The following is a 57,671-nucleotide window of genomic DNA, read 5'->3' on the forward strand; positions in this document are numbered from 1 at the left end:
CCACTATTATTTCGCCTCGCCAGACGATTGGTCGCGCGACCGCTGAGCAGGTCATTGCTCGAATTGAAGGTCGGCACCTCCAAAATAACCAGACCGATGTCGGGTTTGAGATGTCGATTGGTGACAGCGCTTAAAACAATTGCCAATAGCACAAACACCCCGACGATAATCGCCAGAATGGCAAACCATTGCGCATTCTGGATAAGCCACGGTGCATCGTCGTGACCATTGAGAATGGCCGCCATTTATTTGTCACCCAGGGTGTCCTCAACCCCGCCAAACTCTGAACGAACGTAATTGGTGAGAGAGGCGATCTGGTTGTTATCCGCGCTGATGAGCGCATGGGTGCACCACTAGTCTATTTTTTGATGCTACTGGCGACCTTCGTGCTGGGTGTCATCAACTCGTTCGTCCATGCAAAAGACGTTTGGGCCAGCATGCCGACCGGGCTCATTCTATCCGTTATCACGGTCATTCTGGCCTGCGCTGCAACCTGGATTGGCCTCGCCAGCTGGCGCATTGGAGGTGCAAGATGAAACCCGTCAATATCCTGTCGATAGCCTTGGTTGCTACGCTCCTAAGCGCATGTGGCGAAAACAAAGTAGATGATACTGCACAGGTCGGACCGGATCCGACCCTGCCCGAAACTCACCGCGGCCTGATACCCACCTTGAAAATCGCCGAGCCGGCAAGCTGGGGTGATCGCCAACCCACAGTGCCGTCAAACTATAAAATCAGCGCCATTGCCACTGACCTGAAAATTCCGAGGCAGACGTTAGTCTTGCCCAATGGGGACATTCTGGTGGCAGAAGGTCGGGGCGGCAACGCGGCCAAGCTGCGCCCCAAGGACTTCATTGCGGGTTATTTCAAAGCTAAAGGCACTACTGCGGTCAAAGGCGGTAATCGGGTGACACTGCTGCGCGACAGTGATGACGATGGCACTTATGAGACACGTACTGTGTTCGCCGAGAATCTGAATGCGCCCTACGGGCTTGCGCTCATCAATGACCAACTGTACGTCGCCAACCAGGACGCAGTGGTGCAGTTCGATTATCAGCCCGGTCAGACCACCGCCAGTGGGCCAGCGCGTAAACTCACCGACCTGCCCCATACGGTCAATCACCACTGGACCAAGTCCATGACGGCAAGTCCTGACGGGCAGTTCCTATACGTTGGCATCGGTTCAAACAGTAACATTACGGAAAATGGTCTGGAGGTAGAGGCGGATCGCGCCAGAGTCTGGGAGATCGACGCCAAGAGTGGCGCTCACCGGCCTTATGCAACCGGTCTGCGCAATCCGACAGCGCTGGATATTCTGCCCGGTACTGACCAACTATGGGCAGTGGCCAATGAGCGCGACGAGCTGGGTCCACGATTGGTGCCGGATTACCTGACATCGGTCCAGGACGGTGAGTTCTACGGCTGGCCCTACAGCTACTGGGGACAGAATGTTGATCCTCGGGTGAAGCCGCAGCAACCTGACATGGTAGCCGCCGCGATTGCTCCGGATTATAGCCTGGGATCGCACAAAGCCCCTTTAGGCCTGGCATTCTCAACGGCGACCATGGGTGACAAGTTCAGCGAAGGTGCATTCATCGGAGAGCATGGCAGTTGGAACCGTTCTGACCCAGCGGGTTACAAGGTAGTCTTCGTTCCCTTTAGTAACGGCAAGCCAGCCGGAGACCCACTGGACTTCGTCACCGGCTTCCAGGGTGAGGATGGCAAGACCCGTGGCCGACCTGTGGGCGTGACGGTGGATCCCGAAGGGGCACTCATCGTCGCCGATGACCTTTCAAATACCATTTGGCGGGTCACCCCCACTCAATAAGCGGTATAACAAAAGCCTTCTTCGCGGGCGTAGCCCTAACCCGGAGCGGTTCAATGATTCCGGACACCATCCTGAGCTCCGGGGCACCGGGCTCAGGATGGGACTATCGGCCGCAGTTGGCTCCGTTTACTCAAGCATGCGCTCCAAAAACGTATAGGACTGCCCCCAAACCATGCCGCCGAGCAATTGCGAGCGGGCGGTTTTATGGTTGAGAATGCGACCGGCCGAAAACACTCCGAGCAGCTTCTGCAACCAGATTTCACAGATGTCGCAATCAACGTGAATCTCGGCAAATTCAAAGATCTCCCAGAAGGCGTAACTTGATCGAAAGTCAGGGGTGAGTTGGAGAGCCGGTCATCCTGGCGATTATGCTATGGTTGTTTTGGTCAATCGGCCGTCATCCGAGCTCCAAATTAGCGCATTGATTGAAACTTAAGAAGGCATCAACATGAGTTACGAATCAACGCCAGCAGATCGCTCACGTATAATCAATGCCCTTGCCGGCGGCTGGGTCGCGGACGCCGCGAGTCTTGGGTTGCACTGGCTGTACGATAGCCAACGCATCCAGGAGGTTGCCGGCGATTCACCGGAGTTTCTGACACCCCGGGCAGACTATTTCGAAGGCGGGTTCGGGTATTTTGCCCATAGCGGCAAACAATCCGGCGACGTCAGCCATTATGGCGCGGCCACAGGGGTGTTAACAGACAGCTTATTGGCCAGTGAAGGGGTGCTGGACATCCGGGATTATCAGCGGCGCTTTCGCTCTTTTTTTGGCCCCGGTGGTCACTGGCGAGGTTACATCGACAACCCGACCCGGCGCACTCTGGAAAACCTGAATTCAATAGAGCAAAACGCCATTGAGCAGGCAAGATCAACAACTACAGCCGACCTCACGGACACGCAGAAGCGCGTACTGGTGACGAAGGTTTTACCCTATACCCGGTATTTGAGCGGCAGCCAACTGGCTGACCCGGTACGCAAGGCCATTGACCTTACTTATCACGAACCGGAGATTCAGGAAGCCGGGGTTCATCTGGCTGAAACCATTGACCGCCACTTGCTGCCGGAAAGTGGCGCCGACGACACGCAACTGCCTGCAGTCTCCAAATTACCACCGCTGGTGGCCATCTATTGCGGTCAACCAAACCTAATGGAGGTAACAGAAGCCGCCGTGAGGGTGACCAATCACAACGACGAGGCAGTGGCCTGGGCTCGGTGTGCCGCACGGCTCCTCGATCATCTGTTCCGGGGCGAGTCGCTATCAACGGCTCTTGAAGCGGCTACCCCCGAAGCAACAAACACAAAAAATCTCGCCCATGCCCTTTCCTGTTCTGGTCTTGATGCCACGGGCGCTGGCGACATCTCTGGGCGCACGTGTTCCCTATCCGAAGCCATGCCGGTAATCTTTCACATTCTGAGCCACGCCCGCAGCTTTACCGAAGCCATTCGTGCCAATATTCACTGTGGCGGCGATTCTTGCGGACGGGCCTGGATTGTCGGGCCGGCGATGGCCGCCCTGCACGGCGTTGGCGGGGAGCGCGGCATTCCTCTGAGCTGGCTGGCCCGGGTATCCGATGCCCCGGCTATCCTTACGGATATTGAGACGTTGGTTAACCGAACATAACAATGCATCCGCACGCTGCGGTGAAATGACGTAAGGGTTGCTTATGATTTTCGGAATCGCCTGGTTCGTAATGATGTGGTTTGGCTTGGTGATGATCGCTCTGGTAGCTGCCGTGATGTTTGTGCGGCGCAAGAAACGCCATGGCGAGGATGAAAGCGCCACAATCGCCGATCAGCCACAGCAAGGGGCTCGCCAACAGGTGCTTGAAAAAATAAATGAAATTCATGTCGCAACGGAAGGGCTCCGTGGCCGGGCAAGAATAAAGGCTCTGCGGCACTGCATGGATAGCATGAGCGACGACCTGGAGCTCGTCTCGGAAATTCGCCCCCCTGCGATAGGCGCACCCAAGGGGGAGTGGGTGATTGCACCCGGATCAGACCCCAACCGCCGGATTCTCTACATTCACGGCGGTTCCTGGTTTGCCGGCAGCCCCAAAAGCCATCGAGCCATCACAGACCGCCTGTCGAGGTTGACCCACGCCTGCGTATTCGCAATTGATTACAGACTAATGCCGGAAAACCGCTATCTGGACGGTATTATCGACTGTCAGCAGGCTTACCACTGGATACTCGACAATGGCCCGGACGGACAAGCATCGGTTGAGTTTATGGTGATCGCCGGGGATTCCGCCGGCGGCAGTCATACCCTGGGGCTGATCGCCTGGATACGAGACCAGGGACTACAGCCACCGAATGCCGCAATCGCCCTGTCGCCCTCTACCGAGCTCATGTTGACGTCGCTGGGCAAGCGGCCAAACTTGAAAACCGATGCCATGCTGGGGCCAATGATTCAGAAGATGGCCCGGATACCCTTACCGTTGCTGTGGTGGGGGACGGTTTTGGGTTTTCGGGTCTTGCCGACCAGCCCGATTGCATCACCCTTGCGCGGAAATCTTCACAATCTCCCGCCTACGTTGATTCACGCCAGCGAATCGGAACTACTGCTGGAAAACGCTCAGCGGTATGTGGCAAAAGCGCAGGCGGCCGGCTCACCGGTGGAACTGAGAACCTGGCCAGATATGGTTCATGTCTGGCATCTGTTTACCCCACTTTTACCAGAGGCAGAAGAGGCGTTTGAACATATAGGAGAATTTCTGGCGCAGGTGGAGGCGCGTTCAACATGATAGGCTTGAACTGGCTGGCACCTTATGATTTTTCGCCAGCAACGATACTGGGCTACGTTCTCGTGCTGGGGTTCTATGGCTATGGGCTGCTGAAAATGCCGGAAGACAATCGGCCGGGCAGCGGACGGATACTGGTTTTCGTGGTGGGCGTGATGCTTTGCTACGGCGTTATGCAAACCCGATTTGATTACTACTCTCAATACATGTTCTTCATTCACCGTGGCCAGCACCTGATTCTTCACCACCTGGGGCCGCTCCTGATCGCACTCTCCAATCCTCTGCCGGTGATGCAGTTTCTCTACAGCCGGATCAAGCCCGGGATAAGGCGGGCACTGTCTCCCCTGGGCTGGATATACCGGTTCCTGCAACACCCTGCTGTTGCATCCTTCCTGTTCGTGGGGCTAATTTACTTCTGGCTGTGGCCGCCCATTCATTTTAATGCCATGCTCAGCCGTGACCTGTACTGGATCATGAACTGGAGCATGCTGCTGGATGGCCTGCTGTTCTGGTGGCTTATCCTGGATCCGCGTTCACCGGTATCCGGTAATGCCCTGGGATACGGCAAGCGAATCCTGCTGCTGGCCCTGGTGGCGGTTCCGCAGATAATTCTGGGCGCTACCATCGTTTTCTCCCAGGGCATGGTTTATGACGTTTACGAAGTGTGTGGCCGTGCTTGGCCAATGGCACCGGAGACGGACCAACTCTTGGGCGGGCTGATCACCTGGATCCCTCCGGCCATGATGAGCATTCTCGGCATTCTGATCATTCTTCGCCGCGCCATGCGGGAAGACGGTAAGGCATTCCCATATTCCGAAAAATTGAAGGCAACCCATTCATGAATAATCCGTTCCGTTCGCGCCTTTCAGGAAGGCTGTCGATCATTGTTGTGGCTATGACAACGGTCATTCTGGCTGGTTGTTTTGGCGACGCCAAGTCCTGGCGCAGCAAGGACATCACCGGCCTGATGCCGGAACTGGCCTTCGAACTGACGGATGCCTCCGGCGATACCGTGACGGCTGATAAAACGGACGGAGAGATCCGGATGTTGTTCTTCGGCTTCACCTCCTGCCCCGACGTCTGTCCCGCAACCCTCCGGAAGTTGTCTCGCGCTGTGAGCGGCATGCCTGATCAATGGCAGAATGACACCCGGATTATTTTCGTCAGCGTTGATCCTCAAAGGGACACACCGGAACGGATTAAAAGCTATGTGGATTTCTTCAGCGACAGAGCCATCGGCCTCACCGGTGAAGAAAAAGCACTGAGGGCGCTGAGTAAACGCTATCGCACCACCTTTGGCTACGACGATCCTGACGCGGAGGGCAATTACAACGTGTCGCACAGTGGCGCCGTCTATGTATTCGACCGAAAGGGAAACGCTCGCCTTCTGTTTCGACCTGACCTGACGATCGAAGACATCCGGACAGATCTGGTTGCGCTGGCTCAGGAAAGCGGAGTGTGACGTAGGGGTCCTGCAACCTATATCCAGTGCCGGCGCCTGAAGAACCAGAGCAGCCCCAGAACCGTTATGATCATGACGCCCCAGACCATCGGGTAACCGTAATACCAGCGCAGTTCCGGCATGGACCAGGGGCTGCCCGGGTGGTTAAAATTCATGCCGTAGACACCCACCACAAACGTCAACGGAATGAAGATGGTTGCGATAATCGTCAACACCCTCATCGTTTCATTGGTGCGCTGGCTGATGCTGGAGAGGTAGATATCCAGCATACTGGTGGTCATTTCGCGGAAGCTTTCCAATAATTCGATAATCTGGATGCTGTGGTCGTAACAGTCCCGGAAATACACCAGCGTGTCTGCCAGAATCAACTCGTCTTCGCCCCGCATCAACGTCGTGATCAGCTCTCGCTGCGGCCAGAGCACCCGGCGGAGGATCAGTAACTCCCGTTTCAGTTCATGCAACGACGACAGCGTTTTCTGATCCGGGCGCTCCAGCAACTCCTCTTCAAGCGTTTCAAGCTGGCCTCCGAATTGTTCCAATACCGGAAAACCGGCGTCGACAATGAAATCCATCAGGGCATAAAGCAGATAATCGATGCCTCGGTCGGCGAAGCGTCGGTTGCTGGACTGTCGCATGCGCTTGCGCACGGGCTCAAAAGGGTCTTCCGCCAGAGGGCAAAAACAGATCACATAGTCCTTTCCGACAAACAGGCTGACCTGGACCAACTCCAGATTCTGCCCATCGTAAACAGGCAGTGCAGCGATGATGAATATCTGGTTGTCGTAAAGCTCGATTTTGGGGCGCTGGCCGCTGTTTATGATGTCTTCCAGCGCCAGATCGTGAAGATCGAACAGCTCACCAAAATTTCGAAGCGTGTCCGGATCAATATGCCCGTTCACCTGAATCCAGGTTTTGGTCTCACGGGCAAGGAAGGGTTCGCAATCGCGCGCCGAATCGAGGCGGTGCTCCTCAACCGAGGACGCCGTGTAATCGATCAACTTTATAGAAACCGGCGTTACAGGCTTCTGAATAGCCACCAGAGTTCCGGGTGCCGTGCCTGGGCTGTGGTAATGTTTGTTGAAATAAGCCATAAATCGTTCTCATTGGCGACGCTAACGTCGGTGGACGCAGATTCGGCGGCGCTTTTGCCCAGCAATGAGCCCGGCAATCAGCCCAGCAATCGCTCTTTGGCTTCGTTAACACGGGCGGCCAGGTAGTTACTCCCGCCACGGTCCGGGTGTATTTTCTGCATCACCCGACGGTGGGCCTGGATAATCTCATCCCGGCTGGCGCCAGCCTCCAACCCCAGAACATCCAGGGCTTCGCTCTCGGTCAAAGCGCCGCCACCACCCGAATGTTCAGGTTCAGGGTCTTGTGCACTGCCATCGCCAGACGGGTCGTCGGTGCGCCAGGAATCGCCGAAACGGCGATCCAGATAGGTTTCCAGAAGCCGTGCGGAATCGTCATCGTGGGCCCGGCAATACTGCAATAGCTCGATGAATTCACCTTCTCCCAGATCGGCCAGTACTCGCCCGGCCATGGGGCCTTGCAACACCTCACCGCTCATGGTTTCGGAGTCGTGGTCGAGGGTCATGTCGAGGATATCGCTGGAAACATGAGATTGGTTACCCGGTTTCGCCTTCGCTGCACCGCTACCTGCGCCCAAGATGCGCCCTGACAGTATAGAGGGCAGCAGCCGGCGCAACAGTGGGAAAAGAAAAGCCAACAGGCCAAACACCAAGTACAGGCGCCCAGTCAAAGCCAGCAGGGCCAACATCAGAATACCAGCAGCTAACACCAGCTTGAGAATGGCCGCCTTGCGTTGGCTGGGCGGTTGGTTGCGTAGCCAGACCCACGCAAAAAACGCCATTACGATGATCAGAAGCGTTAGTGGCACTCGGATGCTCCGGGCCAAATGGCCCACCGGTTGATTGGAATAAGCGCTACCTGATCTGTTGAGTCAAACGCTTGACCTCCGGCGAGCTGCCACTGGAATAGTCTTGCAGTGCCTTGGCTCCTCCGGAAGCATAGACCGCAACGGCAGCCATAAGATCCTTCAACATTTGAGGGCTGTTACGATCAAAAGGTGCATAGGCGCCTCCAGACAGTTTGCTAACCTGCTGGAACACCGCACGGGCATGCGCATCGGCACCCTCTTGGAACATAAACACCGGGGTTCGCAGCATGCCCAGTTCCCCGGCAATGTGGCAAAGTTCGTCCACAGCTTCCTCACAACAATCGCCGATAAACACCACGGCCTTGACCGTCTTTGCCCGGGTTTCTTTCCTGGCGTGCGCCAACACGCGGCTAATCTGGGTGCGCCCGCCGAGGCAGGAAACTCCGTTCATCAGGTTAAGCAGCTGGCCGGTCTCACCGACAAACTCCGTGGCCTTGAATTCCCCAAAGCCGCGGTAGTAGCAAAGCTGAATCACCAGGCCGCCCAAATCCCTGGTCGCCAGAAAAAGCTCACTCTGCAGGTGGCAAGCCTGATCCCAGGTGGCACCCCGGCTGGCGGTAGCATCCAGAGCAAAAATCAGCCGGCCCGGCCCTCCACCCTGTTTAGGCATGTTGCGGACTTGATGGATAAACTGGTCAATCGACTGTTTATCGGATTTGTTACGGAGCTCTTTATCGGACATAGGCTTTTACCCGCCGCTTCACTCTGCCAATGTGGTACTTCAAGCTTAGGGTAAAGGCTACGCAATTCACAGGCCCGGCGGCGCGATACACCCGGACTTTGTGGGCATTACAGTTTTGCCAATGCCTCAGTGACTGGCGTACTGCCGGACACCACATAGAAAACACGATTGTCAGCCGTCGTCGTATCCAGCGCCGCCAGCAGAACGCGGGCAACATCCTGCCTTGGTATTTTACCTGTATGTTCGTGCCCCGTGCTGACGGCGACCTTGCCCGTACCCTCATCATTCGTGAGTTGCCCCGGGCGAACAATGGTGTAATTCAAACCGCTGCTTTTCAGATGCTCATCGGCGTTGTGCTTGGCTTGCAAGTAATGACGAAGTTTTTCTGGCCCGTTATCAGGCTCCTCGGCACCCACGCTGCTCACAATAATAAAACGCTCTATGCCCATGGCCTTCGCGCTGTCAATCAGCCGGATAGCACCGTCCTGATCCACCTGTGTCGTTTTATCCGGCCCGGTATCAGGGCCGGAGCCAGCGGCGAAGACAACAACATCGCAACCCTTCATCGCGTCACTGCAATCTTTTTCCAAGTCTCCCAAAACGACTTCATCGGCGCCCAACTTTTGCAATTCCGGCCCCTGCTCCGAGTGCCGGACCATGGCTCGTGTCTGGTGATCGCTGTCGGCCAATTCCCGCAAAAAGTGTTGGCCTATCTGTCCGTTAGCACCTGCAATGAAAACATTCATGGCGAATCTCCTGATTGGGCATTCCTGCTGGTTACGATATATAGATCAGTGCGCGGTATGCTCAATTCAACCCACGCACTCTTAATTTATACCAGCCCGTGCCAAAGCAGTTGCAGCGAGATCCTATTTTAACGACAAAAAAGCGCGGCACCGTCAATGATCCATACACGCCTGGTAATCTCATCTTGCGCGAGGCGCTGCTGAAGTCATGCCAGGAGGGCGAGGCCCGACATGGCCCGAGTTTTCGAGGCGCTAGCTCCAGCCACGCTCCTCCCCTCCCACTTATTGCTACTATCTGGTTTCTACCAGATAGGGCTCTATTGCCTTGTCGAGGTCCTGCGAAGGGGACTTAATTACCAGTCTATCTGAAACGATCTCGTGGACGACCATTAGCGATAACGCTTTGTGGCCAAGAACGTGCACCATTACACGGTTGCCTAGATTATCCCTCGTCGTAGTTGCCATTTGGTTGCTTCCACTCGGTGTGAGTTTCAGCCAGATAGCTCCATCAGAGAGGATGGCGGCCTCAATCGCGTCTCCAGTCAAGTCGATGGACGCGGCATTGCTCTCTTGAGCATGCACTTGTAGCGACTGAGTGCTACACGCCATTCCGATAATTGCAAGCGTAAAAACCAGCAGTCTTAATAGCATGGGTTCTGCGGCATCCCCTCAGTCCAGGTTGATTCAACATCGTATGAGACTACGAATGCATCGGAATTTGTCGACACCTCGAAATCCCATCCCATTGGCTCTTCCCCAAAGGCTACAAACGTGAAAGTAACACTCTGCTGAGGCAGAATGATTGACTCCCTCGTTTGTCCAAACGGCGATGCATCCTTGACAGAAATGATAGTGCCAAGGATATCTTGGTTGGTGAATGTCAGTTTGACCGCCTGGCCAAATGATCCACTGATTGTCGATGCTCCAGTCAACGCACCACCTTGTCCCCCGACGGGCACAAATTGGTCTGTACGGACAACTTGCACAGCGTCGACGGCCAGGGCAAAGTCTACTATTGTACCCCCAACATCTTGTACCTCGTATGCTAATTGAACCGTCTGACCCACGAGCCCAGAAAGGTCGGTGTTGTAACTGATCTCAGGCGTAGCTCCGTTGTATCCAACTAAACCTGATGACCAGGACGAGCTGTTGACGTTGCCGCTGGCTATAATTTCGACCTTACCTGGTGCAGTCAATCGGGCAAGATAGGTGTCGTTGTACTCTGTACCGAAGTATTGCGGCCATTCATTAGAAAGAAACCGAATACGGCCAGAAACTTGCTCATAAGCACGTGGGACAACAAATACATGGCTCAAGGTGCCCTTGGCTGATTGGGAGCCCGCATTGCTGACAACCACGGCTTGGTCACGACGGTAGTGCAACCATTTCCAATGTTCAAAAGGGTGTTAACGTTACACTGACATTCCCGGCATCGCGGCCAGATTGAAGGTTTCTTATATGAATAACGCCAGATCTTCATTTTTCTTTTTAAGCGGGCTCGTGGTTTTACCCTTCACAACACCTGCCCAAGGCCAATCGGTAGCTGACATTGTCGTCACCGCTCCGGTAATGGAACGCACTCTCTATGAAACACCGGCTGCCATGTCGGTGATCCGGCAAGAACCTGTTCGAGAAGGCCAACCCCGGCTAAAGCTGGATGAAACCTTAGGCCAGGTTCCCGGTATATTCCTGCAAAATTCCGAGAACTTTGCCCAGGGCGAGCGCATAGCCATTCGCGGATTTGGCGCGCGGGCGCCTTTCGGCGTTCGCGGTGTGACCGTTGTGGTAGACGGCATTCCTTACACCTTGCCCGATGGCCAGGCGCAATTGGATGCTATTGATCTGGACAGCGCAGAGCGCATCGAAGTCATCCGGGGGCCGGCTTCTGTTCTTTACGGTAACGCCGCAGGGGGCGTGATTAGCGTAACCACGGCGGATGGTCGCCGTGGCCCCGATCACACATCGGTTCGTGTTACCGGAGGCAGCAATAACCTCAGCAAAATCGCCGTAAGCAACAGCAGCAGCGATGGACCCTGGTCTCACAGCGTAAGTGCCTCGGCCCTCAACTACGAGGGGTATCGTGATCAGGCCCGCGTCGAAAAATACCTGTTTAATAGCAAGCTGCGCAGGGAGCTTTCGAATGATCGTTCAGTGACCGCCATTATTAATCTTTTGCAGAACCCTCGATCGGAAGATCCCGGAGCACTGACCGCAGAGCAAGTGGCCGCCGACAGGTCACAGGCGGGAAAATTTACGCAAGAATATGACACCGGGCAAACGGTGGATCAGCAGGTACTTGGCCTGCAATACCAGGATCTTTCCGCAGGGCCGGGCGAGTTCCGGGCAAAAACTTTCTACCTGCGCCGGAATTTTCAGCAGCAGCTCCCGTACCCCGGCGACAGTCGTATCGATTACAACCGCGACTATTTCGGAGCCAATGCCGATTATCGCCAGTCATTTGAGCTTGCAGGACTGCCATTTCGCTATGTTGCTGGTGTAGAAGCTCGTGAGCAGCGGGATGACCGCATCCGGCGGGAAGTGAGTTTCAACGGTAATTTGCAAGGACTAACGGCCGACGAGCTGCAAACTGCCACCGCTCTGGGTGTCTTCACGCAGGGCGATCTTCATTTGACGGATCAGGTGGTTCTGTCTCTTGGCGGTCGCTTCGACCGGGTTCGCTTGAAGGTGAACGATGATTTTGCGCAGGATGGAGACCAAAGTGGAAGCCGTGCTTTCCGGGAATGGAGCGGTTCCGCAGGCTTGAGTTATCACTATCGGCCATCCCATCAAGCCTTCGCCAACATCAGTACCGCCTTCGAAACGCCGACCTTTTCGGAATTTGCCAACCCGGTGGGGGTCGGTGGCTTCAACCCGGAGATCGAACCCCAGAAATCACTGAATCACGAACTCGGATTGCGCGGCGAATGGAACAACGGCATTGATTACGACGTCACGCTGTTCCTGGTGGATGTTCGCGATGAACTTGTTCCCTATGAGTTATCCGGCGCAAGCGGCAGAACGTTTTACAGGAACGCTGGCGATACAACACGCAAGGGCTTGGAGACCGCGATCGGCTGGCTGTTTGCGCCTAGCTGGCGCATCGACAGCGCACTGACGCTCGCCAGATACACCTTTGACAACTACCGGGCAGACGGCAACCGATACGATGGTAATCGATTGCCAGGCCTGCCAGAGCAGACCTGGAGCAATCGCCTGCAATGGCACGGCCTTGGCGGCACCTTCGCCGCCTTGGAAACCCGTTACGTGGGCGATATGGTTGCAGACGACGCCAACGACGTAAACGTAGACGACTACTGGTTAGTCAACCTGCGCGGTGGCAACACCTTGTACGCTGGTCGGAACCTTCTTCTGAAAGGCTTCGCGGGTGTTCGCAACCTTACCGACAAAAACCACTTCGCAAATGTGCGTATTAACGCCAGCAATGACCGTTACTTTGAGCCTGCAGCCGGCCGCACCTGGTACGCAGGGCTCGAATTCGTGTTTTGATGTCCATTTTGTCAGCATCGCACCGAGCCTCAATAGGAGGCTAATCTGTTAACATGGTTTAAATTCCTAACCAAGAGTTGAAACGTTATGGATGCAACCAAGTTTTACATTAATGGGAAATGGGTCACACCTGAGGGAAACCAGCGTCTGGAGGTGATTAACCCTTCTGACGAGAAAGGGTTCTCCACCATCACTCTGGGTTCACAGGCTGACACAGATAACGCTGTCAGCGCGGCAAAAAAGGCGTTCCCCGCCTGGTCGGCGTCTACCAAAGAGCAACGCACTGAATTGTTGGAGCGGTTGTTCGAAACCTACAAAGCGCGTGCCGAAGAAATGGCACAAACCATCAGCCAGGAAATGGGCGCGCCGATTGATCTTGCAAGAAGCGCACAGGTTGGCGCCGGTGCTGCACACCTGAAAACCACCCTTCGCGCCCTTAAATCGTTCAACTTTGAACACCCGCTGGGTGATCACGCACCTGACAACATCATCCTCCACGAGCCTGTCGGTGTTTGCGCACTGATAACGCCCTGGAACTGGCCAATGAACCAAGTGATGCTGAAGGTCGCTCCGGCGTTAGCGGCGGGCTGCACAGTGGTTCTCAAACCCTCGGAAATCTCGCCTTTGTCCGCCATGCTTTTGGCAGACATGATTGATAGCTCGGGTTTCCCTGCCGGGGTTTTCAACCTGATCAATGGCGATGGTGAAGGCGTTGGCTCGCAACTCTCGAAGCATCCAGACGTCGATCTGGTCAGCTTTACGGGCTCCACCCGTGCCGGTAAAGCCATCACAATCGCCGCGGCCGACACCATGAAGCGAGTCGGACTGGAATTGGGCGGCAAAGGCGCCAATATTATCTTTGCAGATGCCGATGAAAAAGCCGTCACCCGTGGCGTTCGACACTGCTTCGCCAACTCAGGCCAGTCCTGTAACGCACCCACGCGGATGCTGGTGGAAAAGTCTGTTTACAAGCAGGCCGTTGAGACCGCAGCGTTGATTGCCAGCAAGACCGATGTGGGCCAAGCCGGCAACGAAGGCCGGCATATCGGGCCGGTGGTCTCCGAGCAACAGTTCCAGAAAGTTCAGGCGCTGATCAAAAAAGGTATAGCCGAAGGTGCCACGCTGGTCGCTGGCGGTGAAGGACGACCAGAAGGTTTTGACACGGGATATTTTGTGAAACCAACCGTTTTCGCGGATGTTACGCCTGACATGACCATCTGGAGCGAAGAAATCTTCGGGCCGGTTCTTGCCATCACGCCGTTTGAAACCGAAGAAGAGGCGGTTGCGCTGGCGAACGATACCCTTTACGGGCTTACCAACTACATTCAGACCAGCGACAAGGAAAGAGCCCGCAGGCTCGCCAAACAGGTTCGGTCAGGCATGGTAGAAACCAATGGACAGTCCGGATCGGCGGGTTTCCCGTTCGGTGGTATGAAGCAATCGGGTAATGGCAGCCGTGAAGGCGGTGTATGGGGGCTGGAGGAATTTCTGGAAGTTAAATCCGTCACCGATTGGTAACGCGGATTCCGGTAAATTTCTGTCAGTGACGGCAAAGCCGAAGCGAGATCTGATCGCTTCGGCTTTGCTACTTAAAGCGCCTATTATTTTACCGGCGCGTTAAGTACGGTCAGCACCTCTTCCAGTTCCGATATCATCTGGCGGATCAGTTGCTTGTACTGCGTGGTGTCATCTTTCACTTCGTGGCTGCTGAGCTTCTGCTTGGCGCCACCAATCGTGTAACCCTGCTCGTACAGTAAACTTCGAATCTGGCGGATGGTAATAACATCAGCGCGCTGGTAATACCGGCGATTACCCCGGCGTTTAACAGGCGATAGTTGCGGGAATTCCTGCTCCCAATAGCGCAGAACGTGAGCTTTGACAGCACACAGATCTGCCACTTCACCTATCGTAAAGTAGCGCTTTCCCGGAATGGCAGGAAGTTCGTTGTTATGACTCGGTTCCAACATACGTTTCTACTTTCTGTTTCAGTTTCTGTCCCGGACGGAACGTAACAACACGCCGTGCGCTTATCGGAATTTCTTCACCGGTTTTCGGGTTTCGCCCAGGGCGCTGCTTTTTATCGCGCAGGTCAAAATTACCGAAACCCGACAGTTTTACCTGTTCGTTGTGGCTAAGTGCGGCTCTGATCTCATCAAAGAAAGCTTCCACCATTTCCTTGGCTTCGCGTTTGTTCAGGCCCAATTCCTCATACAAGCGCTCTGCCATTTCCGCTTTCGTCAAAGCCGCCATCTTTCAACTCCTCAGTATTGCGCCCAACTCTTCTTTCAATGCGTCGATGACACCGTTGAAGAGCGAATGCACCTCATCTTCATTCAGCGTACGCTCAGGATGCTGCCAAAACAGGCTCAACGCCAGGCTACGGTTACCCTCACCCAGGCTCTCTCCCTCGTAAACATCAAACGCACGCAACGCCGTAAGGCGCTCGCCAGCGTGTTTTCGAGTTACACGCTCAACATCGGCAAACGCCACTTCACCACTGATAATAATAGCCAAATCCCGGCGAACTTCGGGGAATTTCGAAATATCTTTGAAATTAGGCACATATCCCGTAATGATCGAATTCAAGGATAGCTCAAACATCAGAATCGTGCCATTAAGTTCAAGATTTTTCTGTACTTGTGGGTGCAACGTGCCCAGCCAACCGACATGTTCTCCGCCCCGCAGGAGTTCAGCGGTCTGGCCCGGGTGCAAAGCCGGGTGTTTGTTGCCTAAAAACCCGATTTCAATGCCCAGCAAACCAAACAATCCTTCCAACTCCCCTTTTACATCAAAGAAGTCAGCCATTCTGCGACCGTTTACCCAGTTTTCAGGATACTGTGACCCTACAACCACCCCCGCCAGCATGGGTTGCTGATCAATACGTTCGTCATTTTGCAAAAACCGCAATCCCGTCTCGAACAAGCGGATTCGCGACTGCTGCCGATTCTGGTTGTAAGACACGGTTTTTAGCAATCCGCTCCAAAGGCTTGTTCTCATTACAGACAGGTCTGATGAAATTGGATTGGCCAAGGCAATGCCCTCACGCTCGGGGTCTATCTGGGCCTGCACTTTGGGATCCACAAAGCTGTAAGTGATCGCCTCCTGGTAACCGTGGGAAACAAAATAATCGCGTATCGCTGATATGGGACGAATGGCTTCTTCGTTAACCGTCAGGCCCAGTGAGCCAGTCGGTTCGGTCACCGGGAGATTGTTGTAGCCATAAATCCGGCCCACCTCTTCAATCAAATCTTCTTCAATTGAAATATCAGGACGAAAGCTGGGCACCTTAATGCGCCAACCGTTCTTCAGTAACTTGGCGATGCCGAGGCCGAGACGTATCAGAATTTCTTCAACCGTGGCGCGGTCGATTTCAAGGCCCAAAACGTCTGCCAATCGCTGCGAACGCAGGTCGATCGTGCGCTCTTTTGGCAAATGTTCGGCACTGGTCACCTCAACAATTTCGCCCGGCTCGCCGCCTACAATATCCATCATCAAGCGGGTTGCCCGCTCCATGGCTGCGCGGGTGAGCTCATAATCCACGCCCCGTTCGAAGCGGTGTGAGGCATCTGTATGCAAACCATAGTGGCGCGCCTTGCCCGCAAGGGTGATTGGGTCAAAATAAGCGGCCTCAAGCACAAGATCACGGGTTTTAGGGCTGACACCGGAATGTTCACCGCCCATGATGCCAGCGATGGCAATGGGTTTTTCGCGATCCGCGATCACTAGCGTTTTGTCGGTCAGCTCAACTTCCTGGCCGTCCAACAGCACCAGTTTTTCGGCCGGCAGCGCCATACGAACCACGATGCCCTCGCCGATCTCGTCCCGATCAAAGGCATGCATGGGCTGGCCCTGCTCCAACATCACGTAGTTGGTCACATCCACCGCCGCATCAATCGATCGAATCCCCGATCGGCGCAGTTTTTCCTGCATCCACAAGGGTGTCTTCGCTTGCAGATCTACGTTGCGAAGAATACGCCCCAGGTATCTTGGACAGCCCTCAGGCGCGTCAACGCGGATATCCGGAACCTCAGAGTGTAAGGCTTCAACGGGATTGATCTGCGGCGACTGGAGCGCCAGGCTGTTCAGCACACCCACTTCACGGGCAAGGCCTTTGATGGAGAGACAATCGCTGCGATTCGGAGTCAAATCCACATCAATAGCGACATCGTTGAGCTTGAGATAATCACGCACGTCGGCTCCTACCGGCGCATCGGCGGGCAGCTCCATGATGCCGTCGTGGTCACCAGAAAAGCCCAGCTCCGATTCAGAGCACAACATCCCTTCGGAAGGCTCACCGCGAAGCTTGGCTTTACGAATTTTGAAATTACCCGGCAATAAAGCACCCACCACGGCAAAGGGCACCTTCATGCCCTTGCGAACATTGGGCGCGCCGCATACAACCTGAACCGACTGAACGCCATCGCTTACCTGACATACACGGAGCTTGTCGGCGTTTGGGTGGGGCTCAACAGACTGGAGCTCTCCAACCACAACCCCCTGAAACTCTCCGGCCACGGGCTCGAAGCCATCGACTTCCAGCCCCGCCATCGTAATCTGATCCATCAACGCCTGAGAACTGATGTCGGGGTTAACCCACTCGCGCAGCCACTGCTCACTGAATTTCATGATTATTGCCTTGTTCTGATGCGGTTTCGACTGTTGGTTTGGAGGCCGTGAAACGTTGTATTAACGGAACTGACGCAGAAAACGAAGATCGTTGTCAAAAAACATGCGCAGGTCATTTACGCCGTAACGGAGCATGGCCAAGCGTTCAACGCCCATACCGAATGCAAAACCGCGATACTCTTCTGCGTCAATACCGCAGTACCCGAACACCTTTGGGTGCACCATGCCGCATCCCATGATTTCGAGCCATTTGATGCTGCCGTCTGCTTCTCTGCCCCATTCGATATCAACCTCGGCAGAGGGTTCGGTAAAGGGAAAATAGGATGGCCGAAACCTTACCTGAAGATCACGCTCGAAAAATACCCGCAAGAACTCTTCAACCGTGCTCTTCAGATCGGCAAAACTGACGTTTTTCTCAACCAGTAGCCCTTCAACCTGGTGGAACATAGGGGTATGAGTCATATCCGAATCACAGCGATAAACTCGCCCGGGACAGATCATGCGAAACGGGGGCTTCCCCGCTTCCATGGTGCGAATCTGCACCGGAGAGGTGTGGGTGCGTAGCAGAGTACCGGGATTAAAATAGAAGGTGTCGTGCATCGCCCGGGCAGGATGGTGACCCGGAATGTTGAGCGCCTCAAAATTATGGTAATCGTCTTCAATTTCCGGCCCTTGTTCCACGGTATAGCCAGCGCGGGAAAAGAAGTCTTCTATGCGTTGAAGGGTTCGGGTAACCGGATGCAACCCGCCAAGGTCCTGGCCGCGACCAGGCAAGCTGACGTCTATGGATTCACCGGCGAGCTTCTGCTCGATGGCAATTCGCTCAAGATGACTTCGCCTGGCGTTAATCGCTTGTTCAACCTGCCCTTTGGCCTCATTGATCTTCTGACCGGCGGCAGGACGCTCTTCTGCAGAGAGCTTGCCCAGCGTTTTGGCCTGCTGGGTGATGGCACCTTTCTTACCGAGGTATTCCACACGAATTTGATCAAGCGCCTGCAAGCTGTCGGCGTTCTCTACTGCCGTCAAACCGCCGTGAACCAGTTGCTCCAGGTTTTCCATTGACCCTGCTCCAAACCAGAAGTGAGGATTTCAAAAATTGAAATCTTGAAACAAAAATAGGGGAAGAGCGCGCCCTTCCCCTATTAAACGGTGTCTTTTTGGCCTTTATGAATAAACGCCTGACACCGGTTCGATTCGTAATCGATGAGAGAGCTAAGCGATCACAAAGACGCTTTGGCTGTCTCAACAACAGCGGCAAATGCCTGCTGTTCGTTCATGGCCAGATCTGCCAGAACCTTACGATCGATCTCAACGTTTGCCTTTTTCAGGCCAGCGATCAAACGGCTGTAAGACAGGCCGTTGATACGGGCGCCAGCGTTGATACGGGCAATCCACAGAGCGCGGAATGAACGTTTGCGGTTACGACGGTCGCGATACGCATATTGACCGGCTTTGATAACCGCTTGCTTGGCAACCCGGAACACACGGCTACGAGCACCGTAATAACCTTTGGCCTGCTTTAAAATCTTCTTGTGACGACGACGTGCAACCACGCCACGCTTAACACGAGCCATACTATAATCCTTCTACCTTAAAACCGTTGAGTGTGCAGTGCGTGCTGATTAAGCGAGCATGCGCTTTACGGATGCCACATCAGACTTGGCAACCAATGAAGTACCACGCAGCTGACGCTTACGCTTAGGGCTCTTCTTGGTCAGGATGTGACTGGTGAAGGCTGACTTGTGCTTGAAGCCGGTAGCCGTTTTCTTAAACCGCTTGGCCGCTCCACTTTTCGTTTTCATCTTAGGCATTTTAAAACTCCGCATTCGTTTTTAATGACATCAATGTGAACCTGAACGACAAAACCCCCGCTTGTGGCAGGGGATTCATCACTGAATCAAATTCACTTCTTTTTGCGGGGGGCCACGATCATGGTCATTTGACGGCCTTCCATTTTCGGCCGCATTTCAACCTGAGCCAGCAATTCAATATCCGTTTCGATGCGTTCCATGAGCTTCATACCAATTTCCTGGTGTGCCATCTCACGGCCACGGAAGCGGATAGTAATTTTGCCGCGGTCCCCGCTTTCAAGGAAACGTACCAGGTTGCGTAGTTTTACCTGATAATCCCCTTCTTCAGTTCCTGGACGGAACTTAAGCTCTTTGACTTGCGTCTGTCTCTGTTTTTTCTTGGCTACAGCCTTCGCTTTTTTCTCATCGAAGACTTTTTTGCCATAATCCATTATTTTACAGACGATCGGATCGGAATCAGTCACCTGCACCAGATCCAGAGTCGCCTCTTCTGCCATCCTGAGCGCTTCTGTGATTGAAACCACACCCACTTGCTCGCCTTCGGCGTCAATCAGACGGACTTCAGTTGCGTCAATGTTATCGTTGATTGGCGCTTTTGGTGTACGTCCACCCCGATTCGTTCGCTGTTTAATAATTAATTCTCCAACTTGGTTCTGCCCTTACGCTCAACATCTTCCTGCAGAAGTTGCTCGAACGCTTCAAGCGATAGAGTTCCCAAATCTTCACCTTTGCGGGTTCTCACCGCAACGGTGTTGTTCTCGACTTCTTTATCGCCGACAACGACAAGAAAGGGAACTTTGTTAATAGTGTGCTCGCGGATTTTAAAGCCGATCTTCTCGTTTCTCAAGTCAGCATTAACCCTAAAGCCCAAAGAATCGAACTTTTTCGCCAAATCTCGACAATAATCACGCTGATTATCGGTAATATTGAGAATCGCGACCTGAGTTGGCGCTAGCCAAGTCGGGAACGCTCCCTCGTACTCCTCAATCAAAATACCAATAAACCTTTCAAACGAGCCGAGTACGGCACGGTGCAGCATTACTGGAGTTTTACGTTCGGAGTTGTCCGCCACGTATTGCGCGCCGAGGCGTCCAGGCATAGAGAAATCTACCTGAATAGTGCCACATTGCCACACCCGACCGATACAGTCCTTGAGAGAAAACTCGATTTTCGGGCCATAAAAAGCACCTTCACCCGGTAATAGCTCCCATTTTACCCCTTCGCGGTTCAGCGCATCTTCCAGAGCAGCCTCGGATTTATCCCACACTTCATCAGAACCCACGCGTTTTTCAGGGCGAGTAGAGAGCTTGTACAGAATTTCGGTGAAGCCAAAGTCTTTGTACACTTCGTGCAGCAGGTCAATAAACTTGGACACTTCCTGCTGAATGGCGTGCTCTTCACAAAAAATGTGAGCGTCGTCCTGGGTAAACCCACGCACTCGCATAAGCCCGTGAAGCGCACCGGACGCTTCGTTACGGTGGCAGGAACCGAATTCCGCCAAACGCAGGGGCAAATCCTTGTAGCTTTTTAGGCCCTGATTGAACACCTGAATGTGGCACGGGCAGTTCATGGGCTTGATGGCGAAGTCGTGCTTTTCCGACTCGGTGGTAAACATCCCTTCTTTGAACTTGTCCCAATGGCCCGACTTTTCCCACAGCGCCCGGGACACAATTTGCGGTGTTTTAATTTCCTGGTAGCCGTGACGACGGAGAATATCGCGCATGTATTGCTCGATTTCCTGATAAACAGCCCAACCCGCCGGATGCCAGAACACCATGCCCGGCGCTTCTTCTTGCATGTGAAACAGCCCCAGCTTTTTGCCCACTTTGCGGTGGTCACGCTTTTCGGCTTCTTCAATGCGGTGCAAGTAGGCTTTCAGATCTTTCTTGTTGGCCCAGGCGGTGCCGTAAACGCGCTGTAACTGTTCGTTGCTGGTGTCGCCACGCCAATAGGCGCCGGCTACTTTAACGAGCTTGAAGGCTTTCATCTTGCCGGTACTGGGCACGTGTGGGCCGCGGCAAAGGTCAATAAAATCACCCTGGCGATAGAACGACAAATCTTCTTCGCCGGGTATGTCTTCAATAATCCGGACTTTATACTCTTCGCCCATATCCGAGAACAGTTGCACCGCTTCGCTGCGGGACATCACAGAGCGAGAAACGGGCAGATCCTGCTTGGCGAGTTCGGCCATACGCTTTTCAATACGCGCCAGATCTTCATTGGTGAAGGGGCGATCGTATTTGAAATCGTAGTAAAAGCCGTCGTCTACGACCGGCCCGATCGTCACCTGCGCTTCCGGAAACAGTTCTTTGACCGCCATGGCGAGCAGGTGCGCGGTGGAGTGACGGATAACCTCAAGGCCATCGTCGTCGCGCTCTGTGATGATGGCCAACTCAGCGTCGTTTTCTATCAGGTGGCTGGTATCAACCAGGCTGCCATCAATTTTACCCGCCAGTGCGGCCTTGGCCAGGCCGGCGCCAATGTCGGCGGCCACATCGTGTACGGTGACGGGTTGTGCAAAACTGCGATGGCTGCCATCAGGCAGGGTAACTACGGGCATGGTGCGCTCCTGGCGTATGTCTAGAGAGTGCTCTAGAGAAGACTCAGCGGTGATCTATACCAAAGACCACTTGGGTGAATGGCCGCCACGATACAAACCGCGGTGCCAAGAATGGCGCGAAGTTTAACAGAAAAAAACCCGGCAGGTTAATGCCAGGTTTTCTCAACCGCGTTCGTGGTGCCCTTGCCACGCTAGGGCAAGGGTACAAAGGCCGGTCGCTCCCCCTCTCCCGCTCTTCGCCGCAACTGTGCGAAGGCCAGCAACCCCAACAGTAGCAGTGCGGGAATGAACAATAACTCTTTGGGTGGCCTTGGATTCTTCACCTGCACTTTGTCGATGGTCCAGCCGAACCCGAGCCCGGCCTTTTCCGCATCGCTGCCAAAGTTGACGAACTCGACGTTCATCACTTTGCCCGCCTGCGACACTTCCAGACCGGCGACTGCCAGCCGTTGCTCTGGCGTGTCAGCCGCCGGCAACGGTAACCGCAGGTACTTGGACACGTCGTCACCCAACAGCGACAGGCCAGACGCCTCAAGAACAATGGGCTGGCCTGGCGCTACTTCGTTCACGTGTTGCAACAGTTCCACGCCGGGACGATCGTTGGTGGGGGGGTAGATTTCATCCCACCAGAAGCCGGGGCGGAACAGGGTAAACGTAATCAGAAGCAGGCCAATGGTTTCCCACCAGCGAGTTTTGGTGAGCCAGAATCCCTGGGTGGCCGCGGAGAACACCAGCATGGCGGTTACCGCGCTGAATACCGTCACCAACAAGTCGAACCAACCGGTCAACCCGATCAGCAACAACTGAGTGTTGAAAATAAACATGAACGGCAAAATGGCGGTTCGAATATCGTAGGCAAAGCCCTGAATGCCCGTTCGTATCGGATCGGCCCCCGAAATCGCCGCCGCTGCATAGGCCGCCAGCCCCACCGGTGGTGTGTCGTCCGCCAGAATGCCAAAGTAGAACACAAACAGATGCACCGCGATTAATGGCACCAACAAGCCGTTTTCCGCGCCCAGGGTAACGATTACCGGTGCCATCAGGGTAGACACCACAATGTAATTGGCGGTGGTGGGCAGCCCCATACCCAGAATCAGACTGATAACGGCCGTAAAGCTCAACATCAGCAGCAGGTTGCCACCGGAGACAAACTCTACGAACTGCGTCATCACCAGGCCAATGCCGGTAAGGGTAACCGTACCCACTACGATGCCTGCGGTGGCGGTGGCCACACCAATACCCACCATGTTGCGGGCGCCGGTGACCAGCGAGTGAACGAGATCTGCACCGCCCTGCTTCAAGCCGACCAGGTAATCACCACGGTTCTGGAAAAAGACTTTCAGCGGGCGCTGGGTCAGAATGATAAACACCATGAACACCGTGGCCCAGAATGCCGACAACTGAGGCGAAAACCGCTCCACCGTCAGGCACCAAACCAGAACCACGACCGGCAACAAAAAATAAAGACCGGTTTTTACAGTGTCTCCCACCGGTGGCAACTCATCCATGATGGTGTCCGGACCGTCTTCTTCCAGGTCCGGAAATCGCGACGCATAGCCTACAAGCGCCACGTAAATGACAATCAAAAGCGGCGTAAGTACCCACATAGCCGCACTGCCGAACACGTCCTTCATCCAGCCCACGCCGTAATAAACGGCCAGAGTAAGCACGCTCAGCCCCAACAGCAAAACAACCCAGGTGAGCATGCGCTGGGCCAGGGTTGGCTTGTTCCGTCGCTCAACGCCCTTCATATTCATCTTGCACGCTTCCAGGTGCACGATGTAGATGAGCGCCACGTAGGAAATCAGCGCCGGCAGAATGGCGTGCTTGATCACTTCCAGGTACGAAATACCCACGTATTCGACCATAAGAAACGCCGCAGCGCCCATGATGGGCGGCGTTAGCTGGCCGTTGGTCGAGGCCGCCACCTCTACTGCACCGGCTTTGACGGCCGGAAAACCTATGCGTTTCATCAGGGGGATGGTGAAAGTGCCCGTGGTGACAACGTTGGCGATGGAAGAGCCGGAAATAATGCCACTCAACCCGCTCGCTACCACCGCCGCTTTGGCCGGACCGCCTCGCATGTGGCCGAGCATGGCGTACGCCACCTTGATAAAGTAATTACCGGCGCCGGCGCGCTCAAGCAGCGCGCCGAACAACACAAACAGAAATACAAAACTGGTTGAAACACCCAGCGCAACGCCGAAAACGCCCTCGGTGCCCAGCCACTGGTGCGATGCCAATTTGTGAAAACTGGCGCCTTTGTGCGCGATGACATCTGGCATGTAGGGCCCAGCCAGAGAGTAAACAATGAATACGCCCGCAACAATCGTGAGCGGCAGGCCCAGAGCGCGTCGGGTTGCCTCAAGCAACAGCGCCAGCCCAGCCATCGCAACAATAAGATCCTGCAGGTTAGGAGCGCCTGGGCGAGTGGCTAATTGATCGTAAAAAAAGTAGAGATACGACGCGGTAAACGCCGCTGCAAGCGCCAGAATCCAATCATAAACCGGCACGTTATTCGTGTGCCTGCCACGAATTACGGGAAACGCTGCGAACGCCAGAAACGAGGCGAATGCGAGATGGATTGAGCGCGACTCCGTCGAGTTAAGCACACCAAATTCAAAAATATACGGAAGGGGCGAGGCGATCCAAATCTGGAAAAGTGACCAGAGCAGAGGAACAACAAAAAGTATGATCGCAGTAGACCCGGTTGCAGCTCTTCCACCGGATTCGGTTTGAAGGAACTCCGCAACTTTCTGTTTATTGACACCCTCTTTTTTGTCAAGCCCCCCTTTTTTATCAATACATTCCCCAGCTCTCGGGTCGCTATTGGTCATAGCAGAGTCCTGTCAAAAAAACGGTGGGATAAATGAAAGCTGCGGGCAAGAGCTTGCCCGCAGCTTTTTTTCAACGCGAGGAACCGAATTAATTGATCAGGCCAACTTCCTTATAGTACTTGGCTGCGCCAGGGTGCAGTGGCGCACTCAGAGCATCAGATACCATCTCGTCCTTCTTTAGGTTAGCGAATGCAGGGTGCAGACGCTTGAAGCTGTCAAAGTTCTCAAACACGGCCTTGACCACTTCGTAAACGACCTCGTTGGGCACATCGGTAGACGATACAAACGTCGCTGCCACACCGAACGTGGTTACGTCGTCATCCGAACCACGGTACATACCACCGGGGATAATCGCTTTGCGGTAGTATGGGTTGTCATTAATCAGCTTTTTAGCCGCTTTGTTGTCTACGTTAACCAGAACGCTGTCACACGAGGTGGTTGCTTCTTTGATAGCACCGGACGGGTGGCCCACTGTGTAGAAGAAGGCATCAATGTTGCCATCACACAACGCTTGCGATTGCTCAGCGGCCTTTAGCTCGGCCGCCAGAGAGAACTTGTCCATGGTCCAGCCCATTTCATCCATGAGCACTTCGGCTGTGGCGCGCTGGCCAGAACCCGGGTTACCGACAGAAACCCGCTTGCCGGCAAGATCTTCAAAGTTCTTGATACCTGAGCCTTTGCTGGCTACAACAGTAAACGGCTCGGGGTGCAGGGAGAATACAGACCGCAGCTTTTCGTTGGGGCCGTCGTCTTTGAACTGACTGGTGCCGTTGTAGGCGTGATATTGCCAGTCAGATTGGGCGACCGCGAGATCAAGCTCACCCTGACGGATTGCGTTCAGGTTATATACAGAGCCGCCGGTGCTCTCTACCGAGCAACGGATACCATGTTCTTTACGGTCCATGTTGACCAAGCGGCAAATGGCACCGCCAGCCGGATAATAAACACCTGTAACACCACCGGTTCCAATCGTTACAAAGCGTTGTTCCTGTGCGGAAACGGCAGTGGACGCAGCTCCCAAACTGACAACCGCCGCCATGGCGAATGCGGAAGCTTTAAGTTTCAGTGTCATGTGAATTATTCCTTATCGTCATCGTTATCATCAACTGCCCGCCTGAGCCTGGGTGGCAAACATCGCACTCACGTTAGAACATAGACTATATGTCAAGAGAAATAAAGCACGAATTAGATAGCTAACCGATTGAATATGCAACAAAAAACCCGCTATGCGGGCTTTTTGCAACTGACTGAAACTCCTATTTTACAGCGCGCGCTTTGGCAATCATCTGATCCGGTCGCAACAGGAACCGTGCCAGTGCCGGCAAGAGCCAGATTGCGCCAATCATATTCCAGAGGAACATGAAGAACAGCAGAAAGCCCATGTCCGCCTGGAACTTGATTGGCGAGAATATCCAGGTCACCACACCGAGCCCAAGCGTTACTCCGGTAAACATAACAGCCTTACCGGTTGAGCGCAGAGTCTCGAAATAGGCTTCCTGCAGCGGCTTGCCTTCCAGCAGGTATTTTTCAAGCTTGCTGTAAATATAGATGCCGTAATCCACACCAATACCCACACCAAGCGCAATGACCGGAAGAGTTGCTACTTTGATACCAATGTCCGATACCGCCATGATCGCTTCGCCGAGAACCGAGGTCAGGCCCAGCGGAATCACGATACACAGCACAGCTCTTATGGACCGGAAGGTAGCAAAGCACAGCAAACTTACCACACTGTATACCAGGATAAGCATCATATCCTTGGCATTCGCGATGACCTCATTGGTAGCCGCTTCAACACCCGCATTACCCGCCCCCAGTAAGAAGGTGTGATTTTCATCGCTGTTGGCCTTGGCAAACACTTCAACTGCGCTCACCACCGTTTTCAGCGTTTCTGCTTTGTGGTCTTCCAGGAACACCAGAACAGGCGTCAGACTGCAGTTGGTGTTTATCAACCCGGATGGCGCCTCACGGATAGATGCGTTGATGATGGTCTGGTTGCGGGAAATCTCATACCACTTCCAGTTCCCCTCGTTCAGAGCCTTGGTGACAATTTTGGAAACGTCGGCAAGCGAAGCCGACGACTGAACGCCCGGCGTGTTCTGTAGCTCCCACTGCAGGGAATCCATTGCCCGCAAAACACTGTACTGGGTACATTGCTCTATCGGAGTTTTCACCATGACAACCAACACATCCGCACTGGTGGAATAGTTGTTGATGATGTAAGCGTTATCGACGTTATACCGGGAGTCGGCACGCAGTTCTGGCGCACCTTGATCAAGATCTCCTACCTCCAGGCCCTGCTTGTAGTAAACACCAAGCCCCAGACCAATCGCGGCAATGAGCAACGAAATCGGTGCAACCCCGGGATGGGCGAAGTACGACATCAAGCGCCATTTGCGATCTTCTTTCTCGCCATGATTCTGTACGTGACGAATACCACCTTTGGAAATACCAAGGTAGGACATGATCAGTACGTGCAGCACCAGATTGGTGAGGATAACGAACGCCACGCCCAGACCAGCCGCTACGGCCAGATCACGAATAACATCGATCTCGATGAAGAACAGCGTGAGAAAACCAAAAGCGTCGGAAACCAGCGCCAACATGCCCGGAATATAGAGCGCGCGAAACGCAAGCCGAGCCGCGGTCTCGGCGTCAAAGCCTTTGCCCGCTTCAACCGCCATGGCGTTTACGATCTGAACGCCGTGGCTGATACCAATAGCGAACACCAGGAACGGCACCAATACCGAGTATGGGTCCAGGCCATAGCCCAACAGTCTCAATGCGCCCAACTGCAGGAAGACCGCAACAATAGAGGTAAACACAGGCACCAGCGTGCCGGTAATGCATCGGGAGTACCAAAACAGCAACAGGGTTGTCAGCAGAATCGTGATACCCGCAAACCAGGCAATCGAGCCAATGCCCTCGATCAGGTCACCGACTTTCTTGGCAAAGCCGACAATGTGAATGTCGATATTCGGGTTTTGCGCTTTGTACTTGTCCCGGATTTTTTCCTCAAGTTGCCGCGAAAACGTTGCGTAGTCCAACGGCTTGCCGGTTTCCGGATTCTTTTCATACAGAGGGGCATACACAATCGTGGACTTGAAGTTGTCAGAAACCAGCCGACCCACTTCGTTGGAGCGCAAAATGTTCTGGCGCAGCTTCTCCAGACTGGCGGGCGAGCCATCATAATTATCCGGAATGACGGTGCCACCCTGAAAGCCCTGTTCGGTCACTTCCACCCAACGAACGTTTGACGTCCAAAGGGTTTTCAGGCCAGAACGATCAACACCATCAAGATAAAAAACCTCATCGGTGATCTGCTTCAGAGTCTCCATGTACTCTGGCGAGAAAATATCGCCGTCTTTAACCTCTACCGCAATGCGAACAAAGTTTCCAAGATTTTCCAGATCGCTCCGATGCTCAAGCATATTGATAACATAAGGATGCTCAAGCGGAATCATGCGTTCAAAACTGGCATCCGGCTGGATTTTTATAGCGTTGTAACCCAGAAAGGCAGTCAAAAGGAGGAATCCGATCAGGATAACGGCCCGATTGTTGAAAATCAGGCGCTCCAGAAATGGCTCTGCCTTGGGCGTTGTCAAGTAGTGCTCACCCTTGTCATGGTTCGGGTTGGACATTCAAAAGCCCCTCTATTATTTTTCAGTTGTTGCCACATCAGGGCGTTATTGAAGGTTCTTTCCGCGAGCGTCGGTCATCTTTACGCCCGCTTCACCTACGATCAGAAGATTGGCTCCCGAAACCGGAACCACGCTCATCACGCCGGCCCGGTCATCACGGAAATACTCCTTGAATGACTCTGCGCCATTGTCGCTCATGAGCACCGTTCCGCCATTGCCCACAAGGGTTATACGGCCGTCGTCGGTAACAGCGCCATTGTTAAGCGTCGCGCCCGCATTGTTTGGAACCATGCGCCAGCTTTCACCAAGGTCGGCGGAAAACAACATATTTCCGCGCAGGCCGAACGCCAGAATCTCGTTGGCTTTGCCCGTTCCGGTCACCCCGAAAAGAGAGCCAGGATAAGGGCTTTCGCGCCGCTCCCAAGTGTCCCCGTCATCTGTTGAGACGTGGACTTGCCCGGCCTCGCCAACAATTACAAGCGCTCCGCCGGCCATGGGAGCAATATTATTAAGATGGAAGTTCCGGTCATTATCGATCTTCGGCGCCCAGTCGCTCCAGGTATCACCACCGTCTTCGGTGCGCAGGATCATCCCGTAGGCGCCCACCACAAATCCGCGCTGATCATTCTCAAACCAAACACCCAAAAGCGGATTGACCGGGCCGATATCAAGGTCTGACTGCATGTTTTCCATGGTAAAAACCACATCGTCCAACGCCCACTCCAGATCGCCTTTTTCCGATTCCGGCGCCACTTCGATCTGTGCTTCCATCGCGGCAATCTGTTCTTCCTTGCTCGCGATAGCCAACTTGGCCGCATCAACACCGGTTAGCTGCAGGCGCCAGGTTTCTCCGGCGTCTTCGGTGTGAAGCACCACGCCACTGTGCCCAACGGCCCAACCGTGCGTCTCGGAGCCGAAATCGACGGCCGTTAGCGTCACGGAAACCGGAACACTGCCCTGCACCCAGGTTTGCCCCTCATCGTCGGAGTAAATAATGTGCCCTCGTTCTCCGACAGCAACTATACGGTCACCTGCCCGCACTGCGTCATTCAGCAGCTTAACGGGAGCCAGGTCCGTTTGCCGGGCCGGCGTATCGATGATATCCGCAAGCGCAAACGCCGCCGGGGTGGACCAGATCATGGAAAGCCCGAGGCACGCTGCCCCCAGAGTTTTGCACATCAACCTTTTAGCCATTCAGATTGCCTATTGTGTTGTTTGAACTGTCTATCTTTTGTCGCTGCAAAAGCTGACCGGTTTAGCGGACGCTTCTTCGGCGCAACGAAGCCGGAGAAAAATAGCGCTTGTTTGGAATATCTTCGGTGAAGATCCGGGTGTTCGGCTCTTCCGTGTCCAATCCAAGTACGTGATAACGGCGGGCCTGAAGATCATGATAAACGTCCAGCACGTTCCACACACCCGGAAGTTCGTAATAATTCTTGGCTATGCCCATGGTAACTCGCCACAACTCACCGCGGCCGTCGTACTGATCAACCAGAACGGTGTTCCAGCTGTCTTCGTCCACGTAAAAACGGCGTTTATGGTAGATATGCCGCGCGCCCTCTTTCAGCGTAGCTTCAACCACGTGTACCCGATGGAGTTCCCAACGGGTAAGCTCCGGGTTCAGGTGAGAAACACCCAGAATTTCGGAATACGGCGTGCCTTTTTCGCCGATGCGGTAATTGTTATAAGGAATGTAGATTTCTTTCAGGCCTTCATAAGACCAGTTATAACGGTCCAGGGCACCGTTGAAGATGTCGGTGTCGTCTGCCGTCCGGAGATTCTCTGCGGCCGCAATCGGTGAATCGTAACCCAGGTTTGGCGCCCTGCGCACGCGGCGCTGCCCGGCGTTATAGCCCCAGCCATTTCTCGGATTGATGATCTGATTCAGGGTTTCATGAATAAGTATGGCACCGCCCGCAAGGCGCGGCGGGGACTGGGTAAACGAGAGGTAGTAGAAAATGATGTTATCCAGTTCGTCTTCACTACCCTCAGGGTTGTAAAAATTAAAAAACACCTCTTGCTGGGAGGTAACCAGCGAATAATCACCATCGGTCTGCACCGCCACTTCACTTGATCGGCGGGTAACCGACACACCACGCCAGCGCACCAGATGGTTCCAGATCACCTGCCATGCTTTGTGTTCATTGTCCCCGTGAAGAATCGGGAAAGGGTAGCCGCCGAAGGCACCTTTCAAACCTTCACCTTCGCCTACCAATTCGGCGTTTATCGCATTCTCACGAATGTTTTTGGCTACCCAGTCAGGCACTGCGTGCGTGCGGCGGGATTTGTAAACCGGTACACGAAAGGTTGTGGGGTAGGTGTTAAACATCGCGAGAACACCATTGGAGAGGTGTTCAGCATACTGATCTTTATTCGAGGCATTGATGGTGAACAGCACTTTGTCCGTCGGAAACGGGTCAATGTGATGTTGTCCCGACCCCTCATAACCCTCGGGAGGCTCTGTAAGGCCTCCGGTCCAGGCAGGAATGGTACCTGCGGCGTTTCCAGCCTTAATCGAACCGAACGGCGTGAGATCCTGACCGAGACGTGAAGCTTCGCTGGCAGAAACCGCTGCCAATGAGGAAGCGGATGCCATCGAGAGAGCGAGCAAGCCCCCGAGTATCGCACTCTGTTTATAATTCATTATAAAACCCTGGATTCGACTGGAAGCCTTTTATAAGGCTTTTATTTGTACCTGATGGAACGTCACGCGTTCCGACAGGTTAGTCGATTCGTCAAGGTTGTCTATCAACCGAAAGTGCGATTTTGTATCCGGCCGTTACCAAGGATTTACGACGATGGCCGGATACGCTACCCGCTATCAGCCTTCGAGGCTCTTATACACCACCTCATACAAATCATCAGAAAGCCCCGGCTTATCCCGAATCCGCTCAAGTGCTGTCCGCATCAGTGAACTGTAGGCCGGCGCGAACTTTTTCCAGCGCGTCAAAGGCGATACCAGCCTGGCCGCAATCTGCGGATTGCTGTCGTCGAGGCGATACACCTGGTCAGCCAGAAATGCATAGCCTGAGCCGTCTGGATTATGGAACGCCGCCAGGTTCTGGCCTGCAAACACGCCCACAACGGAGCGGATTTTGTTAGGGTTTTTCCAGTCAAACGCCGGGTGTGTGAGCAGAGCGTGAATTTGCGGCAATTGACCGGCACGATCACTGGACGACTGAACCGAGAACCACTGTTCCACGACTTGCGGGTCATCCTGGAACTGATCATAGAAGTCGGCAAGAGCCTGGCTCCGCTCGGCTGCGTAATCGGAGTTAACGAGGGCGCGCAGCGCACCCATGCGATCGGTCATGTTGTCGGCATCGCGAAGCTGGGCCAGTGCCAGGTCACGCCCGGTTTCATCATTGGTCATCAGCAACCACGCCAGCGCGTTATTTTTCAGGCTTCTGCGGGCAATAGACTCCGATGTAAGCTCATAGGTGCCGCCGCCGGAATTGCGGTGATAACAAGCAACGAGTTCCTCACGCAACGACGTTGCCAGGTGGTGCAGCACCTGTTCCCGTGTGCGATGAATGGCGGCTACATCAGGGCTGTCCGCCAGCTCGATCAAATAGGCCTCAGACGGCAGCTGCAGCATTTTTGCCACCAACGCCTGATCAACCCCGGTGTCGTTAAGCAGAGCTCGATATGCCTCTACCAGACGCGGCTCAATGTCGGTGGCGTCAGACGAGCCAACCTGCGACTGAATCACATCAACGGCAAGACGCTGCCCGGCATCCCAGCGGTTGAAGCCGTCAGGATCGTGGCTCATCAAAAACACCAGCTGTTCGCGAGTCCAGGGATAAGCCACTCGCACGGGCGCCGAGAAGTGGCGCAACAACGACGGCACCGGCGCCTGAGCCACTCCGTGAAACTCAAAAGTATGACTCGCTTCGGTCAATTCAAGGACGCGCTCGGTGGGCGCATTCCGGGCATCCTGACCGGGCTCAAAGCAGAGCGGCAGAGCCTCGCCATTCGCACCCAGCAGGCCCAACGCAAAAGGAATGTGTTGCGGTTTTTTGTCGGTCTGTCCCGGGGTGTCCGGAATCGACTGTTGAATCGTCAGGCGATAGATATTCTGCTCGGCATCGTAGGCATCCGAAACCTTCAGCACGGGCGTACCGGCCTGCTCGTACCACAACCGGAACTGTGTCAGATCACGGCCGGATGCATCTTCCATCGCTTTTACAAAGTCGTCGGTGGTGACTGCCTGACCGTCGTGGCGCTCAAAATACAGATCACTGCCTTTGCGGAACAGATCCGGTCCAAGCAGTGTGTGAATCATGCGAACTACCTCTGCACCCTTCTCGTAGATGGTGAGGGTATAAAAGTTGGTAATCTCCATGTAAGACGCCGGGCGTACCGGGTGCGCCATGGGGCCTGCATCCTCGGCGAACTGCGCGGTTCTGAGCAGTGTCACGTTTTCTATGCGCTTCACGGTTGGCGAGCCAACGTCTGCCGAGAAAGTGGAGTCGCGGAATACGGTAAAGCCTTCTTTCAAGCTCAACTGGAACCAGTCACGGCACGTTACCCGGTTGCCGGACCAGTTATGGAAATACTCATGGGCAACAATGGATTCAATGCGCTGGAACGCGAGATCGGTCGCGGTTTGTTGGGTGGCCAGCACGCAGGACGAATTGAAAATATTCAGTCCCTTGTTTTCCATGGCGCCCATATTGAAGTCGTCCACGGCCACGATCATGAAAATATCGAGATCGTACTCACGACCGTAGGTGTCTTCGTCCCAGCGCATGGCGAGCTTGAGCGAATCCATCGCGTGGTCGCACTTTGTTGCGTTACGGGGCTCAACGTAGATGCGCAAATCAATATCGCGGCCGGAACAGGTTTTGAAGGTGTCCTGTTTTTCGACCAGATCGCCCGCCACCAGCGCAAACAGGTAACTGGGCTTGGGGAACGGATCTTCCCAGGTGACAAAGTGGCGGCCGTTATCGAGATCGCCTTTTTCTACGTCGTTGCCATTGGACAACAACACCGGGCAGGCACTCTTGTCGGCTTCAATACGCGTGCGATAACGGGCCATAACGTCTGGCCTGTCCGGGAAATAGGTAATGCAGCGAAAGCCTTCAGCTTCACACTGTGTGCAGAACATACCAGACGACTTGTACAACCCCTCGAGGCGAGTGTTGTTCTGGGGTTCGACCCAGGTCACTATCGCCAGCTCAAACTGCGCCGGCACCTTGGCAATGATCAGTTGCCCACCGGTTTCTTCGTAGTCGCCGACTGCAAGGTCGTCGCCATTCACCGCAACGCGCTCCAGCTTGAGACTGTCTCCGTCCAGCGCCAACGGAGCCGATCCCTCGGCTGATTCAGGGTTGCGACGCACGGACAGCGTGCTGTGCACCCTTGCGCCCTCGTCAAAAAGTTCGAATCGAAGGTCGACCGTATCGACCAGGTATGCGGGGACTTTGTATTCGCTCAGATGGATGGTTTTTGGCTGATTGGTGCGCATTGCTTCTCTCCAGATGTCTCAGCCTGCAGCCAGATCAAAGCCGGCCGCAAAGGCATTGTCATATCGGTCGGGAACGGACGAACTAGTCACCCATTACCCGGAATCGGACTTCGTAGCCAGTGAACTTGCGAATGTTGATCACACCGGTGCTCAACATAAGATACTGGCCCTTGATACCTTCTAGCACCCCTTCTACTTCCGGAGTTTTATCAAGATTATGTGTTTTGATTTTCTCTGGCCACGTGTGCACCGGATAGCTCAGCCCAAGCCCCTGTTCGTCCACTTCGCGAATGGCGTCAGGGCCGTGCTCGTCGCGCAGTGCGGCAATATCGTCGGCGATCAATGCCAGTATACGCTGGCGTTCCTGAACAAGATCCAGCTCCGGTACATCTCCCTTTAGCATGGCGCGCCAGTTGGTACGGTCGGCGACGTGGGCTTTACAGGCCACTTCAACCAGGCCAGAAAGATACCGGGTAGCCACTCTGAGCATGGGAATCGCATCAACCGCGCCCTGATCAATCCAGCGCGTGGGCACCTGCGAGCCCCGGGTAATGCCGACTTTCAGGCCAGAAGAGTTCGCCAGATACACCACATGCTCAACCATGCAATGGATCTCGCCCCACTCTGGCTCCCGACAGGTACCCAGATGATAATGGCACTTTTCCGGGCTCATGATACAACTGTCGCACGCGGCCAACTTTCGGAAGCAAGGATAACAAAACCCCTGACTAAAGCTCTTTTTCGTGGTTCGGTCGCAGTTAATGCAGCGAATCACGCCGGCAAAGTCGAAGCGCAGCGGTTTGCCGATCAGCTCGTTCAGGGGAATCCGGGTATCGCCCACGGTCAAAACATAAGACACCGGATCGCCCGCCTCCGCCGGCATTTTCCTCAGCCGCCCGGTTACATCAGCCAGGTTACTCAAGACTTGACCTCAACAAACTGGTTCGGATCAACCCCGTTGCTATCTGACTGGTTGCTATCTGACTGATTGCGACGCACGGATGGATCACAGGCCGTGCCCGCCTTGCGGCCCCGATCAAGAAAACCGACCCGCTCCTGCTCCGGAATATTGTGCAGGTTTTCATAGTAAATGACGGCTTCCAGGCTGGTCGCACGCTGTTCCGGCGTAATTTTTCGGCCATCAGGCCATTTACCGAGCTCAATAGACTGGCGCAAGCTCTGGTAAACGTTAGGGTCCAGGCGCTCGATAAGCTCTTCGTAGGTCATCCGGTTCTCCTGAAAAAACGTTCATTTATAAAGTAGAGAAATGGTTTGACAGATATAAACGATAATGATTATCATTACTTCACCAAATGACCACGGTCGTGTCGTTTGGTCTCTCTCATCAGAAGCAAATCGCTTCCTTTATACCCCACTGTTTGGTGGGGTTTTTTTTATGTCTGCGGTTTTTTGCGGGCCGGTAAAAGCGCTGCCAACACCAGACCACCCACAAATCCGCCCAGGTGCGCCTCATTTGCCATGCGTCCTAAACCCAGCATTTCAGGCAAGGGCGTAAACCCGACCACCATCCACACCACCGCAAAGGTTACAAGTGCAGGTGGGAACTGAAACCGCGGTAACGTGCGCTGGCTGAGCCAGCAATATCCGAGAATGCCGTACACAAACCCCGAAAGACCGCCAAAAAAGGGTCCGGAAACCGCGTACTGCAGCACGTTGGATAAAACACTGGTGCATACAAAAATAAGTATCAGCCGGCGGCGCCCGTCAAACCATTCAATCTGGCTGCCCAGAAACCACAGCATCACAGAATTAAAAATGATATGCGTCCAACTGAAATGCAAAAAGTCCGGCGTGAACAACCGCCATATTTGTCCACTGGCTAGCGTGGAGGAGAGCGCTCCCAGGCGCTCAGCCAGATTAGTACTGCCCCAGTTGTAGGATCGAGGATCAACAATCAGGAGGTTGGCGGTAAACTCGTTACTGCCCAGGCCAGTCAGCAGCGCCATCACAACGCCCAACAAAATAATCCCCAACACCAGAGGCGCGTGGCGCGGCGAGGGTTGCCAGCGCCCTGCTACAAACACCGGCGAGTGGTTCTGATGCTCGACCGCCTGCCGGATTCCCGGCTCGGCAAGAAACCGGTCCAGGGCCTCCAAAACGGGTTTGACATGGTCCGAATTTTCCAACCACAGCACTTGGGCATCGCCTTCGACACTGATTTTGTGAGCAACACCCTGCCCTTTCAGCCACTGACTGAAGTCGCCAAGATCGACACTGGTATCCAACTGCTTTACTCGGTACACAATCTATCTTGCCTCTTAGAGTATCCAGACCGACGCACACACAGGTGTACTAGCGGGCGACGCTGTCTTCACTGCTGGGGTAATCCGGCGAATCCTGATGATCCCGAGCCACGTTAACCCAAACAAACTTGTCGGGGGAGAGCACCCGTTCACCGTCCATCCGGTACGCCACCAATCGACCGTACTTCACGGCACTGAAATCGATACACGCAACGTTTGATTTCAACGGAGCCGGTTCGCTCTCCATCCAGTAATGGCCCACAAACACCGGCGGGGCATCAAGCGGATAGTTGATAAGTTGCTTGCGTTCGTGCTCGGCCAGAACCCGGCCGGCAACATCGACCGGCAACGGGTCTGGCTGGAAAACCACATCCGCATACGTGCGCGGATTATCTGCCCAGAATTTCGTGCGGAAAAACTCACGAATATAGCCGTCGCGCCCGGTGATTTTCATGCCCTGCGGGAGGCGCAGGTCCGTACCCCGTAACAGGGTATCCATGACCTGCCCCGCAAAAGAATCAATGGCCGCCGAGGCGTGAAGAAAATCTTCATCGATACAGGCACCGCCTTGCAGCTGTTTGAATTTATCGATGAGCCCGCTGTCCCAGCACGCATGTACGGCACGAAAATCGTCTTCCTCGATAAACAGTGGAATCGTGTAGAACCACTCAAGAAAGTCATTCCATTCATGGGGATGATCGTCAAATTGTACAAGGGTTTCGCGGATCAACCGATCGTGGCGAGCGTTGTGTTCGCGCAGCCATGTTCTGCCACTGCCGGCCCGCGCCCGGGTGCAATAGCCCAGAGCATTATACTCGTGGTTCCCCATGACGATTCGCGCAGACCCTCGCTCTACCATATTCCTTACGAGGTGAAGGGCTTCACGGATTCTTGGGCCTCGATCAATAATATCGCCAATAAAAATAGCCTGCCGGCGGCGATGCTGATACACCCCGTTGACCTTGCTGTAACCCATCTGTTCAAGCAGTCGCGCAAGTGTGTTCGCGCAGCCGTGAATATCGCCAATGATATCGTAACCGCGACTCGCAGTATGATTGTTTACCGCCATGATCAACTCGCTGATATTTCGCTGGCCCAGCCAAGCTTGTCGCGGCAGGTGGCATAGAAATTATGGTCTGTGGGGTGAATCAGCCGGATCTTGAACGGCTTTTTGGCAATGCGAATGATATCGCCCGGCGCGCAGGCGATATTCATTTGGCCATCGAAGCTGATCTGCGGATAGGTTGCATTGGTTTCTCCAATGACGAGCTTTATCTCGCTCTTACCATCCACCACAATCGGGCGACTGCTGAGCGTGTGGGGGAACATGGGCACCAATACAATAGCATCCAGCTTGGGATGCATGATCGGCCCTCCCGCAGAAAGCGAGTAAGCGGTTGACCCCGTAGGCGTAGAGACAATCAATCCATCCGAGCGCTGACTGTATACAAAGTGGCCATCGATGTAGAGATCAAAACCAATCATCCGAGTTGACTTACCGGGGTGCAACACCACATCGTTCAGCGCGGTACCAAATCCCAGAGGCTGCCCGTTGCGCTCAACTTCGCCATCGAGCAAAAACCGCGTTTCCTCAACGTACTCGCCTGCAAGCACTTTACCCAAGCGCTCTTCCATATCCGAGGGTGAAATATCCGTGAGAAAGCCCAGCCTGCCTCGGTTTACGCCCAGCAGAGGAATCTTGGATTTTGCAAGCTCCCGGGCCGCGCCCAACAGGCTTCCATCGCCGCCTACCACAATAACCAGATCACAGATTTCGCCGAGCAGCTTCTTGCTGGCAACCTGCAAACCGTGGCCGGCCAGCATACTGGCGGTGTCTTCTTCAAGAATAACGTGGTAGTGGTTGGTGACCAGATACTGATTGAGCTGGAGCAGTGCTTCGACCACTTTGTCGCTGCCCATCCGGCCGATAACGCCTATGTTTCTGAACTGATCCATGGAACTTCCTGTGGTGTCGGACTGGGGCGCGAGCGGACGAACCCGCCTGTGCCTGTATCAATCTGACCCACAGTTTAACGAAAGTCACCCCGATACTGAAAAAAGATCTCCAGCGGCGCGAAAATCCTGGCTTACGTCTGAGGCTAGTGGCTTTCGCAGCGGTCATCGCGGCCGGGCCGAAAATCACCGGGCTGGCTGACGCGCAATAAAGGCTCACCGCAGAGTTTTCCATTCTTGCCAGAATGCTGACAAACGGGATTCTCGTAGTGTTCAAGCCATTGCAGGTATGACGGCTCATTCATGCCACAGCGTTCGGACGCATAGGCGGTGGGGTTGTGAAAGTAGGTTTCGATTTCATCATACGGCAGCGTCAAATGCCCAACGCCCGGGTGGTAGGCCACCAGAAAAACCGACTGCCCCCTCAGGTAACTCATGATGGACTTTTCAGGTGGCTCCCGATGCTGGAGTTCGTAAGCCTCCTGCTCCAGGCCGACTATTTTCTCATCCCGGTGTTCCAGTTCGCGCCGCTTACGCTCGAGTTGCTCCCTGAGCAACACCAGCTCCGCGTTTACATTGGCGTCATCACGCTCTTTTCCGGCGCCACTGGACGCCATCTGCTCCTGCAGGGTCAGATACTGCTGATTACGCTCGGCCAACCGCAGCTTCAGTTGTTCGTTACTAAGACGCTGGCGTTCATACTTCTGACCAATATCAGCGATCTCGCTACCCAGAGCTTTGATTTCAAGCCTGTGTTCACGCTGCACTTCCGAAAGCATATCCCGGTTCACACTTTGCAGCGTCTTGATACGCAAGCGCTGCTCGCGAATCAACTGGGCCAGGCGCGCACGATCGGCATCTGTGCGCGCTGTTTCAGACATAGCGGAAGCATTCTGATCAGCCAGTAGCACCGGGATATTTTCCGCTTCTTCACGCTGGGCAGGGCGAAATTTGAGGGTATTGGCGGTAACGGCTTTGCGGATTACCTGGAAATGATTATTGCCCGGCGTCATGTCCGGATCCCATAGCTCCGAGGCATACTGGGGCTCCGGGCACTGACTGCGACACACCAGGCGAATAGCGCCACCGCCCATATTCGGGCCTTTGGCACCACGGGCAGCGAGCTCTTCCATAGGCACGTTCCAACTGCTGTCAGCTCTGCCTTCTTCATCAAACCAGATGCGGAAAAATACAAGAGCGCGCACCAGAAGATCGCTGCCCAGATTCACCAGTACCGCCTTTACATCGGTTTCAGCAAGGTCCGACAGTCCGGTATATCCGTCAAGGAAGGCGCCAAACTCGCTGGCTCGCATCTGGCGAGCCACTTCGTTTCCTTCAATAAAGAATACCGCCGAATACTCGTCGGTTGCCCGGCCGGCAGACACCATTGCACACTCCCAGATTCAAAAGACCAACGTTTACAGTCTAGCCAGAGAGTTTCCGGTGCACAGAGAAAAACTGCAACGTTTTGTGATCAGGCTCTTTTGATTAAATACCGGCGGCCAATCGGCTGCCCTGATCAATAGCACGCTTGGCATCCAGTTCTGCCGCCACATCCGACCCACCGATGAGATGCACGGTCAGCCCGGCGGCCTCCAGCCCGCTTTGCAGCTCGCGTAGCGGCTCTTGCCCCGCGCACAGGATGATCGTATCAACCGGCAACACGCGATCTTCGCCCTGCTCCGCGCCTTTGGGGGTGATCGTGACGTGCAATCCTTCGTCGTCGATTTTGCGATAGGTCACGCCCGGCATCATCTGAACTTTGCGGTTCTTGAGCGATGTCCGGTGAATCCACCCGGTGGTTTTGCCCAGATTTTTACCCACTTTTGAAGCCTTCCGTTGCAGCAAGTACACCTCGCGAGCCGGCTCCGGAATCTCCGCTGTTACGCCCTGAACACCGCCTCGGTGCGCCACCGTCAGATCCACGCCCCACTCGCGCATGAAGTGTCCAGTATCCAGCGCGGCAGAGGCGCCCTTGTGCACAATGAATTCCGACACGTCGAAACCGATACCGCCGGCGCCCACAACGGCCACCCGCCGGCCCACTGGTTTACGCTCCAGCAACGCGTCGAGATAGCCGATCACTTTGGGGTGATCAATGCCTTCAATATCGGGAATCCGGGGCGCAACGCCGGTCGCCAGCACAACTTCGTCGAAATTGCCGGCCCTCAGGTCATCGACGCTCACACGGGTTTCGAGCCGCACATCAACGCCGTGCTTGTCCAGCATTACACGGTAGTAGCGCAGGGTTTCATAAAACTCCTCTTTCCCCGGGATCAGTTTGGCAACGTTGAACTGGCCACCAATTTCTTTGCCAGCGTCAAACAGGGTCACTTTATGCCCCCGCTCTGCCGCAACTGAGGCAAACGCCATGCCCGCAGGCCCGGCACCCACCACCGCTATCGATTTGGGCGACGCCGTTTTCGGATAATTAAGCTCGGTTTCATGGCAGGCACGTGGATTGACCAGGCAGGAGGTCAGCTTGCCGCCGAAAGTGTGGTCAAGACACGCCTGATTACAGCCAATGCAGGTGTTAATCTCATTGGCGCGATCTTCCGCAGCCTTGAGCACCAGGTCAGCATCGGCCAGGAATGGGCGCGCCATGGACACCATGTCTGCATCACCTTCTGCCAGAATTTTTTCGGCAACCTCCGGCATATTGATCCGGTTTGTCGTGACCAATGGAATACTGACTTCACCTTTGAGGCGTGCAGTGACCTTGGTAAAGGCGCCACGGGGCACGGAGGTGGCGATGGTTGGCACTCGGGCTTCGTGCCACCCAATGCCGGTATTGATGATAGTAGCGCCGGCTTTTTCGACGGCCTTGGCCAGTTGCACCACTTCCTCCCAGGTGCTGCCATCCTCAATCAGGTCAAGCATGGACAGGCGGTAGATCACAATGAAGTTTGCGCCAACCCGCTCGCGAACACGGCGCACAATTTCAACAGGCAGGCGGATTCGGTTCTCATAGCGGCCGCCCCACTGATCTGTGCGGTGGTTGGTATGAGACACAATAAACTGGTTAATGAAATAACCCTCGGACCCCATAATCTCAACGCCGTCGTAGCCCGCCTTTTGTGCCAATTGCGCGCAGATGGCGTAGTCCTCGATCTGCTTTTCAATTCCGGCTTCATCCAGTTCTTTGGGTTTGAACGGATTGATAGGCGCCTGGATAGCAGAGGGCGCAACCAGCGCCGGAGAATAGGCATATCGGCCAGCGTGGAGAATCTGCATGCAGATTTTGCCGTCGGCGTTGTGCACGGCGCTGGTGATAACCTTGTGCTTCTCTACCTCTTCATCGTTGGTCATTTTCGCTGCACCCTGAAAAACACCGCCTTCGGGGTTGGGTCCGATACCACCTGTAACAATCAGGCCAGCGCCGCCTCGGGCACGCTCGGCATAAAATTCAGCCAGCCGCTCAAAGCCGTTTTTTGCTTCCTCCAGCCCCGTGTGCATCGACCCCATCAGCGTGCGGTTACGCAGTTTGGTGAAACCCAGATCGAGCGGCTCAAGTAAATGCGGGTATTTGGCAAAGCCTGGTGTCGCGTTACTACTCATCACCGGTCTCCTCATCGTGATCGTTGGCCAGGCTTTTATCGCCCAACTCTTTTAATGAGGACTAAATTACCGGTGCAAGCAACCATCAACAATATCCCTGAATAACATTCTGTTATCCTCAGGCAACAAAACCCTTGGAACAATCATGAATTCATCTAACGCTCAGCCAGCCCCAAACCGCCACCCGCTTGGCAATATCAGCGTTCTCCATGTTGGCGTGCTGCTCCGGGCGGCGGAAGCAGAAGGTGTGAACGTTCAGGCGCTAACGCGGGATTTTCAGCTCAGCGAGCAGACCCTCACATCGCCCGCCGCCAGAATCAGCATCCCGCGCTTCATGAGGCTGGGCCACGCGGCTATGGCGGCCTGCGACAACGCCGCGCTGGGGTTGCGTATGGGCGCCTTGTCCCGGCCGGTAGACGCCGGCATTGCAGGCCTTGCAGGCGAATCTGCAAAAACCGCAGGCACTGGCGTACAAACACTGATTGGTTACTCTTTATTGACCAGTCGTAACAGCCGAGGAACGCCAACGGCAGAGCCGGGGAAACGGACACTGCGGTTTTATTCCATACGCCCTTACAACGCTTTCAATTATTTTGTTGTCGACTCGGTATTGGGAGGCTGGACGCAGTTTTTGCGCACGATTACCGGGCAATGGAATGTGCTCGATAAGGTAACCATCGAGTACCCCTCGTTAGGCATGGATGAGCTGTTTGAAGGCTGGTTTTGCTGCCCGGTTCAATTTGGGGCGGCCACGAACAGCCTAATCGTCAAACAGGATGTGTGGGATCAGGAAAGCCTGCAGGCGCAGCCCGCCATGCACGAAAAACTGGTGCAGCTTTGCAACACGGAACTGCAGGAAATTCAACGCGGCTGGACCACCGGAGACCGTGTAAGGAGCCTCCTCACGCCCCTGTTCAGAGGAGAAACTCCCAGCCTTGAAACGATCGCATCCAAACTGGGCGTTACGCCTTGGACGTTGCAGCGGCAGTTGTCAGCCGAGCACACCGGGTTCCGGGAACTGATGGATGACACCCGAAAACAGCTGGCACGGGATTATATCCGGGAAACGGAAACTTCCTTGTCCGAAATCGCATGGCTCCTTGGCTTTTCCAATCCCGCCGCTTTGCATAAAGCCTATCGCCGCTGGTTTGAATTCAGCCCCGGCGAACACCGGAAACACTTCCGTCATTACGCGTCAAAGTGAATAACGGTGCGAATGCTCGTACCCTCGTGCATCAGATCAAAGGCTTCATTAATTCTTTCCAGGCCCATGGTGTGAGTAATGAAATCGTTAAGCTTGAACTCACCCTGCATATAGCGTTCAACCATGCCGGGCAACTCGGAACGGCCCTTGACTCCGCCAAAGGCTGAACCCTTCCAGACCCGACCGGTTACCAACTGAAACGGGCGCGTAGAGATTTCCTGGCCGGCACCTGCCACGCCAATCACCACCGACTCGCCCCATCCCTTGTGGCAACATTCCAGGGCTGAACGCATCACATTGACGTTGCCAATACATTCAAAAGAGTAGTCCACGCCGCCGTCGGTCAGCTCGACAATCACATCCTGAATCGGTTTGTCGTAGTCTTTCGGGTTAATGCAGTCGGTGGCACCTAACTTGCGGGCCAACTCGAACTTGCTCTCGTTAATGTCGATGGCGATGATGCGGCTGGCCTTCGCCATGGTGGCACCGATAACGGCCGACAGGCCGATGCCGCCCATGCCGAAGATGGCCACGGTAGCGCCCTCTTCTACTTTGGCGGTGTTCATGACGGCTCCCATGCCGGTGGTAACGCCACAACCAAGTAGACACACTTCTTCCAATGGCGCGTTTTTATTGACCTTGGCCAAAGAGATTTCTGGCAGCACCGTGTATTCGGAGAAGGTTGAGCAACCCATATAATGGAAAATAGGCTGACCGTTTATGGAGAAACGACTGGTGCCGTCTGGCATCAGGCCCCTGCCCTGGGTTTCACGAATTTTCTGGCACAGATTGGTTTTGCCGGAGGTGCAGAATTTGCACTCGCCGCACTCAGGGGTATACAGGGGAATAACGTGATCGCCCACCTTCAAGCTGGTAACGCCCTCACCGATGGATTCCACGATGCCGCCACCTTCATGACCAAGGATCGCCGGGAAGATGCCTTCGGGATCTTCCCCAGACAACGTAAAGGCATCGGTATGGCACACACCGCTGGCAACAACGCGGATTCGCACTTCGCCCGCCTGAGGTGGCATTACGTCCACTTCTTCAATGGACAAAGGTTGGTTCGGGCCCCAGGCAATGGCGGCTTTGGATTTGATCGTCTGGGTCATAAAACTCTCCGGTCTTGGCAATGCCCCGGCAGAGGGTCCCGCCGGTTTGATGGGGTTATTGTATCCATTTCACCCGGCGCGATAATCCCTTAATATGTCAAATAACTTTTACTGCTGAGTAACAATGATCTGAGCGCATTGCACGCGTTGTGCTGCAACACCCGCACGACAACAAAAGGATGGGAGCATGTCTGTCTGGGAAGGGATAAGTGAGTTTGTGGCGGTGGCGGAAACCGCAAGCTTTACCGCCGCTGCCAAAAGATTGGCCATCTCTACCGCTCAGGTTAGCCGCCAGGTCAGCGCTCTGGAATCCCGGCTGTCTACCAAGTTGTTTTACCGAACCACCCGCAAGGTATCGGTGACCGAAGCCGGGCAGATCTATTACCAGCACTGCCGACAAGTGTTGGACGGGCTGGAAGAAGCAGAACGCACGATGACTAACTTCAATCTGGTCCCCAAAGGACAGTTGCGGCTAACCGCACCGGTAACCTTCGGAGAAAAAGCCATCGCACCTTTGGTTAACGACTTCGTACTGCGCTATCCAGAACTGGAAGTGCAACTGAACCTGACCAACCAGAAACTTGATCTGGTGGCAGGCGGTTATGATCTGGCGGTGCGGCTGGGTAAATTGGAAGATTCCAACATGATGGCCAAGCGGTTGTCGTCAAGAGCCCTTTACGTGTGCGCGTCACCGGAGTATCTGTCGGTCCATGGCGCCCCGCATTCCCTGTCAGAGCTGGAGCAACACAATTGCCTTCAGGGCAATCTGGATTACTGGCGCTTTCAGGAGCACGGCAAGCCGCACAACATCCGGATAAAAGGCAATATTGTCTGTGACAGTGGCTGGGCGCTTTTAGACGCCGCCTTGAAAAGCATCGGTATTATCCAGCTTCCAGATTACTACGTGCAGCCTTCTCTGGCGTCTGGGGAACTGGTCAGCCTGCTAGATCACTACCAGGAGGCTGATGATGGAATCTGGGCTATTTATCCCCACAACCGCCACCTGTCGCCGAAGGTACGGATGCTGCTGGATTATCTGAGCGAATCGCTTCAACCAATTGGCAAAGGCTGAAACGAAAAAAGCCGTTAGCTATGATATAGCTAACGGCTTTTTGAAAGTGGCGGAGCGGACGGGACTCGAACCCGCGACCCCCGGCGTGACAGGCCGGTATTCTAACCAACTGAACTACCGCTCCGCAAAGTCATAACCGATTGCTTTTAAAAGCTTTACAATCTTCGCTCAGATTGCCCGGTAACAACGAGAGCGCATTATAAAGAGGTGCCCGGTTATGTCAACGTCTTTTCCGAAAAAACTCGGAAACCCAGCGTATTACGGGGCTTACTCAAAACCGACTTATGGGATCGTGTTACATTAAATTCTATCAGGCCATCAGGGAGAACATCATGCCAGACACGCTGGTTTATCGGAACACACCTCCGGCACTGCTTCCGCTCTACGCCAAGGCACTGATGCCGAAGAAGCCCCCATCCGATACCGATATTGCAATTCCAACGATTTGTGCTGAACTGCTTTGCGCCCATTCCGATCGCAAGGAGTTGCGTCAGTACGAACGTGTGTGCGGGTTCAGACCCGGTCATCACATGCCGATAACATGGCCCCACATTCTGGCTTTTCCACTTCACCTGAAGCTGCTGACCGAAAAGGCTTTTCCGTTGCCACTTCTGGGGCTGGTGCATTTGCGCAATACCATAACCCAGCACAGACCCATGGGATTAGGTGAGGTTCTGACGCTGAATGTTTGCCTCGGCCATCAGGAACGCACCCATCGCGGCATCGAATTCGACCTGATAACCACCGCCAGCTCTGCGGGCACGATGGTGTGGACGGAGACAAGCTCCATGCTGTTTCGCCAACCCCATGAACATGAGAAGCCGGCGGCAAAAACGGCACCACCGCCTCTGGATTATTTTCCAAACACCGTTGAAATTCAGGCACGGGAATCTATCGGGCGCCAGTACGCGAGGATTTCAGGCGACAGCAACCCGATCCACATGCACGCGTTGAGCGCCAGGATGTTTGGCTTTCCAAAGGCCATCGCACACGGCATGTGGAGCAAAGCCAATGTACTGGCCATTTTGGAGCAACAAAGTGGATGGCAGTCGGGGCCGTTAAGAGTGACCTGCCAGTTCAAAACGCCGTTGTTTATACCGGGCAACGCGCAACTGAACTGGCAAACAGGGAAAAAAGTGTGGGATTATCAACTGTTGAACGCTCGCGGTGACGCACCACACCTGAGCGGGCGCATCGACTGGCTTTAAACGGTGTCAGACGGGATCGCCACAGGGAGTGTGAAGAAGAAACGAGTCCCACCCTCTTCGGGACGCTCAAAACCGATATCGCCACCCTGAGCCTGAATCAGGGAGCGGCAGGTAGACAGACCAATGCCCATACCTTCGTCTTTGGTGGTGTAAAACGGCAAGAACAGGTTTTCTTCCGCATCTTCCGCAAGCCCGACACCGTGATCCCGAACCTCGACCCGGACGCAGCCCTCACTTGTAACCCTTGCACTCACCTCCACCGGCAATGCCGATTCCGCACTGCGCGTGGCCTCAAGGGCGTTTCGTATCAGGTTGAGGGCAACCTGTTGCACCTGAATCGGATCGGCCAGAATATCGGGTAATTCGTCCGGTATAACAAGCTCAATTGCGCCGTCGTTGTTGCGCGCGTCCACTTCTGCAAACTGTCGCGTATCTTCCAGCAGCACCGATACGGAAAGCACTTCCTTGCCAGTCGCCGGCTTTTTCATAAACCGCCGGATTCTGCGGATAATCTCACTGGCGCGGTGAGACTGAGCCTCGATCTTGTCGAGGGTTTCCTGCAGTAAGGTCAAATTCGGATTTTCAACGGCCATCATCCGTTTGGAGACTCGAGCGTAATTGGCAATCGCCGTCAGCGGTTGGTTTACCTCATGAGCAACACCTGCCGCCATTTCGCCCATCGTCGTTAAACGCGAAGTATGGGCCAACTGGTCCCGCTGCTCCTGCACCAGCTCCCGCGCTTCATCAAGCGCCTGCTCGCTTTCCAGTTCAACGGTAATATCGCGAAACACGACAACCGCCCCATGCAGTTCATCGCCATCGAGCTTGGGCGTGGAACGGTATTCAGCAGGAAAGCCGGTTTTATCCGCACGCAGCATCCGGATATCCCGCTGGTTCTCTGCAATACCCTGTCGGCAGGTGGCATTTACCGGGAGGCTCGTCGGGCTTTGTGCTGCCGTTGCGAAGTGCGTTTCGAAAAAATTACGGCCGATCAAATCCTTGATCGGACACCCCATAATAACGCCAGCAGCCGGGTTAGCGAACTCGATTGTGCCCTGCGCATCAAGGCCGTAGATGCCTTCGCTAATAGAGTTGAGAATACGGTTCTGGTCGCCCTGCAACTCCCGGTTGCGCGCCTGCAACTCGCGCTCAAGCCGGATAACACGGGCGTGTGTCTTAACCCTGGCAATAACTTCCTGAGACTGGAATGGCTTGGATATATAATCCGCGCCACCCAGAGAGAAGCCTTTTACTTTGGTTTGCAGATCGTCCAGCGCGGAGAGGAATACAACCGCGCAATCCGCGGTTTCCGGATCGGCCTTGAGGCGCTGACACACCTCATAACCGTCCATTTCAGGCATCATGATATCAAGCAGAATGACTTCAGGCTGATGGCGTTGAGCAAGATCCAGTGCTTTCTCGCCCTCATTGGCAATAAGAAGCCGATAGCCCTTGTCTTTCAGTGTCTCATAGAGCACTTTCAGGTTCTGTGGATTGTCATCCACGAGCAGAACCGTCACCTCTGAATTTTCGCTGACAACTTCAGTCATATGGTAAAAGGCCGGTCAAAAAGATAACCGCATAATGCAGGTGGTATTACCTCGCGTCGATAAGGTTCTTTACGGACAGCACCATACGAACCAGATGTGCAAGTGAATGAGTGCCCATCTTATGCATCACCCGGGAGCGGTGAATTTCCACTGTGCGCTGGCTGATTTCCAGCTCGATAGCGATAACCTTGTTGGCCTGGCCTTCGATCATTCGATCCATGATTTCATGTTCGCGAGGGGTCAGGCTCTTGATCCGACGAATAATCTCCTGTTTCTCGTCAAGAGTTTTGCGCTGTTCCAGGTCCTGCGCCAACGCCGCTTCAATCTTTTCAAGTAGCGCTTCTTCACGATAAGGCTTCTGGATAAAGTCAACGGCGCCTTCTTTCATAGCATCAACCGCCATGGGCACGTCGCCATGTCCGGTCACAAAAATGATCGGCAAAATAGAGTGCCTGTCATTCAGCTTCTTCTGCAACTCCATGCCGTCCATGCCGGGCATACGAATATCCAGCACAATGCAGCCGGCCATCTGCTCCGAGTAATCCTTGAGAAACGTGGTCGCGCGCTCGTAGGCTTTGACTGGTTTATCATCGGATTTCAGTAACAATTCCAATGAGTCACGAACCGCTTCGTCGTCCTCCACCACGTACACAATTTGCTGAATATCAGTCATGAGCGTGTTATCTCCTGTCCGTTTTATTGTGATAGCCGTTCAATGGATAGACGGATCTTTCTGATCGTCCCGGGCGTGTTCCTGACGTTCGTGCTCGCGCATTTTTTCAAGCCGTTGCTGAATAATGCCAAAAACGCTCTGTTTCGGATAGTCGCCTTTGCTGTCGACCTCGCCGGCCGGCTTGCCAAGCAACAACGTGACGGCTTCTTCAACGGTCGAAACGGAATACACCGAAAACCGGTTTTCGCGAACCGCCTTGACCACTTCGCTGTCCAACATCAAATTCTGTACATTGTTTGCCGGCACAATCGCGCCCTGGGTGCCGGTTAAGCCGTCCTTGAGCTGACAGGTTGCAAAGAAACCCTCGACCTTCTCATTGACGCCGCCAATAGGTTGCACCTCACCAAACTGATTAACAGAACCGGTAATCGCCAGATCCTGCCGCACGGGTATCTTCGACAGCGAGGAAATGAGCGCGCAAAGCTCGGCCAGCGAAGCGCTGTCGCCATCCACCTCACCATAATTCTGCTCAAACGTGAGGCTGGCAGACAGGTGCATGGGATCGTTGACGGCAAAGTGAGACGCCAGCCAGGAGCTCAGAATCATCACGCCTTTGGAGTGAATGTTGCCGCCCAGCTTTACGTCGCGCTCAATATCGATAACGCCGCCATCTCCATAATAGCAGGTAGCAGTGACACGGTTAGACAGGCCGAACTCGAATCCGCCGGTGGACAACACCGACAACGCATTCACCTGCCCAACCACCGCGCCTTGAGTTGATACCAACGTGGAGCCGTCTCGAATGGAATCGTAGAATTGATCACGAATGCGGCTGCTGCGGTATTTGGCGCTTTCCAACGCCCGCTCCACGTGAACATCCTGAATCAGTTTGGCGTTTGCCTGGCGCGCCCAGTAATCGGACTCTCGAAGCAGATTGGCAATATTTGCAGCGTGCAGCGAAAGCCTGTCTTGGTGCTCGGCCATGCGAGCACTGTATTCGATGATTCTGGCTACCGCCTTGTTTGTGCAGTGCAGCAGGTTCTTTTCTTTCACAACACTGGCTATAAACTTCGCATACATCACCTGACTGTCGTCAGAGCGATACATTTCATTTTCAAAATCGGCCGTTACCCGGAACAGCTCCGCAAACTCAGGGTCGTAGTCCTGCAACAGCATCCAGGTTTCGCGATCACCAAAAAGCACGAGCTTTACGTCCAACGGCACACCCTGGGGCTCGATCGAGATCGTGCCCGAAAGAGTCAGCTCGCGCTCAAGGGAATTGATTTGAAGTGACTTCGCGCGCAGAGCCCTTTTGAGCCCATCCCAGACAAACGGCTGTTCGAGCATCTTGATGGCGTCCATTAGCAGATAGCCGCCATTGGCCCGGTGCAAACTGCCCGCACGAATCAGGGAAAAGTCAGTGAACACCGTGCCTTTGTAAGTAACGTTCTCAACGTATCCGAACAGGTTGTGGTACGTCGGATTGTCTTCCACCACCATCGGAACTTCGTTGGTTTTCTGATGCACCAGCACGTTCACCAGATAACGGCGCGGCATCTTTTTATCAAGCGAAGCATACGCAATGGCCGCCTGCTCTTCGTTGTCATCGAGAAAAATTTCCAGATTCTCAACCAGATCCGCGCGCACGGCTTCAAAGTACGCAACCACGTCCGGAAGGTTTTTGTAGTTTTCAATCAGCTCATCAATCTGATGGCCAGAGATCCCCTCCAGAGTTTCCCGGTTCAGTGCCTGCTGCTTGTCGGCATACTCCTGCTCCCAGTCAGCCAGTTTGCGCAACGCCTGGCGGAGCTTTTTCTCAAGTTTATTGACCGCGTCCTCAAACTTTTCTCGCTGCGTCTCGGTCAGGTCTTTGAATGTTTCTGCGGTGTGAGGCTTGTCGCCGTTCATCGCGACCAGGCGATAACCGCCCGGCGTGGTAATGTTCAGGCTGACTTTTTTGCGGCGCGCCTGCCCTGACACCTTCTCAAGTTCGTCTTCCTGTTTCTTTCCGTACTCTTCCTTGAGTTGCTCGGAGCGTTCCAGAAAGCTGTCGCTGTCAAACGTTTGCGGAATGACTTTGACCAACCGGCTCATGAGCTTTTCCATGTCCTGCTTCAACCGCACGCCCTTACCTGAGGGCAATTGGAGCAGGCGGGGAACCCGAGGTTCTTCAAAGTCCGCAACGTAACACCAGTCGTGGCTTTGCTGATTGGTATCCAGGTGGTGCTCAAGATAGCGCAACATCATTGTGCGCTTGCCCAGACCATTGCGCCCCACGGCATACACGTTATAGCCACCATGGGGCATAGCCAGCGCAAAACGCACAGCTTCCTGGGCTCGGTTCTGGCCTACAATTTCGGCTAGGGGAACCAGTTGTCTGGTGGATTTAAACGGCAGATCTTTCAGAACACAGGATTTGTAGAGCTGGTGCAAAGACAGTGACTTCAAGGTTGGGCCCTGTAACGGTTGACACATTAGCCGGTCATTGTAGGTTCTGCGGGCCAGTCTGTCGCCCCTCCTTTCCGAGACAACCAAAGAAATCGTTTCGTCTCAGCCCCAGATGCTACGTTTGTTACTTTTACAGGTGTACGGGCCCCTCCATCTCGATCAGGACGAGGTTCGGTTGATCTAATAGTGCAAGTGATCACTCCATCATGCCTCCAAAATTATTGTTCTGATATTTAGAACATTCAGAACGAATATTTGCGCTTATCAGGAATTTTTTAAATCTTGTAACAATTCAGGCATTCGAACACTACTTGGCTGGCCTGGAGAAACCCATGAGAGAACTGCATCAAGTGCTCAACCCTTTTTTGATGATCGATGAAATCAACTCCGACGACGCTGCCGACGATATGGGCGGATTTCATGAGCACTGATGTGCACATGAATAGCAATGAAACTTCGAATGCAAAACAGCGGCTGCAACACGTCGCCAATTTCGTAATTTACAGAATGTGGTGACGCCCTGGCACTTCAAGTTTGGGCATCTAACCATTCGTCGGAATGATGGGTACCGACGACCTTGGGATATCGAAACCTGCCAGAAGCCAAAAAAGGTATCGGCGGCTATCTGATGGACTGCTACAATGCTCAGATTATCAGGCCTGTCAGCGTTCCACGCTTAAAGGTAATCAAACTCCAGATGCTGATAGACACGACCTGCATTTTTGGCCGCCAGTTCCTCGTAGGTATCCAGATACGCATAGTCCGACTGATCAATGCTATAGGCTTCATCCAGCCCACCGCCACGTTCGAGGATCTCGATCACCGCATCCCGCAGAAACACCAGATAACCACGGGTTTCCCTGTCAAGAACCTCCAGGGTTGTCGGCGCCCCATGGCCCGGGATTATGATGGCGGGATTGAGCTCACTCATCCTGTCGAACGACTCAATCCACGCCCCGGTGTCCGTGTCATCAAAGACAGCCAGCAGCCGTTGATGAAAACCGAGATCGCCGGTAATCAGGAGTTTTTCTGCGGGCATCCACAGGGCAATATCGCCAGGCGAATGACCCGGACCAAAGTAACGTAGCTCTATCAGGACATCTCCCATATCCAGGTCATATCGGTCGGAAAAACCGATATCAGGTACCGCAACGTAGGTACCTTTGGCCTTTTCCTTGTTGCGGTTCTGCATCGATGCCAACTTGATCCCGCCATGTTCCCGGAACTCTTCAATCGCGATCTCATGGGCAATGATGGGGACGCCCTGATCCCGCCAGTAACTGTTACCCAACATGGCGTGTCCCTGAGCGTTCTCGTCGACGATGTATTTGACCGGCTTGTCGGTAACGCTGCGGATTGAATTGTGTAGCGCCTTGGCCAGGAGGTAATTGTCTCCACCATTCATTACCACGACGCCTTTTTCAGTAATGATGAAACTCAGGTTGTTATTGTGTCCGTTGTTTTCGTAGCTGGCCGGCGCCGTTTCACCGATGGCCGAGTACACGCGATCAGATACTTTGGTCAGTTCAAGTTTATCCGGGACGGCCTCAGCCATCACCCATCCTGGCACCAGCAGCAACACGATTAAAAGACGGTGAAATGGCATGGCATGCCCTCCTCTATGCACCAGAAATTGGTAAGGGAACCTGACAGAGTCTATTGGCGATTCTGCAAGTGTTGAGAGGCTCCCTGGTTCGGAGGCCTGAAAACAGCGTTCGATAGCGCTGTATCGTCCGGTAAACCTACAATTTTATGGACTTCACCCTGTTTGTCCCGGTAGAACACAGTGGGCGTCGCCGGTACCGCCAGCGTTTTCATGAGCTGGTTATTGGCCTCGATTTTTTTCCGGGGTCCGGCCGGAATAAGGTCCGGCGACTCAAGCCAGTTGCGTGGAAACTGACTGTCAAGAAACGCCAGATGCTCCAACGGGTTATCGGCACTGACCACGCTTGCCGCCTTGGCGAGACTCGATGGTTGTATCACGCCAACCAGGATGTGCCTGAGCTGGATGCCCCTGTTCAGGTAGGCGCTCGCTTTTTGACGGAACTCAACGCAGTAACCACAATTGGGATCAGTGAAAACGTAAACGATGCGCCTCGCGTCTTTCGGACCCTCGGCGACCCATGTGGCGTTTGCCAGTTGCTGCCATGCCTGGGTCAGGTCAATTGCCGGGAGCCAGGTCCGAATGTGTTCGGCGCTGAGATCCTGGCCAAAGCCGTCGACCATTTTCCCGATAACCACATGCTCGCCGTCAGTCATGAGGTACAGCGTTACAGCGCGACCGTCTTTTCGGCCAACGTAACCTTGCAGCCCTCCGGGTGCATCAAAACGGGCTTCTACTTTCAGGCCGCCATCAATCAGAACCTGAACAGCATCAGGATACTGGGCAAAGGCAGTCAAAGGGAAAGCGATAATTAGATAAACCACTCTAATTAAATTTGTTAAAATATTGATTTTCATATCATTATTTTTCCATGACCTGGTTAAAATGAAGCCATTTCCAGATCCATCTCGACGGCATCCACGCCCGCCTGGGCGCAGTTCTCGTCGGTCTCACCCGAAGGTGCGCCACTGACACCAACGCCGCCGACAGTTTCACCACTGGCCTGAATCGGAACGCCACCGGCGGACAACAACACCTTGTCGATCTTGCCCACGGAAAAGGGGCCGGTGAAACGGTCCTCAAGCGCCGAGGTTTTATTGTTAAATGTCATTGCCGTATAGGCTTTGCGGTAACTGACCTCCAGAGACAGGTCCATGGCCAGTACATCCCTTAGCACCACCTGAGGGTGCCCTCCCCGGTCAACCACTGTGACAGCAACCTGAACGCCCTGCTTCCGGCACGTGTCGATCGCTGTTTTGGCGATGGTCAGCGCCGTATCCATGGACAGGCGTTTGATTTGAATCATGACCGGCTGATCACCTTCTGCCGCTCCGGCTACTCCGCCGACGGTAATAGCGGCGGCAACAACAATCGATTTTGATAGCTTTGTAGGCATTACAGTCTTCCTTTACCCGGGTCAATGCGTCAGGGGCGGACCAGAACGTAGCCCTGCTCAACCTTCTCCAGAATATGCGCGACCCCGACATCTACGTGAATGCTTTGCGGGTGCAACTCCGGGCGCTCACCAGTAGAGCGTTCAATGGATTTTATAGTGTTCATGCACACCGAAAACCGGACACCCTGAGCCATCAGGCTGTCGATTTTTTCGCGACGGCTGTTATCGGCATAGAGTAAGTGAACACCTGGCCCAAAGGTGGTGACCTCGATATCGATCAAATCGGGTCCATAAAACTCCAGAAGATTGGCAGCGACACTCAGCACTATGTTCTGTTTGGCAGGATCGTCATCGCTCAACTGCAACAACAGATATTTATCAGCGAACGGCTTGGCCTCACTAATGGGTTCGTCAGCCTGCACGCTGGCGTGCGCCGTCAGCAAAAGCAGACAGAATAGTGCGTGCCAACACCCCCTGCGAAAGGCAGTTCCCAGCATCATCCCGTTTGGTCTTCCAGCCCGGGGTTGTCGGCTACATTTTTAAGCCGTGGTGTGTTGAACTTCTTGATCTTGATCGTCTTCTCCGACCTCAGATAGTCGGCAACGACATCCCAGATGGGCTCACCCGGTGCCTTGGAGTTGACTGTGGCCCAGCCGGCGACCTTATACATCTTGTCCGCTTCGATCCGCTCGCCGTTATCCAGTTGCATATCGGAAATCCGGCCATTCATACTTGCTGTTGGGTCGCAGGTGTAATCCATGCCGCCCACACGGACCATATCGCCACCCTGCTGATAATACGGGTCCTTGTTGAACAGGTTGTCTGCCACATCTTCCATAATCAGTTTCAGGTCGGCACCGGACATTTCCCGGACGTAGGTTTCCGGATAGGTAATGGCGGTCGCGTTCATCACATCGTCCATGGTGATGGCGTCGCCCGGGAGTACCGTGGTCCCCCAGCGAAAGCCCGGTGACAGGGATATCTGGGCATCCAGCACCTCGCGTTGGGCATCACAGATAACCTGGTCCATGGTGCCGTTGAAGTTGCCCCGGCGGTATAGTAACTCGTCTGTGATGGCGAGCTTCTCGCCCAGTTTGTCGGCGTAAGGCGCACGCACTTCCTGAATAAATTTTTCCATGGCCGCATCAGGTTTGATCAGATCCGAGAACACCGGCAACAACCGATACTCATAGCCGCGAACTCCGCTGTTACCGATATCCAGGTCCAGTACGGCAACATACTTGCCGTTGGTGCCTGCATTACCCACCAACGTCTTGCCGCCGGGGTTCTTCACCACGGTTGGCCGGGGTACAGCATCGTGGGTATGGCCACCCAGAATGGCATCAATACCGGACACCCGGCTGGCCAGCTTCAGATCGACGTCCATCCCGTTATGGGAAAGCATCACGACAGCGTTCACTTTCTCCTTCTCACGGATACTATCCACCAGCGACTGGAGTTCTGATTCCCGAATACCGAAACGCCAGTCCGGTATGAAATAGGAGGGGTTGGCAATCGGCGTGTAGGGAAAGGCCTGGCCAATGATCGCAACACGTTTTCCGCCGATCTCACGGATGGAATAAGGTTTGAAGACCCGGCCGCTGGCTTCGTCATAGGACTCGGCGCCCATAAACAGCGCTTCGTCCGACAGGAACACGTTCTGCGCGAGGAATTCGCCCTTGAAGTTGGCGATGTTCTTGCGGATCTGGGCTTCGGGATAAGTGAACTCCCAATGGCCGGTCAGCAGATCGATCCCCAGACGGTTGCTGGCCTCGACCATATCTTCGCCCTGAGTCCAGTATGCGGTACCAGAGCCTTGCCAGAGGTCACCGCCATCAAGTAACAACGAGTTGCCGGGGCCAACTTGCTCCCGTAACTGATCTATCAATGTTTTCAGATGGGCAAAGCCACCCATTCGGCCGAACTCTTTGGCGGCCTCGGTGTAGTTCAGGTAGGTATAGGCATGGGAGCGCCTGGAGTTGGCGGGTATCTCAAAATGATCAAGAAATTGAGCGCCCACGATATGCGGTACCTGGCCTTTACTTCGCCCTGTTCCGAGATTGACGTTAGGCTCCCGGAAATGGACCGGCGATAGCTGGGCATGAATATCGGTCAGGTGAAGCAGGCGAACATTGCCGTATTTTGGTGCGCCGTACAGTTCGTTACCGCCCTTCGCCAACGCAAGTCTGGGGCTGAGACCGGCGATAGCCGCCGCTTGCATGGCAATCAGAAAATCTCTGCGGGAAATCGACACTGCACTCTCCTCTCATTCTGATTGTTGGAGATGATCAGTTATATCTGCGCCCTGGCGGGGGCGCAGTGTTTCTTCTACCCGCCAAGTAACCGGGTCAACCGCCGATGACTGCTTTCCTCCAGGCCTCCGCTTGGGTCTTGCGCTGGTCAACAGACTCCTGCGCAAGCTTCAACGCTTCTGCTGCGAGTGTTTTTGCCTTGTCATAATCGCCGCTCTCGGCGGCTGATTCTGCCGCTTTCAGCCGGGAAGACGTCGTGGTCCACTTAAAGTCGCCGGCATCCTTTTGGGCACTTTTAGCGTCGGAATAGATTTTCTGAAAATCTTCTTTAGCGCCTGCCTGGGCACACAGTGGTACCAGCAGGGAAAGCGTCAGGCCGACCGTCAGTAATGGCTTGTTCATTCCTGTTCTCCCGTCTTCGTTGCCGCTTATGGCCTGGTACTCGGGCCAACCACAGGCAGACCGTTGCTCATGTATGTCAGAAAATACTCGAGATTCCGGTACTCCTCACTCTGAGCCGGCAATGGTTCGGCACGAACGTTCTTGTTACAGCCCGCAAACCGCCGGTGTAGCGTGCCCAGCTCACCCCACTTGGAGCGATGGACCGGGAAACTAGAGGGCTGTCCGAGGGTAGGTGACAATAGATCGGCCCGGATCCACTTACCTGGGTTCTGGACGTGGCAACTGGCACAGGAAAAGTTCAACTGCCCTCTGCGGCTGTAATAGAACTGCTTTCCATCCTCGTAAGCAGCCAGGGCCTTGGGATCATCAGGAACCTTGATGTCGAAGGCCTCTCCCTCTGAGGTAGTGGCCATGTAGGCAGAGATAGATGCGATATCACCCTTCTTGTACTTCAGAGGTTTTTCGCCGTTCGCTTCCCGGCACTGGTTGATAGCGAGTTCCAGTGTGATAACTTGCTTCGTGCCCTCATCGAAGTACGGGTAGTTCTGGCGAACACCGATGCCACCATTCTCGAAACAACTGCCGTAGGTTTTGCCATTGGCAAAGGGGGCCTCAAACATTTCCTTGCCTTCTGCGACGGCAAATTCGTAAGGCGGAAAATCCTGCAGAGATTGCCACTGCGCCCGACGGTCTTCATTCAACGCGTACTGGCCATTGACGAAGTCTTTTAGCGGCACCTCGGGAAACATCTGTTTGAAGTATTCAACCGTTTCCTTCCGGTCCTCTTCCGGTGTGGCGCCTGCCAGAACCTGAGGTGCCAGTAGTGCCACTCCCATAGCGACCAGAATGATCTTTGCTTTAAGCATGTCCAACCCTCCTCTCCAGCGACTCAGGCCTCCAGGGCCCGGTCGCAGGGAACCTTTAGGCGATCGTCGCTTCGGTGGAATCGCTCTCGCCTTTATTATCGACCCAGCTAATAGTCAGCTTGTCACCTTTCTTGGCACCTTCGAACCGGCACTCCAGAAATGGATCCTTGGACACCGCCGGTCCCCAGTCGGCAACGAATACGTCCTCCCCGTTAAGGGAAATCGTCAGCACCTGGATG

The 57,671-nt window shown here is 54.4% G+C and carries 50 protein-coding genes, 1 tRNA gene and 1 pseudogene (1 of these 52 running past the window's edge); 11 read left to right on the forward strand and 41 right to left on the reverse strand.

Annotated elements, in window-relative coordinates; translation table 11 throughout:
• On the reverse strand, positions 1-245 hold a 245-nt coding region (locus ENI00_RS06940), incomplete at its 3' end, for a hypothetical protein (RefSeq protein ID WP_304100756.1).
• Between the two features lie 105 nt (positions 246-350).
• Here ENI00_RS06940 and ENI00_RS06945 point away from each other — a divergent pair.
• Together ENI00_RS06945 and ENI00_RS06950 are read left to right on the forward strand one after the other, a co-directional pair.
• Positions 351-536: pseudogene (locus ENI00_RS06945) on the forward strand (hypothetical protein); the annotation flags it as partial.
• Positions 533-1,828, forward strand: coding sequence for a PQQ-dependent sugar dehydrogenase (locus ENI00_RS06950; protein WP_304100760.1), 1,296 nt, complete (start codon positions 533-535; stop codon positions 1,826-1,828). The pseudogene ENI00_RS06945 and the gene ENI00_RS06950, both read left to right, overlap by 4 nt.
• A 126-nt stretch (positions 1,829-1,954) precedes the next feature.
• Here the strand turns inward: ENI00_RS06950 and ENI00_RS06955 are convergent, their stop codons facing one another.
• On the reverse strand, positions 1,955-2,131 hold the full coding sequence (locus ENI00_RS06955; RefSeq protein WP_304100858.1) for a molybdopterin cofactor-binding domain-containing protein: 177 nt from the start codon (positions 2,129-2,131) through the stop codon (positions 1,955-1,957).
• A 145-nt stretch (positions 2,132-2,276) separates the two neighbouring features.
• Between ENI00_RS06955 and ENI00_RS06960 the strand changes: the two genes are divergently transcribed.
• From ENI00_RS06960 to ENI00_RS06975, 4 genes are read left to right on the forward strand one after another with little or no spacing between them, the layout of a single operon-like run.
• The gene (locus tag ENI00_RS06960; protein ID WP_304100761.1) at positions 2,277-3,452 is read left to right on the forward strand and encodes an ADP-ribosylglycohydrolase family protein; all 1,176 of its coding nucleotides are present in this window, start codon (positions 2,277-2,279) and stop codon (positions 3,450-3,452) included.
• A 43-nt stretch (positions 3,453-3,495) separates the two neighbouring features.
• Positions 3,496-4,575, forward strand: coding sequence for an alpha/beta hydrolase (locus ENI00_RS06965; RefSeq protein ID WP_304100762.1), 1,080 nt, complete (start codon positions 3,496-3,498; stop codon positions 4,573-4,575).
• Positions 4,572-5,414, forward strand: coding sequence for a cytochrome c oxidase assembly protein (locus ENI00_RS06970; protein WP_304100764.1), 843 nt, complete (start codon positions 4,572-4,574; stop codon positions 5,412-5,414). Before ENI00_RS06965 ends, ENI00_RS06970 begins: the two co-directional genes overlap by 4 nt.
• Positions 5,411-6,034, forward strand: coding sequence for an SCO family protein (locus tag ENI00_RS06975; protein ID WP_304100766.1), 624 nt, complete (start codon positions 5,411-5,413; stop codon positions 6,032-6,034). The genes ENI00_RS06970 and ENI00_RS06975 overlap by 4 nt, the downstream gene beginning before the upstream one ends.
• 17 nt (positions 6,035-6,051) lie before the next feature.
• Here ENI00_RS06975 and corA read toward each other — a convergent pair whose 3' ends face one another.
• From corA to ENI00_RS07000, 5 genes are all read right to left on the reverse strand, one after another.
• On the reverse strand, positions 6,052-7,125 hold the full coding sequence (gene corA / locus ENI00_RS06980; RefSeq protein ID WP_304100768.1) for a magnesium/cobalt transporter CorA: 1,074 nt from the start codon (positions 7,123-7,125) through the stop codon (positions 6,052-6,054).
• A 77-nt stretch (positions 7,126-7,202) separates the two neighbouring features.
• Entirely contained in the window at positions 7,203-7,931 is a 729-nt protein-coding gene (locus tag ENI00_RS06985; RefSeq protein ID WP_304100770.1) for a molecular chaperone DnaJ, read from the reverse strand.
• A gap of 46 nt (positions 7,932-7,977) precedes the next feature.
• Positions 7,978-8,673 (reverse strand): VWA domain-containing protein, encoded by a 696-nt coding sequence (locus ENI00_RS06990; RefSeq protein ID WP_304100772.1) that lies wholly within the window; start codon positions 8,671-8,673, stop codon positions 7,978-7,980.
• Positions 8,674-8,780: 107 nt separating this feature from the next.
• Positions 8,781-9,419, reverse strand: a complete 639-nt coding sequence (locus ENI00_RS06995) for an SDR family oxidoreductase (RefSeq protein ID WP_304100774.1) — start codon at positions 9,417-9,419, stop codon at positions 8,781-8,783.
• Between the two features lie 641 nt (positions 9,420-10,060).
• Positions 10,061-10,801 (reverse strand): hypothetical protein, encoded by a 741-nt coding sequence (locus ENI00_RS07000; protein WP_304100776.1) that lies wholly within the window; start codon positions 10,799-10,801, stop codon positions 10,061-10,063.
• A gap of 76 nt (positions 10,802-10,877) precedes the next feature.
• On the opposite strand from ENI00_RS07000, the gene ENI00_RS07005 reads away from it, so the two are divergent.
• Both ENI00_RS07005 and ENI00_RS07010 read left to right on the forward strand, forming a co-directional pair.
• A complete protein-coding gene (locus tag ENI00_RS07005; protein WP_304100777.1) occupies positions 10,878-12,926 on the forward strand; it encodes a TonB-dependent receptor family protein in 2,049 nt (682 codons plus the stop codon).
• Between the two features lie 87 nt (positions 12,927-13,013).
• Positions 13,014-14,444, forward strand: a complete 1,431-nt coding sequence (locus ENI00_RS07010; RefSeq protein ID WP_304100779.1) for an aldehyde dehydrogenase family protein — start codon at positions 13,014-13,016, stop codon at positions 14,442-14,444.
• 83 nt (positions 14,445-14,527) lie between these two features.
• Here the strand turns inward: ENI00_RS07010 and ENI00_RS07015 are convergent, their stop codons facing one another.
• The 21 genes from ENI00_RS07015 to ENI00_RS07115 form a co-directional block, all read right to left on the reverse strand.
• The gene (locus ENI00_RS07015) at positions 14,528-14,893 is read right to left on the reverse strand and encodes a MerR family transcriptional regulator (protein WP_304100781.1); all 366 of its coding nucleotides are present in this window, start codon (positions 14,891-14,893) and stop codon (positions 14,528-14,530) included.
• On the reverse strand, positions 14,874-15,176 hold the full coding sequence (gene ihfA, locus ENI00_RS07020) for an integration host factor subunit alpha (RefSeq protein WP_304100783.1): 303 nt from the start codon (positions 15,174-15,176) through the stop codon (positions 14,874-14,876). Before ihfA ends, ENI00_RS07015 begins: the two co-directional genes overlap by 20 nt.
• 3 nt (positions 15,177-15,179) lie before the next feature.
• Positions 15,180-17,552 (reverse strand): phenylalanine--tRNA ligase subunit beta, encoded by a 2,373-nt coding sequence (pheT, locus tag ENI00_RS07025; RefSeq protein ID WP_304100785.1) that lies wholly within the window; start codon positions 17,550-17,552, stop codon positions 15,180-15,182.
• 60 nt (positions 17,553-17,612) lie between these two features.
• A complete protein-coding gene (gene pheS, locus ENI00_RS07030; protein WP_304100787.1) occupies positions 17,613-18,611 on the reverse strand; it encodes a phenylalanine--tRNA ligase subunit alpha in 999 nt (332 codons plus the stop codon).
• A 161-nt stretch (positions 18,612-18,772) separates the two neighbouring features.
• A complete protein-coding gene (rplT, locus tag ENI00_RS07035; RefSeq protein ID WP_304100789.1) occupies positions 18,773-19,126 on the reverse strand; it encodes a 50S ribosomal protein L20 in 354 nt (117 codons plus the stop codon).
• 48 nt (positions 19,127-19,174) lie between these two features.
• Positions 19,175-19,363: a 50S ribosomal protein L35 gene (gene rpmI / locus ENI00_RS07040; protein WP_292273720.1), complete on the reverse strand. Its 189-nt coding sequence runs from the start codon at positions 19,361-19,363 to the stop codon at positions 19,175-19,177.
• 92 nt (positions 19,364-19,455) lie between these two features.
• Positions 19,456-19,995 (reverse strand): translation initiation factor IF-3, encoded by a 540-nt coding sequence (infC, locus tag ENI00_RS07045; protein ID WP_304100860.1) that lies wholly within the window; start codon positions 19,993-19,995, stop codon positions 19,456-19,458.
• A 2-nt stretch (positions 19,996-19,997) separates the two neighbouring features.
• On the reverse strand, positions 19,998-21,923 hold the full coding sequence (gene thrS, locus ENI00_RS07050; RefSeq protein WP_304100792.1) for a threonine--tRNA ligase: 1,926 nt from the start codon (positions 21,921-21,923) through the stop codon (positions 19,998-20,000).
• Positions 21,924-22,114: 191 nt separating this feature from the next.
• The gene (locus ENI00_RS07055) at positions 22,115-24,760 is read right to left on the reverse strand and encodes a TRAP transporter permease (RefSeq protein ID WP_304100794.1); all 2,646 of its coding nucleotides are present in this window, start codon (positions 24,758-24,760) and stop codon (positions 22,115-22,117) included.
• Between the two features lie 88 nt (positions 24,761-24,848).
• On the reverse strand, positions 24,849-25,832 hold the full coding sequence (locus ENI00_RS07060; protein WP_304100797.1) for a TAXI family TRAP transporter solute-binding subunit: 984 nt from the start codon (positions 25,830-25,832) through the stop codon (positions 24,849-24,851).
• A 184-nt stretch (positions 25,833-26,016) separates the two neighbouring features.
• Positions 26,017-28,401, reverse strand: a complete 2,385-nt coding sequence (locus ENI00_RS07065; protein ID WP_304100799.1) for an efflux RND transporter permease subunit — start codon at positions 28,399-28,401, stop codon at positions 26,017-26,019.
• A 45-nt stretch (positions 28,402-28,446) separates the two neighbouring features.
• The gene (locus tag ENI00_RS07070) at positions 28,447-29,595 is read right to left on the reverse strand and encodes a WD40/YVTN/BNR-like repeat-containing protein (protein WP_304100801.1); all 1,149 of its coding nucleotides are present in this window, start codon (positions 29,593-29,595) and stop codon (positions 28,447-28,449) included.
• Between the two features lie 61 nt (positions 29,596-29,656).
• Complete coding sequence (locus ENI00_RS07075; RefSeq protein WP_304100803.1) at positions 29,657-31,045, reverse strand: DUF1329 domain-containing protein; 1,389 nt, start codon at positions 31,043-31,045, stop codon at positions 29,657-29,659.
• A gap of 177 nt (positions 31,046-31,222) precedes the next feature.
• A complete protein-coding gene (pepN, locus tag ENI00_RS07080; protein WP_304100806.1) occupies positions 31,223-33,871 on the reverse strand; it encodes an aminopeptidase N in 2,649 nt (882 codons plus the stop codon).
• An 82-nt stretch (positions 33,872-33,953) separates the two neighbouring features.
• Positions 33,954-34,793 (reverse strand): DUF2797 domain-containing protein, encoded by an 840-nt coding sequence (locus ENI00_RS07085; protein ID WP_304100807.1) that lies wholly within the window; start codon positions 34,791-34,793, stop codon positions 33,954-33,956.
• Positions 34,790-35,098: a YeaC family protein gene (locus tag ENI00_RS07090; protein WP_304100809.1), complete on the reverse strand. Its 309-nt coding sequence runs from the start codon at positions 35,096-35,098 to the stop codon at positions 34,790-34,792. Before ENI00_RS07090 ends, ENI00_RS07085 begins: the two co-directional genes overlap by 4 nt.
• A 167-nt stretch (positions 35,099-35,265) precedes the next feature.
• On the reverse strand, positions 35,266-36,135 hold the full coding sequence (locus ENI00_RS07095) for a rhomboid family intramembrane serine protease (protein WP_304100810.1): 870 nt from the start codon (positions 36,133-36,135) through the stop codon (positions 35,266-35,268).
• A gap of 49 nt (positions 36,136-36,184) precedes the next feature.
• Entirely contained in the window at positions 36,185-37,204 is a 1,020-nt protein-coding gene (locus ENI00_RS07100) for a metallophosphoesterase (protein ID WP_304100812.1), read from the reverse strand.
• 2 nt (positions 37,205-37,206) lie between these two features.
• Entirely contained in the window at positions 37,207-38,091 is an 885-nt protein-coding gene (locus ENI00_RS07105) for an NAD(+) kinase (RefSeq protein ID WP_304100814.1), read from the reverse strand.
• Between the two features lie 143 nt (positions 38,092-38,234).
• Positions 38,235-39,476 carry a DNA repair protein gene (locus ENI00_RS07110; RefSeq protein ID WP_304100816.1) on the reverse strand — a complete coding sequence of 414 codons (1,242 nt, stop codon included), beginning with the start codon at positions 39,474-39,476 and terminating at the stop codon, positions 38,235-38,237.
• A gap of 100 nt (positions 39,477-39,576) precedes the next feature.
• A complete protein-coding gene (locus ENI00_RS07115) occupies positions 39,577-41,646 on the reverse strand; it encodes an NADPH-dependent 2,4-dienoyl-CoA reductase (RefSeq protein ID WP_304100819.1) in 2,070 nt (689 codons plus the stop codon).
• 145 nt (positions 41,647-41,791) lie between these two features.
• On the opposite strand from ENI00_RS07115, the gene ENI00_RS07120 reads away from it, so the two are divergent.
• Complete coding sequence (locus tag ENI00_RS07120) at positions 41,792-42,850, forward strand: AraC family transcriptional regulator (RefSeq protein ID WP_304100821.1); 1,059 nt, start codon at positions 41,792-41,794, stop codon at positions 42,848-42,850.
• On the opposite strand, the gene ENI00_RS07125 is transcribed toward ENI00_RS07120, so the two are convergent.
• Entirely contained in the window at positions 42,835-43,962 is a 1,128-nt protein-coding gene (locus tag ENI00_RS07125; protein ID WP_304100823.1) for an S-(hydroxymethyl)glutathione dehydrogenase/class III alcohol dehydrogenase, read from the reverse strand. The genes ENI00_RS07120 and ENI00_RS07125 overlap by 16 nt on opposite strands.
• A 187-nt stretch (positions 43,963-44,149) precedes the next feature.
• Between ENI00_RS07125 and ENI00_RS07130 the strand changes: the two genes are divergently transcribed.
• Positions 44,150-45,034, forward strand: a complete 885-nt coding sequence (locus tag ENI00_RS07130) for a LysR substrate-binding domain-containing protein (RefSeq protein ID WP_304100825.1) — start codon at positions 44,150-44,152, stop codon at positions 45,032-45,034.
• 47 nt (positions 45,035-45,081) lie between these two features.
• Here ENI00_RS07130 and ENI00_RS07135 read toward each other — a convergent pair.
• Positions 45,082-45,158: transfer RNA gene (locus ENI00_RS07135), tRNA-Asp, on the reverse strand.
• Between the two features lie 208 nt (positions 45,159-45,366).
• On the opposite strand from ENI00_RS07135, the gene ENI00_RS07140 reads away from it, so the two are divergent.
• On the forward strand, positions 45,367-46,242 hold the full coding sequence (locus tag ENI00_RS07140; RefSeq protein WP_304100828.1) for a MaoC/PaaZ C-terminal domain-containing protein: 876 nt from the start codon (positions 45,367-45,369) through the stop codon (positions 46,240-46,242).
• On the opposite strand, the gene ENI00_RS07145 is transcribed toward ENI00_RS07140, so the two are convergent.
• The 11 genes from ENI00_RS07145 to soxZ form a co-directional block, all read right to left on the reverse strand.
• A complete protein-coding gene (locus tag ENI00_RS07145; RefSeq protein ID WP_304100830.1) occupies positions 46,239-47,792 on the reverse strand; it encodes a response regulator in 1,554 nt (517 codons plus the stop codon). The two genes, ENI00_RS07140 and ENI00_RS07145, sit on opposite strands and share 4 nt — an antisense overlap.
• Before the next feature lie 46 nt (positions 47,793-47,838).
• Positions 47,839-48,465: a response regulator FixJ gene (fixJ, locus tag ENI00_RS07150; RefSeq protein WP_304100832.1), complete on the reverse strand. Its 627-nt coding sequence runs from the start codon at positions 48,463-48,465 to the stop codon at positions 47,839-47,841.
• A gap of 39 nt (positions 48,466-48,504) precedes the next feature.
• Positions 48,505-50,913: a Lon protease family protein gene (locus ENI00_RS07155; protein WP_304100834.1), complete on the reverse strand. Its 2,409-nt coding sequence runs from the start codon at positions 50,911-50,913 to the stop codon at positions 48,505-48,507.
• Between the two features lie 676 nt (positions 50,914-51,589).
• Positions 51,590-52,519, reverse strand: coding sequence for an MBL fold metallo-hydrolase (locus tag ENI00_RS07160; RefSeq protein WP_304100835.1), 930 nt, complete (start codon positions 52,517-52,519; stop codon positions 51,590-51,592).
• Positions 52,520-52,569: 50 nt separating this feature from the next.
• On the reverse strand, positions 52,570-53,373 hold the full coding sequence (gene dsbG, locus ENI00_RS07165) for a thiol:disulfide interchange protein DsbG (protein WP_304100836.1): 804 nt from the start codon (positions 53,371-53,373) through the stop codon (positions 52,570-52,572).
• 23 nt (positions 53,374-53,396) lie between these two features.
• Positions 53,397-53,912, reverse strand: coding sequence for a GlcG/HbpS family heme-binding protein (locus tag ENI00_RS07170; RefSeq protein ID WP_304100838.1), 516 nt, complete (start codon positions 53,910-53,912; stop codon positions 53,397-53,399).
• Between the two features lie 29 nt (positions 53,913-53,941).
• Positions 53,942-54,412 (reverse strand): hypothetical protein, encoded by a 471-nt coding sequence (locus tag ENI00_RS07175; RefSeq protein WP_304100839.1) that lies wholly within the window; start codon positions 54,410-54,412, stop codon positions 53,942-53,944.
• Positions 54,409-56,166 carry a thiosulfohydrolase SoxB gene (gene soxB, locus ENI00_RS07180; RefSeq protein WP_304100841.1) on the reverse strand — a complete coding sequence of 586 codons (1,758 nt, stop codon included), beginning with the start codon at positions 56,164-56,166 and terminating at the stop codon, positions 54,409-54,411. The genes ENI00_RS07175 and soxB overlap by 4 nt, the downstream gene beginning before the upstream one ends.
• Positions 56,167-56,260: 94 nt before the next feature.
• On the reverse strand, positions 56,261-56,566 hold the full coding sequence (locus ENI00_RS07185; RefSeq protein ID WP_304100843.1) for a hypothetical protein: 306 nt from the start codon (positions 56,564-56,566) through the stop codon (positions 56,261-56,263).
• Between the two features lie 26 nt (positions 56,567-56,592).
• The gene (gene soxA, locus ENI00_RS07190) at positions 56,593-57,432 is read right to left on the reverse strand and encodes a sulfur oxidation c-type cytochrome SoxA (protein ID WP_304100844.1); all 840 of its coding nucleotides are present in this window, start codon (positions 57,430-57,432) and stop codon (positions 56,593-56,595) included.
• 55 nt (positions 57,433-57,487) lie between these two features.
• Positions 57,488-57,671: the 3' portion of a thiosulfate oxidation carrier complex protein SoxZ gene (gene soxZ / locus ENI00_RS07195; RefSeq protein WP_304100846.1), read on the reverse strand. The gene runs 128 nt beyond the window's last position; 184 of the gene's 312 nt are visible here — the last part of the coding sequence; its start codon lies off the right edge, out of view — the gene reads right to left on this strand; it ends in the stop codon at positions 57,488-57,490.

It is taken from the genome of Marinobacter antarcticus, assembly GCF_011049865.1.
Taxonomy (GTDB): domain Bacteria; phylum Pseudomonadota; class Gammaproteobacteria; order Pseudomonadales; family Oleiphilaceae; genus Marinobacter; species Marinobacter antarcticus_A.

Excerpts from the sequence above, each read along its gene's own strand:
- thrS (WP_304100792.1), bottom strand. The coding sequence starts at position 21,923 with ATGCCCGTAGTTACCCTGCCTGATGGCAGCCATCGCAGTTTTGCACAA.
- ENI00_RS07105 (WP_304100814.1), bottom strand. The coding sequence starts at position 38,091 with ATGGATCAGTTCAGAAACATAGGCGTTATCGGCCGGATGGGCAGCGAC.
- ENI00_RS07185 (WP_304100843.1), bottom strand. The coding sequence starts at position 56,566 with ATGAACAAGCCATTACTGACGGTCGGCCTGACGCTTTCCCTGCTGGTA.
- ENI00_RS06990 (WP_304100772.1), bottom strand. The coding sequence starts at position 8,673 with ATGTCCGATAAAGAGCTCCGTAACAAATCCGATAAACAGTCGATTGAC.
- ENI00_RS07065 (WP_304100799.1), bottom strand. The coding sequence starts at position 28,401 with ATGTCCAACCCGAACCATGACAAGGGTGAGCACTACTTGACAACGCCC.
- ENI00_RS06950 (WP_304100760.1), top strand. The coding sequence starts at position 533 with ATGAAACCCGTCAATATCCTGTCGATAGCCTTGGTTGCTACGCTCCTA.
- ENI00_RS07145 (WP_304100830.1), bottom strand. The coding sequence starts at position 47,792 with ATGACTGAAGTTGTCAGCGAAAATTCAGAGGTGACGGTTCTGCTCGTG.
- corA (WP_304100768.1), bottom strand. The coding sequence starts at position 7,125 with ATGGCTTATTTCAACAAACATTACCACAGCCCAGGCACGGCACCCGGA.
- ENI00_RS06975 (WP_304100766.1), top strand. The coding sequence starts at position 5,411 with ATGAATAATCCGTTCCGTTCGCGCCTTTCAGGAAGGCTGTCGATCATT.
- ENI00_RS07140 (WP_304100828.1), top strand. The coding sequence starts at position 45,367 with ATGCCAGACACGCTGGTTTATCGGAACACACCTCCGGCACTGCTTCCG.
- fixJ (WP_304100832.1), bottom strand. The coding sequence starts at position 48,465 with ATGACTGATATTCAGCAAATTGTGTACGTGGTGGAGGACGACGAAGCG.
- soxA (WP_304100844.1), bottom strand. The coding sequence starts at position 57,432 with ATGCTTAAAGCAAAGATCATTCTGGTCGCTATGGGAGTGGCACTACTG.
- ENI00_RS06995 (WP_304100774.1), bottom strand. The coding sequence starts at position 9,419 with ATGAATGTTTTCATTGCAGGTGCTAACGGACAGATAGGCCAACACTTT.
- pheS (WP_304100787.1), bottom strand. The coding sequence starts at position 18,611 with ATGGAAAACCTGGAGCAACTGGTTCACGGCGGTTTGACGGCAGTAGAG.
- ENI00_RS07015 (WP_304100781.1), bottom strand. The coding sequence starts at position 14,893 with ATGTTGGAACCGAGTCATAACAACGAACTTCCTGCCATTCCGGGAAAG.
- pepN (WP_304100806.1), bottom strand. The coding sequence starts at position 33,871 with ATGCGCACCAATCAGCCAAAAACCATCCATCTGAGCGAATACAAAGTC.
- ENI00_RS06960 (WP_304100761.1), top strand. The coding sequence starts at position 2,277 with ATGAGTTACGAATCAACGCCAGCAGATCGCTCACGTATAATCAATGCC.
- ENI00_RS07175 (WP_304100839.1), bottom strand. The coding sequence starts at position 54,412 with ATGATGCTGGGAACTGCCTTTCGCAGGGGGTGTTGGCACGCACTATTC.
- dsbG (WP_304100836.1), bottom strand. The coding sequence starts at position 53,373 with ATGAAAATCAATATTTTAACAAATTTAATTAGAGTGGTTTATCTAATT.
- rpmI (WP_292273720.1), bottom strand. The coding sequence starts at position 19,363 with ATGCCTAAGATGAAAACGAAAAGTGGAGCGGCCAAGCGGTTTAAGAAA.
- ENI00_RS07100 (WP_304100812.1), bottom strand. The coding sequence starts at position 37,204 with ATGGCGGTAAACAATCATACTGCGAGTCGCGGTTACGATATCATTGGC.
- ENI00_RS07120 (WP_304100821.1), top strand. The coding sequence starts at position 41,792 with ATGAATTCATCTAACGCTCAGCCAGCCCCAAACCGCCACCCGCTTGGC.
- ENI00_RS07060 (WP_304100797.1), bottom strand. The coding sequence starts at position 25,832 with ATGACACTGAAACTTAAAGCTTCCGCATTCGCCATGGCGGCGGTTGTC.
- ENI00_RS07115 (WP_304100819.1), bottom strand. The coding sequence starts at position 41,646 with ATGAGTAGTAACGCGACACCAGGCTTTGCCAAATACCCGCATTTACTT.
- ENI00_RS07010 (WP_304100779.1), top strand. The coding sequence starts at position 13,014 with ATGGATGCAACCAAGTTTTACATTAATGGGAAATGGGTCACACCTGAG.
- ENI00_RS07125 (WP_304100823.1), bottom strand. The coding sequence starts at position 43,962 with ATGACCCAGACGATCAAATCCAAAGCCGCCATTGCCTGGGGCCCGAAC.
- ENI00_RS07110 (WP_304100816.1), bottom strand. The coding sequence starts at position 39,476 with ATGGTGTCTGCCGGCCGGGCAACCGACGAGTATTCGGCGGTATTCTTT.
- ENI00_RS07160 (WP_304100835.1), bottom strand. The coding sequence starts at position 52,519 with ATGCCATTTCACCGTCTTTTAATCGTGTTGCTGCTGGTGCCAGGATGG.
- ENI00_RS07130 (WP_304100825.1), top strand. The coding sequence starts at position 44,150 with ATGTCTGTCTGGGAAGGGATAAGTGAGTTTGTGGCGGTGGCGGAAACC.
- ENI00_RS06965 (WP_304100762.1), top strand. The coding sequence starts at position 3,496 with ATGATTTTCGGAATCGCCTGGTTCGTAATGATGTGGTTTGGCTTGGTG.
- ihfA (WP_304100783.1), bottom strand. The coding sequence starts at position 15,176 with ATGGCGGCTTTGACGAAAGCGGAAATGGCAGAGCGCTTGTATGAGGAA.
- ENI00_RS06970 (WP_304100764.1), top strand. The coding sequence starts at position 4,572 with ATGATAGGCTTGAACTGGCTGGCACCTTATGATTTTTCGCCAGCAACG.
- ENI00_RS07055 (WP_304100794.1), bottom strand. The coding sequence starts at position 24,760 with ATGACCAATAGCGACCCGAGAGCTGGGGAATGTATTGATAAAAAAGGG.
- ENI00_RS07075 (WP_304100803.1), bottom strand. The coding sequence starts at position 31,045 with ATGAATTATAAACAGAGTGCGATACTCGGGGGCTTGCTCGCTCTCTCG.
- ENI00_RS07170 (WP_304100838.1), bottom strand. The coding sequence starts at position 53,912 with ATGCCTACAAAGCTATCAAAATCGATTGTTGTTGCCGCCGCTATTACC.
- rplT (WP_304100789.1), bottom strand. The coding sequence starts at position 19,126 with ATGGCTCGTGTTAAGCGTGGCGTGGTTGCACGTCGTCGTCACAAGAAG.
- ENI00_RS07070 (WP_304100801.1), bottom strand. The coding sequence starts at position 29,595 with ATGGCTAAAAGGTTGATGTGCAAAACTCTGGGGGCAGCGTGCCTCGGG.
- ENI00_RS07090 (WP_304100809.1), bottom strand. The coding sequence starts at position 35,098 with ATGACCTACGAAGAGCTTATCGAGCGCCTGGACCCTAACGTTTACCAG.
- ENI00_RS07005 (WP_304100777.1), top strand. The coding sequence starts at position 10,878 with ATGAATAACGCCAGATCTTCATTTTTCTTTTTAAGCGGGCTCGTGGTT.
- pheT (WP_304100785.1), bottom strand. The coding sequence starts at position 17,552 with ATGAAATTCAGTGAGCAGTGGCTGCGCGAGTGGGTTAACCCCGACATC.